The 55060-nt window shown below is 73.1% G+C and carries 54 protein-coding genes and 3 pseudogenes (1 of these 57 cut by a window edge); 31 read left to right on the forward strand and 26 right to left on the reverse strand.

Going from position 1 to position 55060, the window contains the following annotated elements; translation table 11 throughout:
- Nucleotides 1-468, forward strand: a pseudogene (locus ACFCXS_RS25145) (transposase); the annotation flags it as partial.
- 9 nt (nt 469-477) lie between these two features.
- Nucleotides 478-582 (forward strand): annotated as a pseudogene (locus ACFCXS_RS25150) (amidohydrolase); the annotation flags it as partial.
- A 216-nt stretch (nt 583-798) separates the two neighbouring features.
- Here the strand turns inward: ACFCXS_RS25150 and ACFCXS_RS25155 are convergent.
- The 3 genes from ACFCXS_RS25155 to ACFCXS_RS25165 form a co-directional block, all read right to left on the reverse strand.
- Nucleotides 799-2241 carry a VWA-like domain-containing protein gene (locus ACFCXS_RS25155; RefSeq protein ID WP_376645585.1) on the reverse strand — a complete coding sequence of 481 codons (1443 nt, stop codon included), beginning with the start codon at nt 2239-2241 and terminating at the stop codon, nt 799-801.
- Nucleotides 2238-3479: an AAA family ATPase gene (locus ACFCXS_RS25160; RefSeq protein ID WP_376645586.1), complete on the reverse strand. Its 1242-nt coding sequence runs from the start codon at nt 3477-3479 to the stop codon at nt 2238-2240. Before ACFCXS_RS25160 ends, ACFCXS_RS25155 begins: the two co-directional genes overlap by 4 nt.
- Nucleotides 3480-3571: 92 nt before the next feature.
- Nucleotides 3572-5131, reverse strand: coding sequence for a hypothetical protein (locus ACFCXS_RS25165; RefSeq protein ID WP_376645587.1), 1560 nt, complete (start codon nt 5129-5131; stop codon nt 3572-3574).
- Nucleotides 5132-5355: 224 nt separating this feature from the next.
- On the opposite strand from ACFCXS_RS25165, the gene ACFCXS_RS25170 reads away from it, so the two are divergent.
- Genes ACFCXS_RS25170 through ACFCXS_RS25185 form a run of 4 tightly spaced genes read left to right on the forward strand, consistent with a single transcriptional unit; the run spans nt 5356 to nt 7451 of the window.
- Entirely contained in the window at nt 5356-5763 is a 408-nt protein-coding gene (locus ACFCXS_RS25170; protein ID WP_376645588.1) for a sortase-dependent protein, read from the forward strand.
- Nucleotides 5760-6452, forward strand: a complete 693-nt coding sequence (locus ACFCXS_RS25175; protein WP_376645589.1) for a class F sortase — start codon at nt 5760-5762, stop codon at nt 6450-6452. Before ACFCXS_RS25170 ends, ACFCXS_RS25175 begins: the two co-directional genes overlap by 4 nt.
- A complete protein-coding gene (locus ACFCXS_RS25180) occupies nt 6449-6940 on the forward strand; it encodes an RNA polymerase sigma factor (RefSeq protein WP_376645590.1) in 492 nt (163 codons plus the stop codon). Before ACFCXS_RS25175 ends, ACFCXS_RS25180 begins: the two co-directional genes overlap by 4 nt.
- Nucleotides 6924-7451 (forward strand): hypothetical protein, encoded by a 528-nt coding sequence (locus ACFCXS_RS25185; protein WP_376645591.1) that lies wholly within the window; start codon nt 6924-6926, stop codon nt 7449-7451. Before ACFCXS_RS25180 ends, ACFCXS_RS25185 begins: the two co-directional genes overlap by 17 nt.
- A gap of 120 nt (nt 7452-7571) precedes the next feature.
- Here the strand turns inward: ACFCXS_RS25185 and ACFCXS_RS25190 are convergent, their stop codons facing one another.
- Entirely contained in the window at nt 7572-8555 is a 984-nt protein-coding gene (locus tag ACFCXS_RS25190) for a cytochrome c oxidase assembly protein (protein WP_376645592.1), read from the reverse strand.
- Nucleotides 8556-8868: 313 nt separating this feature from the next.
- Here ACFCXS_RS25190 and ACFCXS_RS25195 point away from each other — a divergent pair, with 313 nt between their 5' ends.
- Complete coding sequence (locus ACFCXS_RS25195; protein ID WP_376645593.1) at nt 8869-9720, forward strand: putative RNA methyltransferase; 852 nt, start codon at nt 8869-8871, stop codon at nt 9718-9720.
- Here the strand turns inward: ACFCXS_RS25195 and ACFCXS_RS25200 are convergent.
- The 3 genes from ACFCXS_RS25200 to ACFCXS_RS25210 all read right to left on the reverse strand — a co-directional run bounded on the left by ACFCXS_RS25200 (nt 9714) and on the right by ACFCXS_RS25210 (nt 11457).
- Nucleotides 9714-10388: a DUF4328 domain-containing protein gene (locus ACFCXS_RS25200; RefSeq protein ID WP_376645594.1), complete on the reverse strand. Its 675-nt coding sequence runs from the start codon at nt 10386-10388 to the stop codon at nt 9714-9716. The two genes, ACFCXS_RS25195 and ACFCXS_RS25200, sit on opposite strands and share 7 nt — an antisense overlap.
- A 4-nt stretch (nt 10389-10392) precedes the next feature.
- On the reverse strand, nt 10393-10755 hold the full coding sequence (locus tag ACFCXS_RS25205) for a DUF952 domain-containing protein (protein WP_376645595.1): 363 nt from the start codon (nt 10753-10755) through the stop codon (nt 10393-10395).
- Nucleotides 10756-10905: 150 nt separating this feature from the next.
- Nucleotides 10906-11457, reverse strand: coding sequence for a tellurite resistance TerB family protein (locus tag ACFCXS_RS25210; protein WP_376645596.1), 552 nt, complete (start codon nt 11455-11457; stop codon nt 10906-10908).
- Nucleotides 11458-11885: 428 nt separating this feature from the next.
- Here ACFCXS_RS25210 and ACFCXS_RS25215 point away from each other — a divergent pair, with 428 nt between their 5' ends.
- The 3 genes from ACFCXS_RS25215 to ACFCXS_RS25225 are packed head-to-tail and all read left to right on the forward strand — an operon-like array spanning nt 11886 to nt 13212.
- A complete protein-coding gene (locus ACFCXS_RS25215) occupies nt 11886-12248 on the forward strand; it encodes a DUF1304 domain-containing protein (RefSeq protein ID WP_376645597.1) in 363 nt (120 codons plus the stop codon).
- A gap of 59 nt (nt 12249-12307) precedes the next feature.
- Nucleotides 12308-12682, forward strand: coding sequence for a DUF6479 family protein (locus ACFCXS_RS25220; RefSeq protein ID WP_376645598.1), 375 nt, complete (start codon nt 12308-12310; stop codon nt 12680-12682).
- Entirely contained in the window at nt 12679-13212 is a 534-nt protein-coding gene (locus ACFCXS_RS25225; RefSeq protein ID WP_376645599.1) for a hypothetical protein, read from the forward strand. Before ACFCXS_RS25220 ends, ACFCXS_RS25225 begins: the two co-directional genes overlap by 4 nt.
- Here ACFCXS_RS25225 and ACFCXS_RS25230 read toward each other — a convergent pair.
- Nucleotides 13206-13934, reverse strand: coding sequence for an Ig-like domain-containing protein (locus ACFCXS_RS25230; protein ID WP_376645600.1), 729 nt, complete (start codon nt 13932-13934; stop codon nt 13206-13208). The genes ACFCXS_RS25225 and ACFCXS_RS25230 overlap by 7 nt on opposite strands.
- A gap of 272 nt (nt 13935-14206) precedes the next feature.
- Nucleotides 14207-15868: an alpha-amylase family glycosyl hydrolase gene (locus ACFCXS_RS25235; protein ID WP_376645601.1), complete on the reverse strand. Its 1662-nt coding sequence runs from the start codon at nt 15866-15868 to the stop codon at nt 14207-14209.
- 314 nt (nt 15869-16182) lie between these two features.
- Between ACFCXS_RS25235 and ACFCXS_RS25240 the strand changes: the two genes are divergently transcribed.
- The gene (locus ACFCXS_RS25240) at nt 16183-17124 is read left to right on the forward strand and encodes an LAETG motif-containing sortase-dependent surface protein (RefSeq protein WP_376645602.1); all 942 of its coding nucleotides are present in this window, start codon (nt 16183-16185) and stop codon (nt 17122-17124) included.
- A 140-nt stretch (nt 17125-17264) separates the two neighbouring features.
- Here ACFCXS_RS25240 and ACFCXS_RS25245 read toward each other — a convergent pair whose 3' ends face one another.
- Both ACFCXS_RS25245 and ACFCXS_RS25250 read right to left on the reverse strand, forming a co-directional pair.
- Entirely contained in the window at nt 17265-18239 is a 975-nt protein-coding gene (locus ACFCXS_RS25245; RefSeq protein WP_376645603.1) for a nucleoside hydrolase, read from the reverse strand.
- Nucleotides 18240-18429: 190 nt separating this feature from the next.
- On the reverse strand, nt 18430-18969 hold the full coding sequence (locus tag ACFCXS_RS25250; RefSeq protein WP_376645604.1) for a YceI family protein: 540 nt from the start codon (nt 18967-18969) through the stop codon (nt 18430-18432).
- 159 nt (nt 18970-19128) lie between these two features.
- On the opposite strand from ACFCXS_RS25250, the gene sigJ reads away from it, so the two are divergent.
- Together sigJ and ACFCXS_RS25260 are read left to right on the forward strand one after the other, a co-directional pair.
- Nucleotides 19129-20043 carry an RNA polymerase sigma factor SigJ gene (gene sigJ, locus ACFCXS_RS25255; protein WP_376645605.1) on the forward strand — a complete coding sequence of 305 codons (915 nt, stop codon included), beginning with the start codon at nt 19129-19131 and terminating at the stop codon, nt 20041-20043.
- A 92-nt stretch (nt 20044-20135) separates the two neighbouring features.
- On the forward strand, nt 20136-20681 hold the full coding sequence (locus ACFCXS_RS25260; RefSeq protein WP_376645606.1) for a pyridoxamine 5'-phosphate oxidase family protein: 546 nt from the start codon (nt 20136-20138) through the stop codon (nt 20679-20681).
- A 7-nt stretch (nt 20682-20688) separates the two neighbouring features.
- On the opposite strand, the pseudogene thrS reads toward ACFCXS_RS25260, so the two are convergent.
- A pseudogene (gene thrS / locus ACFCXS_RS25265) lies at nt 20689-21981 on the reverse strand (threonine--tRNA ligase); the annotation flags it as partial.
- A gap of 310 nt (nt 21982-22291) precedes the next feature.
- Between thrS and ACFCXS_RS25270 the strand changes: the two are divergent.
- Complete coding sequence (locus ACFCXS_RS25270; RefSeq protein ID WP_376645607.1) at nt 22292-23077, forward strand: hypothetical protein; 786 nt, start codon at nt 22292-22294, stop codon at nt 23075-23077.
- Nucleotides 23078-23114: 37 nt separating this feature from the next.
- Here the strand turns inward: ACFCXS_RS25270 and ACFCXS_RS25275 are convergent, their stop codons facing one another.
- Nucleotides 23115-23906, reverse strand: coding sequence for a GAF and ANTAR domain-containing protein (locus tag ACFCXS_RS25275; protein WP_376645608.1), 792 nt, complete (start codon nt 23904-23906; stop codon nt 23115-23117).
- Nucleotides 23907-24239: 333 nt separating this feature from the next.
- Entirely contained in the window at nt 24240-25583 is a 1344-nt protein-coding gene (locus ACFCXS_RS25280; protein ID WP_376645609.1) for a tetratricopeptide repeat protein, read from the reverse strand.
- Nucleotides 25584-25711: 128 nt separating this feature from the next.
- Between ACFCXS_RS25280 and ACFCXS_RS25285 the strand changes: the two genes are divergently transcribed.
- The 3 genes from ACFCXS_RS25285 (at nt 25712) to ACFCXS_RS25295 (ending at nt 29046) form a co-directional block, all read left to right on the forward strand.
- Nucleotides 25712-25864 carry a hypothetical protein gene (locus ACFCXS_RS25285; RefSeq protein ID WP_376645610.1) on the forward strand — a complete coding sequence of 51 codons (153 nt, stop codon included), beginning with the start codon at nt 25712-25714 and terminating at the stop codon, nt 25862-25864.
- 130 nt (nt 25865-25994) lie between these two features.
- Nucleotides 25995-27983 carry an Ig-like domain repeat protein gene (locus tag ACFCXS_RS25290; protein ID WP_376645611.1) on the forward strand — a complete coding sequence of 663 codons (1989 nt, stop codon included), beginning with the start codon at nt 25995-25997 and terminating at the stop codon, nt 27981-27983.
- 112 nt (nt 27984-28095) lie between these two features.
- Complete coding sequence (locus ACFCXS_RS25295) at nt 28096-29046, forward strand: hypothetical protein (RefSeq protein ID WP_376645612.1); 951 nt, start codon at nt 28096-28098, stop codon at nt 29044-29046.
- A 13-nt stretch (nt 29047-29059) separates the two neighbouring features.
- On the opposite strand, the gene ACFCXS_RS25300 is transcribed toward ACFCXS_RS25295, so the two are convergent.
- The 4 genes from ACFCXS_RS25300 to ACFCXS_RS25315 form a co-directional block, all read right to left on the reverse strand.
- Nucleotides 29060-30472 carry an extracellular solute-binding protein gene (locus ACFCXS_RS25300; RefSeq protein ID WP_376645613.1) on the reverse strand — a complete coding sequence of 471 codons (1413 nt, stop codon included), beginning with the start codon at nt 30470-30472 and terminating at the stop codon, nt 29060-29062.
- Nucleotides 30472-33003 (reverse strand): substrate-binding domain-containing protein, encoded by a 2532-nt coding sequence (locus tag ACFCXS_RS25305; RefSeq protein ID WP_376645614.1) that lies wholly within the window; start codon nt 33001-33003, stop codon nt 30472-30474. Before ACFCXS_RS25305 ends, ACFCXS_RS25300 begins: the two co-directional genes overlap by 1 nt.
- Nucleotides 33004-33007: 4 nt before the next feature.
- Nucleotides 33008-33361: a hypothetical protein gene (locus ACFCXS_RS25310; protein WP_376645615.1), complete on the reverse strand. Its 354-nt coding sequence runs from the start codon at nt 33359-33361 to the stop codon at nt 33008-33010.
- A 106-nt stretch (nt 33362-33467) separates the two neighbouring features.
- A complete protein-coding gene (locus ACFCXS_RS25315) occupies nt 33468-34529 on the reverse strand; it encodes a hypothetical protein (RefSeq protein WP_376645616.1) in 1062 nt (353 codons plus the stop codon).
- 336 nt (nt 34530-34865) lie between these two features.
- Here ACFCXS_RS25315 and ACFCXS_RS25320 point away from each other — a divergent pair, with 336 nt between their 5' ends.
- Complete coding sequence (locus ACFCXS_RS25320) at nt 34866-35306, forward strand: hypothetical protein (protein ID WP_376645617.1); 441 nt, start codon at nt 34866-34868, stop codon at nt 35304-35306.
- Between the two features lie 151 nt (nt 35307-35457).
- The gene (locus tag ACFCXS_RS25325) at nt 35458-36426 is read left to right on the forward strand and encodes a hypothetical protein (protein WP_376645618.1); all 969 of its coding nucleotides are present in this window, start codon (nt 35458-35460) and stop codon (nt 36424-36426) included.
- Here the strand turns inward: ACFCXS_RS25325 and ACFCXS_RS25330 are convergent.
- Nucleotides 36323-37666: a PLP-dependent aminotransferase family protein gene (locus tag ACFCXS_RS25330; protein ID WP_376645619.1), complete on the reverse strand. Its 1344-nt coding sequence runs from the start codon at nt 37664-37666 to the stop codon at nt 36323-36325. The genes ACFCXS_RS25325 and ACFCXS_RS25330 overlap by 104 nt on opposite strands.
- A gap of 79 nt (nt 37667-37745) precedes the next feature.
- On the opposite strand from ACFCXS_RS25330, the gene ACFCXS_RS25335 reads away from it, so the two are divergent.
- Together ACFCXS_RS25335 and ACFCXS_RS25340 are read left to right on the forward strand one after the other, a co-directional pair.
- Entirely contained in the window at nt 37746-38555 is an 810-nt protein-coding gene (locus tag ACFCXS_RS25335) for an alpha/beta fold hydrolase (protein ID WP_376645620.1), read from the forward strand.
- A 43-nt stretch (nt 38556-38598) separates the two neighbouring features.
- A complete protein-coding gene (locus tag ACFCXS_RS25340; RefSeq protein WP_376645621.1) occupies nt 38599-39600 on the forward strand; it encodes an endonuclease/exonuclease/phosphatase family protein in 1002 nt (333 codons plus the stop codon).
- Between the two features lie 67 nt (nt 39601-39667).
- On the opposite strand, the gene snpA is transcribed toward ACFCXS_RS25340, so the two are convergent.
- Nucleotides 39668-40342 carry a snapalysin gene (gene snpA / locus ACFCXS_RS25345; protein ID WP_376645622.1) on the reverse strand — a complete coding sequence of 225 codons (675 nt, stop codon included), beginning with the start codon at nt 40340-40342 and terminating at the stop codon, nt 39668-39670.
- Nucleotides 40343-40514: 172 nt separating this feature from the next.
- Here snpA and ACFCXS_RS25350 point away from each other — a divergent pair, with 172 nt between their 5' ends.
- On the forward strand, nt 40515-41474 hold the full coding sequence (locus tag ACFCXS_RS25350) for a LysR family transcriptional regulator (protein ID WP_376645623.1): 960 nt from the start codon (nt 40515-40517) through the stop codon (nt 41472-41474).
- 19 nt (nt 41475-41493) lie between these two features.
- Here the strand turns inward: ACFCXS_RS25350 and ACFCXS_RS25355 are convergent, their stop codons facing one another.
- Nucleotides 41494-43596 (reverse strand): PhoX family phosphatase, encoded by a 2103-nt coding sequence (locus ACFCXS_RS25355; protein ID WP_376645624.1) that lies wholly within the window; start codon nt 43594-43596, stop codon nt 41494-41496.
- 396 nt (nt 43597-43992) lie between these two features.
- On the opposite strand from ACFCXS_RS25355, the gene ACFCXS_RS25360 reads away from it, so the two are divergent.
- The 6 genes from ACFCXS_RS25360 (at nt 43993) to ACFCXS_RS25385 (ending at nt 49445) form a co-directional block, all read left to right on the forward strand.
- Complete coding sequence (locus tag ACFCXS_RS25360) at nt 43993-46044, forward strand: VWA domain-containing protein (protein WP_376645625.1); 2052 nt, start codon at nt 43993-43995, stop codon at nt 46042-46044.
- Between the two features lie 148 nt (nt 46045-46192).
- Nucleotides 46193-47908, forward strand: a complete 1716-nt coding sequence (metG, locus tag ACFCXS_RS25365) for a methionine--tRNA ligase (protein ID WP_376645626.1) — start codon at nt 46193-46195, stop codon at nt 47906-47908.
- 161 nt (nt 47909-48069) lie between these two features.
- Nucleotides 48070-48435 carry a PH domain-containing protein gene (locus ACFCXS_RS25370; RefSeq protein WP_053670278.1) on the forward strand — a complete coding sequence of 122 codons (366 nt, stop codon included), beginning with the start codon at nt 48070-48072 and terminating at the stop codon, nt 48433-48435.
- Between the two features lie 110 nt (nt 48436-48545).
- Nucleotides 48546-48740 carry a hypothetical protein gene (locus ACFCXS_RS25375; RefSeq protein WP_376645627.1) on the forward strand — a complete coding sequence of 65 codons (195 nt, stop codon included), beginning with the start codon at nt 48546-48548 and terminating at the stop codon, nt 48738-48740.
- Entirely contained in the window at nt 48737-49015 is a 279-nt protein-coding gene (locus ACFCXS_RS25380) for a hypothetical protein (RefSeq protein WP_376645628.1), read from the forward strand. Before ACFCXS_RS25375 ends, ACFCXS_RS25380 begins: the two co-directional genes overlap by 4 nt.
- Before the next feature lie 13 nt (nt 49016-49028).
- Complete coding sequence (locus tag ACFCXS_RS25385; RefSeq protein ID WP_376645629.1) at nt 49029-49445, forward strand: hypothetical protein; 417 nt, start codon at nt 49029-49031, stop codon at nt 49443-49445.
- Nucleotides 49446-49473: 28 nt separating this feature from the next.
- Here ACFCXS_RS25385 and ACFCXS_RS25390 read toward each other — a convergent pair whose 3' ends face one another.
- The gene (locus ACFCXS_RS25390) at nt 49474-49683 is read right to left on the reverse strand and encodes a DUF397 domain-containing protein (RefSeq protein ID WP_376645630.1); all 210 of its coding nucleotides are present in this window, start codon (nt 49681-49683) and stop codon (nt 49474-49476) included.
- Nucleotides 49680-50555 carry a helix-turn-helix domain-containing protein gene (locus tag ACFCXS_RS25395; protein ID WP_376645631.1) on the reverse strand — a complete coding sequence of 292 codons (876 nt, stop codon included), beginning with the start codon at nt 50553-50555 and terminating at the stop codon, nt 49680-49682. The genes ACFCXS_RS25390 and ACFCXS_RS25395 overlap by 4 nt, the downstream gene beginning before the upstream one ends.
- Before the next feature lie 118 nt (nt 50556-50673).
- Here ACFCXS_RS25395 and ACFCXS_RS25400 point away from each other — a divergent pair, with 118 nt between their 5' ends.
- The 3 genes from ACFCXS_RS25400 to ACFCXS_RS25410 all read left to right on the forward strand — a co-directional run bounded on the left by ACFCXS_RS25400 (nt 50674) and on the right by ACFCXS_RS25410 (nt 53006).
- Nucleotides 50674-51105, forward strand: a complete 432-nt coding sequence (locus ACFCXS_RS25400; RefSeq protein ID WP_376645632.1) for an ATP-binding protein — start codon at nt 50674-50676, stop codon at nt 51103-51105.
- 333 nt (nt 51106-51438) lie between these two features.
- Complete coding sequence (locus tag ACFCXS_RS25405; RefSeq protein WP_376645858.1) at nt 51439-52347, forward strand: helix-turn-helix domain-containing protein; 909 nt, start codon at nt 51439-51441, stop codon at nt 52345-52347.
- Nucleotides 52348-52394: 47 nt separating this feature from the next.
- Nucleotides 52395-53006, forward strand: a complete 612-nt coding sequence (locus ACFCXS_RS25410; protein ID WP_376645633.1) for a Uma2 family endonuclease — start codon at nt 52395-52397, stop codon at nt 53004-53006.
- Between the two features lie 13 nt (nt 53007-53019).
- Here the strand turns inward: ACFCXS_RS25410 and ACFCXS_RS25415 are convergent, their stop codons facing one another.
- From ACFCXS_RS25415 to ACFCXS_RS25425, 3 genes are all read right to left on the reverse strand, one after another.
- Complete coding sequence (locus ACFCXS_RS25415; RefSeq protein ID WP_376645634.1) at nt 53020-53439, reverse strand: hypothetical protein; 420 nt, start codon at nt 53437-53439, stop codon at nt 53020-53022.
- Between the two features lie 50 nt (nt 53440-53489).
- Nucleotides 53490-54833: an MFS transporter gene (locus ACFCXS_RS25420; protein ID WP_376645635.1), complete on the reverse strand. Its 1344-nt coding sequence runs from the start codon at nt 54831-54833 to the stop codon at nt 53490-53492.
- 169 nt (nt 54834-55002) lie between these two features.
- A protein-coding gene (locus ACFCXS_RS25425; protein WP_376645636.1) for an intradiol ring-cleavage dioxygenase crosses the window boundary here: on the reverse strand, nt 55003-55060 show its final stretch. The gene runs 917 nt beyond the window's last position; the window shows 58 of its 975 coding nt (coding positions 918-975); the start codon falls outside the window, past its right edge — the gene reads right to left on this strand; the stop codon is at nt 55003-55005.

Below are 55060 nucleotides of genomic sequence, written 5' to 3' on the forward strand. Positions count from 1 at the left end.
GGCACCGGCGCCACCGAAGCGGACGCCGACCGACTCTGGCAGGCATACCTGCGTCGCTTCGACATCGAGCACACCTTCCGCCTGTTCAAGCAGACGCTCGGCTGGACCTGCCCGAAGATCCGCACCCCCGAGGCGGCCGACCGCTGGACCTGGCTGATCCTCGCGGCTTACACCCAACTGCGGCTGGCCCGGCCACTCGCAGCCGACCGGCGTCGCCCATGGGAGAGGCCCGTTGCCTCAGACAGGCTGACCCCGGCACGTGTCCGCCGCGACTTTCGGCACATCCGCCCCACGGTCCTCTGCCCGGCCCGGGCACCGAAATCCACCCGCCCCGGACCTGGACGACCTCCCGGCCGAAAGAACACCCGGCCCACCCCACGCCACGACGTCCACACACCCCGCAAAACGAGGGCTACCACGTCCCGGAACAAGAAGTCGACCACTCCCCGCCCCCGCCGCACAGGTTAAAGATCAAGCTATCCGTACCTGCACCAACTCGACTCACTGGAGCGGCTGGGCCTCGGGGACGAGTGGCTGCGGGCGGTGTGCCACGACAACGCGGCGGAGCTCTTCGGCCTGTGAGCCCCGGAGCGGGCCATAGCGGCATTCCGGGGACCCTGGCCGCGACGGGCCTCGCCGCCGCCCGTCCCGTGTACGCCGCCGCGGGCCCGGTGGACGCCGGTCCCGTGGACGCCGGGCCGGGCCGCGCGGAGCGGGCCACCGGCATCCGGTTCGGCGTGCAGGCCCGCGCCTACAAGAGCGGTGTCGCCCTGCGCTACGTCCTCCCCGACGGCCCGGTCAGCCGATGTCCACCACCCGGGCCCACTCGGGGGGCGAGTCCGGGACGTACTCGGGGTTGGACTCGTCGTAGGCGTCACCCCCGTACCGGCGCGGGAACAGGCCCACCACCGTGCGGCACGGGGGCCGGGTGTCCGGCCAGGGGGTCTGGCCGTCGGTGAGAACCACGACGACATCGGGGGACGGCCGGCTGCGCAGGGCGCGGGTGAAGCCCGCCCGCAGGTCCGTGCCGCCGCCGCCCGTGAGCGGGATGCCCTCCTCACGGCACAGGCGGCGGGCGATGCCGGCCGAGGCGTCGCAGGACACCACCGTGACCAGGTCGCGACGGCCGCCCACGGCCCGGGCGATCGCTGCGACCTCCAGGAGCGCGCTGCCCAGTTCGGCGTCGCTGACCGAGCCGGAGGTGTCGATGACGACGCACACCCGGGGCGGGCGGCGGCGCAGGCTCGGCAGGACCGTGCCGGGCAGGGCGGTGGAACGCCGGGCGGGGCGGCCGTAGGTGTAGTCCTCGCCCGCGCCGGGGCCGGTCGTCGCCGAGCGGACCGCCGCGCCCAGCAGTTCCTGCCACGGCTGCGGCGGGTGGAAGGCCTCCTCCGCCCAGCGCCGCCAGCCGTGGGGGGCCTTGCCCGGGCGGCCGGTGATGCCCTGCGCGACCCGGAAGCGGACCGCGTCCTGCTCGTGCTCGCTCAGGCCGTGCGCCCCGTCCGGGCCCAGTTCCCACTCCCGGTCCAGACCGTCGGCGCCGCTGCCGCAGTCCAGCCAGGCCAGGTCCTGCGACCGCGGGCCGAGGGTGAACTGCCGGAGGTACTCCTCCATCAACTCGCCCTCGGGCAGGCCGAGATCGCCCGGCTCGACGACGTCCTCGGGGCGGGCCAGGCCGTCGCCGTAGACGTCGTCGTTGATCTCGAAGTCCGCGGCGATGTTCATCCGCAGCCGATCCCCCGGGCCGTGCAGGCCGCGCTCCCTGGCGACCCGGTCGCTGCGCCCGTGGTGGTCGCGCAGCAGGTGCGACACCTCGTGCACCCACACGCCCGCCAGCTCCTCGACGGGCGTGCGGTCCACGAACCCCGGCGACACGTAGCACCGCCAGTACCGGTCGACGCCCATGGTGGGCACCCGCCGCGAGGGGACGACGTGCAGGGCGAAGAGGGCGGTCGCGAGGTAGGGACGAACACGGGCGGCGTGCAGCCGGGCCGTGAACAGCTTGTCCCGGTCGAGGGTTCCGGACTCGGGCTCGCAGGTGCTCTCGCGGGCGGCCCCGGGCGCGGGCTCACGGGCGGCCCCGGGCACCGACGCGGAGACAGCCCCGGGCACCGACGCGGAGGCAACCCCGGGCACGGACGCGGGGGCGGCCCCGGGCACCGACGCGGGGGCGGCCTCGGGCACGGACGCCGTCGCCTGCCCGCCCTCGCCCGAGCCGCGCCCGCCGCTGTTCACCCTCATCGGCCCGCCTTGGCCGCCGCGGCGACCGCCGCCGTGGTGCGGTCCGCCCGCCGGGACAGGGTCACCACTCCGGCCAGGCGCTCGATCGACGCCGGGACGTCCCAGTCGTCGCGGCGCAGGGCCGCGAGCGTGGTCGCGGGCACGACCACCACGTCCGGGGGGCCGGTCTCCAGGGCCCTGACCAGGAGCGCCCAGGCGGCGTCCCAGCGGGCCCGCTCCGCGCGGTTGCGCACCGCCGCCACGACCCCGTCCAGCGCGGCCTGCCGCAGGTCGCCGCGTTCGGGCAGCACCGCGCCGGCCGGGTCGGCCAGCAGCGTCTCGGGGTCCGGGAGGTCCATCCGGTCCAGGCTCGCCAGCAGTTCCAGCCCCGGCCCGTCCCCGACCGTGCCCCTGACCAGCAGGGAGAGGACGTCACGGGAGGAGCCGGCCGCGGTCGCGAAGGCGATCAGATGCAGCGTCATCTCCCAGCTGCGCGGGGACGGCCAGGGCCCGCCCCGGCGCACCTCGCCGCTGGGCAGCCGGTGCGCGAGTGCGGGACGGGCGGCCAGCAGCCCGCACACCGCGCGACGGGCGAACTCCACGGCCTCCGGCAGCTTCCCCGGGTCGAGCCGGGGCAGGGTCGCCCGCGGCCAGGTCCCGCCGAGGCCGCGGACGACGACGTCGGTGTCGTGCGTCCACTGCAGGTGGACGAAGCGGTTGGCGAGCGGCGGGCTCAGTTCCCAGCCGTCGGCGGCCGAGGAGCGCGGGTTGGCGGCGGCCACGATCCGTACGCCCGGCGGCAGGCGCAGCGCGCCGATCCGCCGCTCCAGCACGAGCCGGAGCAGGGCGGCCTGCACGGCGGGCGGGGCGGTGGACAGTTCGTCGAGGAACAGCAGCCCCCGCCCGGCCCGCACGAGGCGTACGGCCCAGTCCGGCGGTGCCAGCGGCACGCCCTGCTCGGCGGGGTCGTCGCCGACGATCGGCAGGCCCGAGAAGTCGGACGGCTCGTGCACGCTGGCGATGACCGTCGTCAGCGGCAGGTCCAGGGCCGTGGCGAGCTGGGTCAGGGCCGCGGTCTTGCCGATGCCCGGCTCGCCCCACAGCAGCACGGGCAGGTCGGCGGCCACGGCCAGGGTGAGGGCCTCCAGTCGGGTGTCGGGGCGGGGTTCGGTCGTGGTGTGCCGCAGCAGGGCCAGCAGGTCGCCGGCCACGTCGAGCTGGTCGGCGGTGTCGGGCAGGGACGGGGTGTGAGTACGCATGTGTGATCACCAGTTGCCGGTGGTGGGCCGTCTCGGTGGAGCGAAAAGCGTTCTCGGGCAGGGCAGTCGACCCCGGTCGGGTCAGGGCCGTGTCACATGTGGCGTGGGTGCGGGCCGTCGTCGCGGGAGCGGCGAACGTCCCAGGGGCGCAAGCTGCCGGGCGAGGGGCCCTCCAGTCCGGCCCGGAACAGCCCGTGGGCGATGCGCCGGCGCGCGGCCGTCTCCAGCACGTCCCGCAGCGGGCCGTCGCGCAGCACCGCCTCGGGGCCGAGCAGGCTCTCGACCGCGGCGAGCGCCCCGGCGATGTCGCCGTGGTCGAGGCGTTCACGAACGCCGGGAAGGCAGTCGGGCCGGCGGTGGGCCTCGTCGACGGCCCGCAGACAGGGCAGCGGCGGACCGCCGAAGGCGGCGAGCAGTTCCTCCCGCCGCACCTCGGCCGGATCGTGGTCGAGGGCGGCCAGGACGCCGTCCACCAGGCCGATCCGGTGCCGGGCGCCCCGGCATTCCACCACCCGTGGATCACCGGCCCGCCCCGGCACCCGGGAGGTTCCGGACCACTGCGCCCCCAACGCCGAGGCGACCAGCGGATGCAGGCGCTCCGCGTCGATCGCCCCGGCCCTCAGCAGTTCGAGGTCGGGCAGCACCCAGGTCGCCGCGTCGGGCAGCACGGGCAGCGAGGAGTCGGGGGCGCGCGCGTACGACAGGGCGGTCTGCTCACCGCCGTCGGACAGGTCGAGGACGACGCGGTGCCTCGCCCCGAGCCGTACGCCGACCCTGCCACCGGACCGGCCATCGGCCCGCAGCAGGATCGCTGCCTCGGCCACCCACCGGTCGACGGCACACCGCCTCCCGTCGGGCAGAGGCCCTGCGGGCAGCGGCCCCTCAGGAGGCGACCCGGCGAACACGGAACCGGCAGGCAGCGGCCCGTCAGGAAGCGACGCGGCACGCAGCGGCCCGTCAGCCAAGGGCCCGTCAGGCGGCGGCCCGTCGGGCCAGAGCCCGTCAGGCGGCGGCCCGTCAGCCAAGAGCCCGGCACGCAGCGGCCCGTCAGGCGGCGGTCCGGCGATTTGCGGGCCGGGGCCGTCCGCACCGGAGCGGGCCCGCAGGTCACGGGCCCGGCGCACGTCCCACAGGTGGCGGTGCAGGTCGAGCCGGAAGCGCCGGCTGGGCCGGGGGTGCGGATGCCGCCGGTCGGTCTCGTGCCTGCGGGAGGCGTCCCACAGGGCGAGGCTGATCCGCTGCCCGGCGTCCGCCCAGGCAGGGGGCGTCCGCACCACGAGGTGCAGCGCGTGCGCGCCCGTGTCGTACCGGGCCAGGGTGAGGGTCAGGCCCGGCCGCAGGAGCCCGTCGGGGGCGATCCTGGGCATGTGCCAGCGCAGCAGGTCGGGGGCGAGGTGGCGGAGGTCGGCGCGCAGCTGGGCGGCGAACTCCCGGCCGTGGCGCCGCGCGAGGAGACGGGGCTGGAGGTCGACGTCGATGTTCGCGGCGGCGCAGGCACCGGCCCAGTCACCGGTACGGCGGCGCGCTGTCGCGGTCTCGATCATGGAGGGCGGCACGGCGAACTCGCGCACGCGCGGCCAGAAGGAGGGCGGCCGGGAGAAAGGCGGCCGGGCGGAAAGCGGGAGGTCCCCGTTCGCGAGGTCGGTGAGCATCAGCACTCACCTTGCGCGGACGGGTCCCCCAATCTGTTCAGGGAGTGAGTCGTCATCGCGTCGGATGCTAGCGGCCCCGGCTCCCGCGCGCAGCCGAGTATTTCGGAGCCACCTCGGCGACTTTGCCATCTCTTTACAACCCGCAGGGCCGCCGCCTCGTCTCTCCGCACGATCTGTCACCCAGCCCGCCGACCGTCGGGCGGACGACGAAGGAGTGCGATTCCATGCGCCGAACTGTCCTCAGCGCCCTGGCCCTCGCGGGCACCGCCGTACTGCTGGGCACGGGGCCCGCGTTCGCGGACGGGTCGACGACCCCGAGCCCGGTCCCGTCGGCCGCCTCGCCCACCACCCCCCGGCCGGCGGAGAGCGCCGAACCGACCAGGGCGCCCGAGCCGACCCGGGCCCCGGGCGAGAGCGAACCCACCCGCGCACCCGGCAAGGGCGAACCCACCCGCGCGCCCGCCGGCAGCCAGGTCTCCGTCCGGCCGAGCGGCGCGCCCGACACCGGTGTGACGGCGTCCCAGGACTCGGGGACGGGCGGCACGGCGCTCGGCGCGGGCGCCGCCGCGGTGCTCGCCCTGGGCGGCGGCACCGTCTTCGTCGTGCGACGCCGCCGGGCGACCGGGGCGTGAGCCCGTTCTCCAGGCGCGCGTTCACGGCCGGGGTGCTGGCGTCCCTGCTGACGGCGTGCGGGGGCCAGGGAACCACCGGCCACGGAACCGCCGACGCCGGCACCACCGGTGACGGAACTGCCCGTGCCGACACGGGCCCCGGCGCCGGCACCACCGCGCGCCGGTCGGGGTCCACCGCCCGGCCGGTCCCCGCCGACGGGGCACGCCCCCTGGCCCGTTCGGTCCCGGTCCGGCTCCTGATCCCGGTCATCGGCGTCGACACCCCGGTCGTCCGGCTGGGCCTGGCGGCCGACGGCACGGTACAGGTGCCGCCGGTCACCGACCACGACCGGGCGGGCTGGTACCGGCACTCGCCGACCCCCGGCGAGAAGGGCCCGTCGGTACTCCTCGGCCATGTCACGGTCGGCCCGTACGGTGACGGCGTCTTCCGTCACCTCGCCCGGCTGCACCGGGGCGACCGGATCGAGGCGCGCCTGGAGAACGGCACGACGGCGGAGTTCGCCGTCACGGCCGTGCGGACCGTCCCGAAAACCGACTTCCCGGCGGACGACGTCTACGGGAACGTGGGCCGCCCCGAGCTGCGGCTGATCACCTGCGGCGGGGCGCGGACCGGCGACGGCTACGCGGACAACGTGATCGTGTTCGCGGCGCTGAGCGGCGCGAACTCCCCCACCTCTGGAGAGCGTTGAAACGGTCCAGCGAGAAGGCGGCGTCCGAGCTGTTCGCCGCCCTCTACCCGCGCCTGGCCGGCTGGTGCCGCCGGCTCGTCGACGACGACGGAACGGCCCACGAGATCGCCTCGGAGGCGTTCACCCGGCTCTGGGCCCGCTGGACGTCCGTGGCGGAGCCGCGCGGGTTCCTCTACGTCACCGCGGCCAATCTGGTCCGGGACCACTGGCGCAAGCTGGAGCGTGAGCGCCGGGCCCTGCACCGCGTCACCTCGGAAGCCGCCGTACGCCCGCCCGACGAGCAGGCCGACCCGTCCGTGCGGCTGCTCGTGCAGTCGCTGCCGGAACGACTGCGCGTCCCGATCCTCCTCCACTACTACGCTGACATGCCGATCCGGGAGGTGTCCGCACTGACCGGGCGCAAGGAAGGCACCGTCAAGGCCGATCTGCACGCGGCCCGGGAACTGCTCCGCGTCCACCTGAGGAGAAGCCTTGACCACACGCCTTGACGGCGACCCGGGTGAGCCGGAGTACGCCCCCGACGACCCGCTCGCCGTGATCCTGCGCCCCTCCTCCCCCGACTACCTGGGTGCTCCCCCCGGCCAGTACGAGGCGATCCGCCGCCGCGCGACCCGTCGCCGCCTGCTGCGCGGCGCGGCCGGGGCGGGCCTGTGCTGCGTCGCGGCGGCCCTCATCGCGCTCCCTCTGCGCCACACCGCGCCCGAGCACCCCCCGACCCCGACGATCCCGATGGCCCCGCCCACCACGAGGCCCGCACCGCCCACCGACTCGGCGTCTGCGACCCCCCTGCCGTCCCCGCCCGCTTCCCGCTCCCGGCCCTCGCCCTCCAGCACCGGTGACCCCCGCACGACCAGGCCCGGCACCCCCGCCCCCGAGGAGCCGACCGGCCGGGTGGAGCCTTCCCGCCGCACCCCGTCGGCCACCCCCACCTCGATACGCCCCGTCCCGTCGGTGGCCCGGCCCGGCACCGACCGGGAGACGGTGTCGGACAACCGCTGACCGGCACCGGCAAGCGCACACGCAGAGCCCGGACCAGCCACCCGGCACCGGCAAGCGCACACGCAGGACCCGGACCAGCCACCCGGCACCGGCAAGCGCACACGCAGGGGCAGGACCGGGTCAGTCGCCCCGGCCCTGCCGTCGCATCCGCTCCGCCACCTCGCCCGCTTCGGTCTCCCACCAGGGCCGGACCAGTTCGGCAGGTCCCTCCGCGACAGCCGTGGGCACGAGCTCTGCGTCGAGGCGCCGGTCCAGCACGGCCGTCCGGGCGCGCTCGGCCCGCACCCACTGTGCGAGGACCGCCAGCAGGAAGGGGACCGCGACCAGTTCGGCGATGCCCAGCATGGCGCCACCGCCGAGCTGCTGGTCATGGAGCACGTCGGGGGACCAGGGCGGCGCGTGGTGCAGGTACCAGGCACCCGCGATCAGGGTGCCGTGCGTCATGACCACCAGTCCCGGCACCGCGTCGACGACCCCGTCCAGGAAGACCAGGCCCGCCCGGACGGGGTGGGTGCACCAGGCGGGCAGAGCCTGCTCACGGGACAGCACCGGCAGGACGAACAGGCAGCCGGCCGCCAGCAGATGGAGGTACATCAGCTCGTGCAGCCAGCCCACGCGCAGCGCGGTGGCGAAGTACGGAGTGAAGTAGAGGGTGAGTTCGGTGGCGAGCACCAGCGCCGTGCTGACGAGGGGGAACGTCAGCAGCCTGAGCAGCCGGCCGGTCAGCGCCCGGCGCAGCCGGTTCGCGCCGCCCTCCGGCAGCGCCTCCACCGCGAGCCGCAGCGGGTCGCCCAGGGCGAGACCCAGCGGCGCGAGCAGGTCGAGTCCGACGTTCTGCACGGCGGCCGGCCAGAACAGCTCTCGGTCGTAGACGGCCAGGCCGGACATCGTGGCCACGACGATCGTGCCGAGGCCGAGCAGCACGAACGCGGCGAGCCGCGCGGGCGGCCAGGCCCCGCCCCGCCCGCGCACCCGGACGACGCCCCAGCCGTAGAGCCCGCCCAGCACGGCGACGAGCAGCAGGGCGGGCACGTCCGGCTGCCACGACCCCAGCAGTCGCCCGGGGGTCGCTTCCGGCAGGTACACAGCCGACAGTTCGCTCACGGGCGGACGATAGCCGCCGAAGTTCAGGGGGCCGGCGGCAGGGTGGGCGAGCCCGCGCGGCGGCCCGTCATGACGTGCGCGTGCCGCGGGTAGCCTGGCCGTATGGCACTTGCATGCAACGCTCTGCCGCACTGCTTCCTCTGACGCCGCGGTGTGGACGGCGACGTGAATCGGTCACGCCGCCGTCCTCGGTGTGCCCGCCCCCCTGCTGCCGGTCCACGGCAGCCGGCCGGCGGGCGCCGACGCCCCACCGTCCGCAGCCCGCACGCGATGCGCCGCCCCACCGCGGCCACCGCGTTCCGAGGAGCATCCCTTGCCTTCCGAACGTCTTCTGTCCGTTCTCACCTGCCCGCTGTGCCCCGCCGCCCTCGAACACACCGACGGTGCCCTGCGGTGCGCGGACCGGCACACCTTCGACATCGCCCGCCACGGATACGTCAGCCTGCTGACCGGCAACCGGCGGGCCCCGAGCGCCGACTCGCCCGACATGGTCCGCAGCCGCGCCGCGTTCCTGGGCGCCGGGCACTACGGCCCGCTCGCCCGCACCCTCGCGGCGCTCGCCTCGGAACTGGCCCCGCCCGACGCCACGGTGCTGGACGCCGGGGCGGGCACCGGCCACTACCTCGCCGCGGTCCTGGACGCCCTCCCGGGCGCGCTGGGTCTGGGGCTGGACAGCTCCGTGCCCGCCCTGCGCGCGGCGGCCCGCGCGCACGCCCGTGCCGAGGCCGCCCGCTGGGACGTGTGGCAGCCGTGGCCGGTGCGCACCGGCGGCGCCGACCTCGTACTCAACGTCTTCGCACCCCGCAACGGGCCCGAGTTCCACCGTGTCCTCGGCCCGGACGGCGCGCTGCTCGTCGTCACGCCCACCGGCCGTCACCTGCGTGAACTACGCGAGCCCGTCGGATTGCTGGCCGTCGACCCGAGGAAGGAGGAGCGCCTGCGCCGGTCCTTGGACGCCCGCTTCCGGCTCGATCGCACCGAGCCGTTGGAGTACACCATGGGGCTCACGGCCGAGGACGTCACCGGCCTGGTGGCCATGAGCCCGACGGCGCATCACCTCACCGCCGCACAACTGGGGGAACGTATCGACCGGTTGGGGACGCCGGTGCCGGTGACGGCCTCGTTCGCCGTGTCGGTGTTCCGGCCGCTGCGGGCCCCTCAGTAGCCCTGGGCCGCGATGTGCTCCTGCTGTGCCGTCGTGAGCGTGTGGACCATGAGGGCCGCCGCCCCGGCCGCGGCCACGATCACCAGGTCGGCGGCGAGCAGGGGCAGAACGCCGTCGTAGGCACGGGCGATGATCTCGTCGGTGTCGTCGCCGTAGACGATCCCCACGCCACCGGCCAGACCGAGCAGCCACAGGCCCCACCACCAGTTCACGACGGCCGGCAGCCGCCGCTCGGGGAAGACCGAACGGTGGACGTCCGCGACGACACCCCGGGGTATCCACAGGTTCATGACGGGCACGATCCAGCCCACCCAGAGCCAGATGTGGACGTAGCGCGGGGCCACGCCCGAGAGGGCCTTGGCGTTGTCCCGCACATGGTCCAGCCAGAACAGGAACACGATCGCGCAGACGGCCGTGACCGCGCCGCCCACGGAGGTGACCAGGTGGTAGGAGTCCTCCAGGGAGTTCAGCGGACGGTGCACCCCGCCGCCCTGGTCGGGCGGGCCGGACGCAGGCTCGCCCGCGACGGCGAGCCGGATCTCCCACACCGCGCGGGCCACCCAGGCGACTCCGGCGAGTCCGAGGGCCACGACGGCGCAGCGGGCCGCTCCACGGACGGGGCGCAGGCCGGGCGGAGGGCCGACGGGGACGGACTTCTGTTCGATCACCCCGTCATCCTGCCGTACGCAACTCCACGGCCCGGCCCTGCCCGTCGAACCGCACCTCCAGGACGTGGTCGACGGCGTCCCGGTCGAGGGGGCCGAAGACGTGCGGGAACAGGACGTCACCGCCGACGCCGGGCGGCGGGGCGGGGGCCGCCGCCTCCCACTCGACCCTGGCGGTGAGCCGCGCCTCGTCGAGGGCGAGCACCAGCAGGGGCCCGGGCGCGTCCCGGTAGAAGGCGTTGACGACGGCCAGCGTGGTCGCCTCGTCCGGGGAGCAGTGCACGAAGCCCTCCTCGGCGAGGGAGGCCGGCGCGTACGTCCCGCCGGTGTCGGTGGTCCAGACGGTGCGCGGTACGACGTGATAGATCATGGCCCCGTTATAGACGGCGCGGGCAGCCCGAGGAGTCCCCGAGCGCCGCAGCGGGGCGGGGCCGTGCTCCGCCGAGGAGTCCCCGGGGCGCCGCGGCGGGCGGGGCGTGCTCCCGTCACAGCGGACCCGAGCCCCGCCCCCGCTCGCCGATCAGAGCTGGAACTCCGCCGGGGACACCCCCAGCGTCGCGCAGGCCTCGCGCAGGACCATCTGCTCGGCCTGGGAGAAGTCGCCGTCCGAACCGGCGATGACGATGCCCGTCTGGATCACGGCCCGGGCCTCGGTGGGCTTCTTGGCGGCCTTGGCGATCTCCTGCATCACCTCCGGCTTGCCGAGCTGGAAGTTGGCGGTGAGCTGGTCCACGTGCTTGTTGAACCGCTGCCGCAGCTGCTCCGGCGGGAAGTTCTGCAGCACGTCGTTGCTGAGGATCATGGACTCGACCTGCCGGCGCTCGGCCGGGTCCACATGCCCGTCGGCCGCCGCGACCAGGGCGCACATCGCCATGCTCGCGTCCCGGTACGCGCCGCTCTTCAACTCGTTCTTCAGCGAACCGAGCTGCGTCTTCAGCAGGCCGACCAGCTGGGCCTTGCCGCCACCGCCGGACCTCGTCCCACCGCCGTGCCCACCGGTCGTCGCGCCCCGCGCGCCCTGACCCTGCTGGAGAGCCTTGGCCTGGTCCTTGAGCCGGTCCCACACTGCCATTGACGTCACCTCGGTACTAGTCGGCATCACCTGGCGCACCTGCTCACGCGCGCACATCCGTCCAACGCCCGGCCCACGGGCAAAGGTTCCGCAAAGACGAAACGGCGACGGCCCGCACCCGGTGACCGGGTGCGGGCCGTCACGATGGCCTGGTGCCGGGGCCTCGTCGCGACCCCGCCGCGTCAGGCCCCGTCGCGATCCCGCCGCGCCAGGCGCCGTCGCGTGAGCGCACAGGAAGCGGCAGGGCGGGGGCGTGCGCGTCACCGGCCCGGGTCAGCGGGGAAGGCCGGGTCCGGCTCCCGAGCGGCACACGCGGGGACGCGACGGCCGGACCCGGCCTCTGGCCGTAATCTGCCACCCGGCGCCCCGTGCCGCCTCCCGGGAGGGCCGAAGGAGGACGGGCCGGGCGAGCCTGTGATGATGAGCGCATGTCGACCGTCGCCACGCTCGCGGTGCTGGCCCTTGCCGCGCTCCACGCCTACATCCTGGTGCTGGAAATGTTCCTGTGGACCACGCCGAGGGCCCGGGCGGCCTTCGGCACCAGTGCCGAGTTCGCCGAGGGGACCAAGGCCCTGGCGGCCAACCAGGGCCTCTACAACGGTTTCCTCGCCGCCGGTCTGGTGTGGGGCGCGGTGGCGTCCGACCCGGTGGGCTTCCAGGTCTCGGTGTTCTTCCTGGTGTGCGTGGCGGTCGCCGGGCTCTACGGCGCCGCGACCTCCAGCCGGAAGATCCTGTTCGTGCAGACCGTCCCGGCGCTGGTCGCCCTGGCCCTGGTGCTGCTGGCGCACTGAGCGGCAGGCCGGGGGACATTCCGGGCGCTTTATAGCATTCCGTCGGTGATACTTGGGGCATGACTACGGCTACGTATGCAGAACTGGCGGCGTCGTCAGATCACGCGGTCGCCGTGACCATCGCCTTCGTGGGCGGGCTGATCGTGGCCTGCGCGCTGATCTGGGCCGTGCGGGTCGGGATGCAGGTCATGGACAAGGACACCCATCACCCCGCTCCGGACGAGCAGCCGCACGTCCCGGAGGGCGGGCCGGTCCGCGAGACCCGGGAGATGCGGGAGCCCGACGACGTGCCGGTCGTGACACGCGACGGTCAGCGGCTCATGCCCCATGAGCTCCACCCTGCGAGCACCAGGACCGGCAAGGACCAGAAACCGCGCCGCTGGTCGCCCGGATCCAGCGGGTCGTTCGGCGGCGGCGGACTCGGACGCACATGACGCCGCGAGGCCCGGCGGCCGGCGGCCACCGGACAGGCGGCACGTCCGCCCGCCACCGCACGCGCTGGGCGACGGGCGGGGCGGCCCTGGTACTGGGCCTGTCCGGCGTGCTCGCGGGCTGCAGCGGCAACGACACCCCCTCGGACACCGCGAGCAAGGCGGAGTCCGCCGTGGGGTCGATCGCCTCGGAGGCCTCCGAGGCGGTCGAGTCCGCCACGGCCGAGGCCCAGCGGCGGCTCGACGACATCCAGGGCGGCATCGACGTCAAGGCCGACGTGAAGACCGGTCCGCCCGTCACCGGCTCCGACGGCCGGGTCCGCACGGAGGTCACCGCCCGCAACACCGACGACTCGACCCGCTCCTTCGCCGTCCAGGTCGACTTCCGCGACGCCTCGGGGCAGACGGTCGACACGGTCATCGTCACGGTGGACCACGTGCAGGCGGGCCACGCCGCCACGGCCACCGCCCGCAGCACCCACGATCTGTCCGGTGAGGTCCGGACCGAGGTCGCCCGGGCGGTCCGCTACTGATCCTCGTCGGCCGGGGCGACCACGATGTCCACCTGCTCGCTCATCGCACTCACCCCGTTCAGGGCGGCGACCGCCTGCAGCCGGTCGGCACCGGCCGGGAAGGCCGAACCCGGGGTGCACGCCCAGGTGCCGTCGGGGGCCGCCGTCGTCGAGCAGACCTCCCGGTCGTCCTTGTCGCGGACGGTGACCGCGGCGCCCGGGTGAGCGGTGCCGGAGATCTTCGGCCGGGCGGACAACGGTACGCCGGACAGCGGGCGTCTCAGGACCGGCCCGGCCAGACCCACGGTCACGGCACACCGCCCGACGGCCCGCGGCACGCCCCGCGCGTCGGCGAACCGCAGGGAGCAGTCCCGCAGTCGGGTGCCCGGAACGGCGTCCGCGGGCACGGCCAGCACGAAGGGGAACACCCGGTCCCCCCGGGCCGCGGCGCCGGTCACGGTGTAGGTCGCGCTGCGCCCGCCGGCGGCGACCGAGCCTCGGTATCCGGAGGCGTCGAGCGGCGTGCCGGTCACCCTCGTACCCCGGGGCGCGGTCAGCTTCAGCACCGCCCCCTCGAAGACCTCGCCGACGCCCACGACCTCGACGATGCCCTCCCGTCCGGGTGCGATGGTCGCGGCACCCCACAGCCCGCCGTCCCGGGCCGTCGCGGGCGCGGCGGGACAGACGAGCGCTCCCGCGACCAGGGCCCCCGCCACGGCTGCTGACCTGCTGTACCTGTTCATCGCGGGCGGGACTCCCTGTCCGTGCATGGCCTCCGGAAGACACTTCGCCGCCCATGCTCCCCGGCACCCCCTCCCAGGGCACGCAGTACTGAGCCACGCGAGTCCCCGCGCCCCTCAGGCACGCGGGGAACTGCGCGACCGGCCACGACGGCGCCGCAGCCGAACGACGCCCCACGGCCCTGCGGCGCCATGCCCTGAAGCCCTACGGCACTACGGCCTCACGACCTCACGGCCTCACGGCCTCACGGCCTCACGGCCTCACGGCCAAACCCTCACCGCCCCAGCCACACCGTCGTGTCCGGCCCGAGCCACCCGTCCTCCAGGTCCGCACTGCTCAACAGCACCTCACCCGCCGGCATCTCGACCGCCGCGCCGGACAGGTTCGCAACACAGCGCCACCCCTCGCAGCGGTCGAACCGCAGCACACCCTGCGGGACGTCGTCCGCCCAGGTCAGCTCCTCCCCGTCGAGGAGTTTGCGACGCAGCCTGAGGGCCGTGCGGTACAGCTCCAGGGTGGAGCCCTCGACCCCGTCCTGTGCCTCCACGGCGTACGCGGCGAAGCCGGCCGGCTGCGGCAGCCAGGCACCGCCGGGCCCGAATCCGTACGACGGACCGGTCGTCGTCCACGGCAACGGCACCCGGCAACCGTCACGGCCCTTGCGGACATGCCCCGTCTGCTCCCAGATCGGGTCCTGGAGCACCTCGGTGGGCAGGTCGGCGACCTCGGGCAGGCCGAGTTCCTCACCCTGGTAGACGTAGGCCGAGCCGGGCAGCGCCAGCATCAGCAGCGTGGCCGCCCGGGCCCGGCGCAGCCCGGCCGCCTCGTCGACGGCCGGGGCGTGGCCGCCGGCCAGGAGCCAGGCGTTGAGGTCGGTGCCGGGCGGCAGCGTCAGACGGGAGGCGTGGCGTACGACGTCGTGGTTGGACAGCACCCAGGTGGCCGAGGCGCCCGCCGCCCGGGCGGTGGCGAGCGACTCGGTGATGACCTGCTTCAGCTCCTGCGCGTCCCATCGGGCTTGCAGGTACTCGAAGTTGAAGGCCTGGCCCAGCTCGTCCGGGCGGGCGTACAGCGCACGCCGGGCGCCGGGCACCCACGCCTCGGCGACGGCCATGCGGGGCGGGCGGTAGGCGTCGAGGATCTTGCGCCAGTCGCGGTAGATCTCGTGCACGTCGTCGCGGTCGTAGAAGGGGTGGGTGCCGGGCGGCATCGCGGTGAGTGCCTCCTCGCCGCTCAGCTCGGGGGCGCCGAGGTCGCGCAGCGGTTCGCTCAGGTCCTTGACGAGGGCGTGGGCGACGTCGACGCGGAATCCGTCGACCCCGCGGTCCGCCCAGAAGCGCAGGGTGGTGCGGTGGTCGGCGCGGATCTCCTGGTTCTCCCAGTTGAGGTCGGGCTGCTCGGGGGCGAACAGGTGCAGGTACCACTGGCCGTCGGGCACCCGCTTCCACGCGCTGCCGCCGAAGACGGACTGCCAGTCGGTGGGCGGGAGCTCACCGCGCTCGCCGCGGCCGTCCCGGAAGACGTAGCGGTCGCGGGCGGCCGAGCCGGGCCCCGCGTCCAGGGCCTCCTGGAACCAGGCGTGCCGGTGCGAGGAGTGGTTGGGCACGATGTCGACGATGACCTTCAGGCCGAGGCGGTGGGCCTCGGCGACCAGGGCGTCGAAGTCGTCGAGGGTGCCCAGGCGCGGATCGACGCCCCGGGGATCGGCGACGTCGTAGCCGCCGTCGGCGAGCTCGGACGGGTAGAAGGGGCTCAGCCACAGCGCGTCCACGCCCAGGGCGGCGAGGTGGCCGAGACGGCGGGTGATGCCGCGCAGGTCACCGAGTCCGTCGCCGTCGGCGTCGGCGAAGCTGCGGGGGTAGATCTGGTAGACGACGGCCTGGCGCCACCAGTCGGGGTCCCGGGACGACAGGTCGAGGGTCGAGCGATCGGTCACGCGGTCTCCTTCTCCGGGCATACGGGCGACAGCATTGAATCTGTCCAGAATGCCGGAAAAAGGAACCATCGTGTCGATCGGAGTGATCCATTCCTGGTGTGACGAATCTGTGAGGGCGACGCAACTTCCTTTGCAAAATCGCAGGTTGACAGTGTGCTGCGGCGCCGCCACCATGGGGCCACTGAGGCACATGTGACCTATGGGCCCAGTGTTTCTCAGACCACTCACTCCCCGGTGCGGCACGGCAGCCGCGCGCCGCGCGCTGCCCGCATGCCGCCACCCGGGTTCGGCACACGCCAAGAAATGGGATACGCATGTCCATAGCGAGACGTGTCACCGCGCGACGCCTCCTGGGGACGAGCGCCGCCGCCCTCGTCCTCTGCGCCGCCTCCGCCACGACCGCGTTCGCGCACGGCGCGCCCGGCGGAGACGGCTGGTCGTCCGGCGGCAGCTACAAGCCCGGTACGGGCGCGGGCACGGAGACCGGGACCGATCGCTGCCAGTTCTCGCTCGACGGCACCAACTTCTACGACTCGGTCAAGGTCGACGACCAGAACCTGAAGCCGACCGAGGACGGCAAGATCCACATCACGGTCCGCGCCGCCGGTGACGCGGCCGGCTGCACGGCCTCCCTCGCCTCCTACCTCGCCCACGGCGCGACCTTCGCGACCTCCGGCGAGCAGGTGTTCGTCGACTTCGACTCGGTGACGGTCAAGCAGGGCGGTACCGACACGCTCGACATCGCCATCCCGGACAAGGGCTGCTTCGGGCAGATCGACCTCTACCGGGGCGCGGTGAAGTTCGACGGCAAGCTGGACGCGAAGGACGGCTTCGAGCACGGCGAGCTGCCCAAGGGCCCGGACCGCCCGGTCATCAAGGACAAGCTGATCGCGGCCTGGAACGGCGGCACGAAGGACTGCACCACCACCCCGCCGCCGTCGCAGACCGAGCCGCCCGCCTCCACGCCGCCCGCGAGCCCCTCCGAGCCGGCCGAGGCGAGCACGCCTCCGGCGTCCCCGTCCGAGCCGGCCGAGTCCTCGACGCCGCCTTCCTCCGAGACGGACACGCCGACCCCGAGTGCGTCCGAGTCGACGCCCGTCGCGCCCAAGCCGAACGGCGGTGGCGGTGACCTCGCCGAGACCGGCGCCGACAGCAGCACCGGCCCGATCGCCCTCGGTGCGGCGGCCCTGCTGGCGGGCGGCGCGGCCCTCGTCGTCGTGACCCGTCGCCGCGCGGCGGCCAAGCGCGGCGCGTAACACGCGAGACCGGACAGACGCCCGGGGTGCCGCCGTCCGGCGGCGACGGCACCTCGGGCTTCGTCATGCCTGGGGCGTTGTCATGCCACGCCTCGTCATGCCAAGCGTCCTCAGACCTCGCGCCCTCAGGCCTCGCGCCCTCAGGCCTCGACGGTCGCCAGGTACAGCTTCACGTAGCGGTCCACGTCCACGTCCAACCCGACGTCGACCAGCGGCTGTTCGCGCGTGCCCTCGTGGAGTTCCGACTCGCCCGGCCGGGGGCGGCGGTCCACGATCGTCATGCCGCGCGTCGGTCCGGGCGCGAGGGACACGTCCACCGGCAGGCGGCGGGTCGTCAGGCCCTCCGGGTCGGCGACCGCGCACACCGCACCCGCGTCACCGAGACCACCGGCCGTCTCCGCGGGGTCGTCGGGGCGGCTGTCCGGATGGGCCGGGCGATGGGCGAGCAGCTGTCCGGCCAGCCGCGCCCCGGGCTCGCCGCTCCCACGCAGCCTGCGCACCTCCGCCGCCGGCACCACGACCCGCGTGAACACGTCCAGCCCGTACATCGTGATCGGCACCCCGGCGGTGAGCAGGATCGCGGCCGCCTCCGGGTCGTGCCAGACGTTGAACTCCGCGACCGGGGTGGCGTTGCCGACGGCCGCCGCGCCGCCCATGAAGACGATCCGCTCGATGCCCCGGACCACCTCCGGATGCGTGCGCAGCAGCAGCGCGATGTTGGTGAGGGGGGCCATGGGGATGAGGGTGACCGGGCGCGGGGCGGCGAGGATCTCGCGCCGCAGCAGGGTCACCGCGTCGACGTCGGCGGGCCTGCGGGCCGGCTCCGGCAGGCCCAGGTCGCCCATGCCGTCGTGCCCGTGCACGTGCTGCGCCGAGCGGGGAGCCTCGATCAGCGGCCGTTCGGCGCCCCGGGCGACCGGGATGTCGGGGGCGCCGGCCTGCTCCAGCACGGTCAGGGTGTTGCGTACGACGCCGTCCACGTCCGTGTTCCCGGCCACACAGGTGATCGCCCGCACGTCGAGCGCGGGGTGCCGTACGGCGAACAGCAGGGCGAGGGCGTCGTCGACGCCGGTGTCACAGTCGATGATCACCGGGATGCGCTGGCCGTCCGTCACGGCGGGGACTCCTTCCAGTGGCTTCGCGGGCAAGCCCCGTGGCAGCGACCATACGGCCTGGGCGACGGCCCGTTCCGGGCTCCCGTGTGACGGGCGACCTCACGGCCCGCTCGACGGCCTGTTCGGGTTCCCGTGGCAGCGGCCTCACGGCCCGGGCGGCGGCCCGCTCCGGGTTCCCGCCGCGCCCGTGTCAGGAGCGACGTACCGCCGTGACGTCGAACTCCAGCGTCACCGCCCGGCCGACCAGCCCGCGGGCCCCGCGCACGCCCCAGTCGTGACGGTCGACGACCGTCCGGCCCGTGAAGACGGCCCGGAAGGTGCCCTGCGGGTCGGGGCCGGCCTCGGTCAGTTCCATGTCCACGGTGACCTGCCCGGTCACGCCGCGTACGGTCAGATCGCCGGTGACCTCGAAGCGCGCCGCGCCGGTCTGCCGCACGCGGGTCGAGGTGAAGGTCAGGGCCGGGTGGGCGTCCGCGGCCAGGAAGTCGCCGCTGCGCAGATGCTCGTCGCGCTTGGCGTTGCGGGTCTGGACGCTCGCCGCCCGGATCGTGAGCCGGACCGCGGACCGCGCCGGGCTGCCCCCGTCCAGCCGCGCGCTGCCCTCGAACGCCTCGAACCGTCCACGCACCTTGCCCACCACCGCGGCCCGGGCGGTGAAGCCGATGCGCGTGCGGGCGGGGTCGAGGACGTACTCGCCGGTCAGTTCGCCGAGTGCGGTCGCCGTGGTCATGATCACTCCTGAAGGAAAAAGGGGGGGTGTGGTCCCCCGGCGTCGGTCTCGGCAGTACGACGGCGCAGCCCCGCGGAATGTGAGGTGCCGCGTCGGCCTCACCTTCCGGCGCGCTGCTTCGTCGGAGGGGTGAGGACACCTGCGACCGAGGGACACACCATGAGCCTCCCGCCCGAACCGGCCGACGACCTGGACGCGATCACGCGTGAGCGGCGGCAGCTGATCAATCTCTCGTACCGGCTGCTCGGCTCGCTGGCCGAGGCCGAGGACGTCGTGCAGGAGACCTACGCCCGCTGGTACACGCTGCCCCAGGAGCAGCGGGACGCCGTCACCTCCCCCGGCGGCTGGCTGACGACCGTCGCCGGCCGGATCTGCCTGGACCTGCTCGGCTCGGCCCGGGCCCGGCGGGAGCGGTACGTCGGCCCATGGGTCCCGGAACCGCTGCCGGGCCGTGCGGAGTGGGTCGGTGGCGGCACCCCGGCCGACCCCGCGGACCGGGTCACCCTCGACGAGTCGGTCACGATGGCCTTCCTCGTCGTGCTCGAGTCGATGACCCCCGCCGAACGCGTCGCGTTCGTCCTGCACGACGTCTTCCGCTACCCCTTCGCCGATGTGGCAGAGATCGTCGGCCGCACCCCGGCCGCCTGCCGCCAGCTGGCCTCGTCGGCCCGCCGCCGCATCCGCGCGCGGCGATCTCCCGCGACGACGCCCGAGGCCCGGCGCGCGGACGTGGTCAGGGCGTTCCGGCGGGCGTGGGAGGCCCAGGACATCGACGGGCTGATCGGCGTGCTGGCCCCCGACGCGACCGCGACCGGCGACGGCGGCGGGCTCGTGCCGGCCGCCGTCCACCCGGTCGAGGGCGCCGAGCCGGTCGCCCGCTTCTTCGCCGAACGCGCCCGCGCGGTGCCCGGCATCGAGCTTCTGGAGTGCCCGGTCAACGGCCAGCCCGGCCTCGTGGCACGGAAGGACGCGGTGACCGTGTCGGTGCTGGCGTTCGACATCGCGGACGACCGGATCCGGCACGTCTGGGCCGTGCTCAATCCCCGCAAGCTCCGGCCCTGGACGGCGGACTGACCGGTGCCGCCCGGCCACACGAACGGACGCGCCGATGATTTCGGAGCCGTCGGCCGGTCGTTACAGGCAGGAGACGACGAAGGAGTCCCGCCATGCGCGCACAGCAGCCGACGACCGAACTCGACGCCCGCTACAGCTCCGCCCTCAATCCGCGCCCGGGTGCCTCGGAGGTCACCGCCACCGCATGGGCCGAGGCACAGGGACGGCTGGAGACCGCCGAGATCTTCTGGGTGTCCACCGTGCGGCCCGACGGCCGGCTGCACGTCACGCCCTGCATCGCCGCCTGGCACGAGGGGGTGCTGTACTTCTCCACCGGCCGCGGGGAACAGAAGGCGAAGAACCTCGCACACGACGCGCACTGCGCGCTGACGACCGGGGCGAACTCCCTCACCGACGGGCTCGACCTCGTGGTCGAGGGCACGGCCCGGCCGGTCGGCGACCGGGCCCTGCTGGAGGAGGTGATCACGGCGTACGAGACGAAGTACGGGCCGCACATCACCTCCCCCGAGGGCACGTTCCACGGCATCGGCGACGGGTTCCGCAGCGGTGCGGTCGTGGTGTTCGCCCTCGCTCCGGACACGGCCTACGGCTTCGGCCGCGACAACGGGGTCTACAGCCACACACGGTGGACGTTCTGAGCCCGTCCTACGGCTGGTCCCACAGCTCGCCGCCGCGGGCCGCGACGCGCTCGCCGATCCGCCGCAGCAGCTCGGCGGCGGGGAGCGCGTCGAGCCGGCGGCCGTCGCGCAGACGCGCCGCCACGAGGCCGGCGGCGGCCTCCCGCCCGCCGATCACCGCCTGGTAGGGCACCAGCCGGGCCGCGCGGATCCGGGCGGCCAGGGTGCCCTGCCCGGGCCCGGTGACCTCGGCGCGCAGACCGAGCTCCCGGGCGCGTGCGACCAGGGCGTCCGCGGCCTCGAACTGCTCCTCCCCGACCGGCAGGACGGCCAGTTGCACCGGCGCCAGCCACGGCGGGAAGGCCCCGCCGTGCTCCTCGACGAGGTGGGCGACGGCGCGCTCCACGCTGCCGATGACGCTGCGGTGCACCATGACCGGGCGGTGCTTCGCCCCGTCGGGGCCGATGTAGTGCAGGTCGAAGCGTTCGGGCTGGTGGAAGTCGATCTGCACGGTGGACAGGGTGGCCTCCCGGCCGGCCGGGTCGGTGATCTGCACGTCGATCTTGGGGCCGTAGAAGGCCGCCTCGCCCTCGGCCGCCTCGTACGGGATGCCGGAGCCGTCCAGGACCTCCCTCAGCAGGGCGGTGGCACGCCGCCACAGCTCCGGGTCGGCCACGTACTTGCCGCCCTCACCGGGCAGGGACAGCCGGTACCGGGCCGCCCGGATCCCCAGGTCGGCGTAGGCGCGGCCGATCAGCTCCAGCGCGGCCCGGGCCTCCTGGACGGCCTGCTCCAGGGTGCAGAAGATGTGCGCGTCGTTGAGGGTGATGGCCCGCACCCGGGTCAGTCCGCCGAGGACGCCGGACAGCTCCGAGCGGTACATGCCGCCCAGCTCGGCCATGCGCAGGGGCAGTTCGCGGTAGCTGTGGGAACGGCAGCGGTAGATCAGGGCGTGGTGGGGGCACAGGCTGGGGCGCAGCAGGACCTGCTCGGAGCCCACGTCCATCGGCGGGAACATGTCGTCGCCGTAGTGGTCCCAGTGCCCGGAGATCTCGTACAGCTCGCGTTTGCCGAGGACGGGCGAGTACACGTGCCGGTAGCCGGCCCGGCGTTCGGCGTCGCGGACGTACTCCTCCAGGGTGTGCCGCACGATCGCGCCGTCGGGCAGCCAGTACGGCAGCCCCGCGCCCATCAGCGGGTCGGTGTCGAACAGGTCCAGTTCACGGCCGAGTCGGCGGTGGTCGTGCATGGTGTGACTCCTCGCGGCGGGGAGGCGAGCACCACGTGACGAAGCCCCGGGGCACTCGCCCCGGGGCTTCGGACATCTGGGTCAGCTGTCAGCGCGCCGGGACACTCTCCGGCGTCGTCGTGGCGGACGGATACGACTGGGCGCGCTGCATGGGCGCGACCGTAACAGGGGCGCCGGAGGCGGGGCGAGGGGTTTTCGGGAGGGGGTTCGGGAGGGCCGGCCCGTGGCCCGCGGGAACCGCCGGTGCCCGGGGCCGCTCACCCCAACGGCCCGTATCGCTGGTGGCCGGACGGTCGCGGTGGTGCCGTAGGAGCACGCACCCGATCTTGGAGAGCGGCCCCGCCCCGAGGCGCCTCCGCGAGCCCCCGCAGGAGGCACCCAGATGACCCGCCCCACGGCCACCCGTGCCCTCCTGGCCTCCACGCTGTCCGTGACCGCCCTGCTGGCCACGGCCGGCTGCTCCGTCGACGACGGGCCGCGGCCCCGGTGGTTCTCCGCCTCCGCGTCCGCCTCCGGCGCGTCCCACGCCGTCGAGCAGCCGTCCGGTTCCGGAGCCGCCCTCACCGAGGCGCAGGCCCGGGCGGCACTGGTCACCGAGGCCGATCTGGGGGAGCCGTGGGCGCCGTCCCGGGGCGCGCGGACCTGGCGGGACGGGCTGCTCAAGGCGACCACGCAGGACCCGGACTGCCAGCGGCTGCTGGACGTCCTCTACACGGAGGAACCCTTCGGCACCCCGAAGGGCCCGCAGGCGGCGTCCGCGCTCGACGACAGTGACACCGACGCCCAGTTGCGCTACCGGGTCGCCGCCCACCCCCCGGCGGACGTGGACCGCACGCTGGACTGGATGAGGTCGCTGCCCGGCAGGTGCGGCGAGTTCACGGCCGCGACCAGCCGCGGCCTCGTCCAGGGCGTGGAGGTCCGTGACCTGCCGCTGCCGCCGGTGGGGGACGCCCGGCAGGCCCTGCGGGTCCTGCTGGCCGGCGAGACGGAGGAGGGGGAGCTCACGTACCTCACCATGGACCTCGCGGCCGTGCGCGTCGGCGAGGAGGCGATCACCCTCACCAACGCCGGACTGGACGAGGTGTACGCGCAGGTCACCCAGCAGACCGCGCAACTCGGGGCGCAGCGCCTGACCGAGATCAGGAAACAGGGCAGGGCACAGATCTGACGCCGCGCGCCTTCTGCGGCACCGCGGTCCGTCGCGTTCAGTACCGGTCGAAGCGGGTGCGGTGGGCGATCACGTCCCGCGCCACGTCCAGGGCCGTACGCCCGTGCGCGAAGGCGTCCGCCCGCAGCCGCGCGAGCGCGTCGTCCGCGCCCACGCCGAGCTGCGCCATGATCATGCCGACGGCCTGGTAGATCTCGTCGTGGTCGGTGGCCAGCCCGCTCAGCCAGTCGTCCCCGTCCTGCGTGTCGGGCTCGTCGCCGTGCGGCAGTGCCATCAGGGCCACGGTCATGACACCGGCCACGACCCGGGCCACGTGCAGCTGGCGGTCGGTGAGCCCGCCCGGGCGGTCGCGGTACAGGTCGAGCGTGCCCACGCACACCGTGCCGCTGCCCAGCGGCACCGCGTACACCGCCCGTACCCCGGCCTCCGTCGCCTGCTGGGCGAAGACCGGCCAGCGTCCGGCGTCCCGGCCCGTGGTCAGATCGCAGGCGAGGACGGGCGCGCCGTCCGCCAGGGCGCTCTGGCAGGGGCCGTCGCCCAGCGTCGCCTGGATCTGCGCGAGGTGCGCGGCCTGCGCGCTGCTCGCGCTCAGCTGCACAGGCATGCCCTCGCTGCGCAGCGACACGCTCGCGCCGATCACCGGCAGCAGTTCCACCGCCACCTCGCACAGCCGGCCCGGCACCTCTCCCGGCTCGGCGCCCCGCACGCCCCTGGCGATCGCGTCGGCGGCCCGGGCCCCGTCCGGGTCCGGGCCGGCGGCCCCGGCGCGGCCACGGCCCGGGTCGCCGCCGGGAGCGTCTCGGGGATCGTCCCTGGGCCGCACGGCCACCGCCTCCTTCGCTCACCGCGGCCTGCACCGTCGAGTGCTTCCGGACCACGGCCACGGCAGCCGCGACCCGCGTGCGACCGCCCCGCGGAGCCGCCGGGACCACCGGGACCACCGGAGCCACCGGGGCCGCCGGGCGACCGGCCGGGCCGACTTGTCCGGTGCCCGCCGCGCACCGGGCCCGCGCCCCACTCGGATCAGTGCCCCGCACTCGGATCAGTGCCCCGCACTCGGATCAGTGCCCCGCGCCCTCTCGGAACCGTGCCCCGACTACCCGTTGCGGGTGGGGCAAAACACCCGTGGGCGGCGAGCAGCGCGGCACCTGGCAGGGCCGCCTCACAAAGGAGGCTGTGCGGGGGCGGGGCCGAGGGTGGTGGTGCCGGGGGCGGTGCGGTGGCCGAGGCCGGTCCGGTAGGCGTCCAGGGCGGCCTCCACCCGCCCGGTCCTGCGCAGCAGGTCGCCCAGCAGCCGGCACAGGTCGGCCAGGTCACCCGCGGCGCCGGCCCGCTCCAGCAGGCTCAGGGCACGGACGTAGTGCTCCTCGGCGTCCTCGGTGCGGCGGGCGTCCTCGGCGATGATGCCGAGCAGCCGGTGCGCGGCGGCGGCATGGACGGCGCCCCGCTCGGGGGACAGGTGCCCGAGGACGTCGTAGAGCAGGGCCGCCGCCTCGTCGGACCGGCCCCGCCGGTGGAGCACGTCGGCCAGCTCGACGGTGACCTGGCTGCTGTAGAGGGCGGCGCGCTGGGCCGACAGCATGCCGAGGGCCTGCCGCAGCTCCTCCTCGGCGCGTTCCAGTCGGCCGTCCTGGGCGTAGACGTAGCCGCGCATCCAGTGGCAGTTGGCCAGCTCGGTGCGGATCTGCAGGCCCCGGTACAGCTCGGCGGCCTTGGCCAGGGAGGCGTCGGCCTCGGCGAGGCGGCCCTCGGCGACCAGGGTGCGGGCGACGGAGCGGTGCATGCGGGCGACCAGGGCGGGGTCGCCGGAGCGCGGGGCGAGGGCCAGGGCGAGCTCGGCGGCCTGGGCGGCGCGGGCGTGCGCGCCCATGTCCATGTACGGGCCGATGGCGCTGGCGTAGAGCAGCAGCAGGGCGTCGGGGTCGTGCAGGCCGCCGCGGTTGAGTTCGTCGAGGGTGGTCTCCAGCAGGTAGACGGCGTACCGGAGTTCACCGGCGAGGTAGTGCGCGACGGCCCGGCCGCGCAGGGCCGGGACCCGGGCGGGCAGGGGTGCGCCGGCCAGGCACTTCTCGGCCCGTTCGAAGTGCTGCCGGCCGGCGACGAGTTCACCGGTCTCCAGGGCGCACTCGCCGAGTCCGAGCAGGGCGGCGGACTGCTCGGCCGTCAGGCCGTGCGCCTCGGCCTCGGTAAGGAGCTCGGCATACTGCCCGGCGGCCGCCTCGGCCTCGCCGTCGGCCAGGGTGCGCTGGGCTTCGGTGAGCCGCAGCCGCAGCCCGGTGACGAGCCGGGCCGAGCGCCCGCCGGCGAGCTCGTCGAAGGCCACGCCGAGCCGCTCCGCGAGATGCCGCAGGGCGTCGTCGGAAGGCCGCACCCGGCCCGACTCGAGGGTGGAGATGTAGGCCGGGGTGTACACGGGTTCCGCCAACTGCCGCTGCGTCAGTCCGCGTTCCACACGCAACCGCTGCACCCGGCGCCCGATGGTCCCCGGATCGTCACGTTCCGCCACGCCAACTCCCCCTGCAGCCCTTGCCGTTCGACCGGAACCGCCTCTAGGTTAAACGGAGTGTTAAGCGGGATTGTCGAACCTGCTTAACACGTTGCCGCCGTAGTCACCGCCCCTGTTGCGAGGTCGCCGTGCTCGAACGCACACGCACCGCCGAGCGGTACGCCCGAGGCTTCACCGCCGCGCTCGTCGCGGTGGCGACGCTGTTGCTCGCGGCGAACGCGGGCCCGGCCAGAGCCGAGGCCCCACGGCCGGGGCTGCAGGCCGCCGCCGACCCCCGCTGACGTGGCCGGGAAAGCCCTTCACACCAGCGTCTTACGTGCCTGTTCACCCGTGTGTCAGCGGGGTGTTCTAGCCTGCGCAGGCTGATCACTTCATTCGCACCGGGGGGTTCGGAACACCGTGCACAGACGCATGCTCACGACCGCGACGGCGCTCGCGGTCCTCTTGGGTTCGCTCACGCTCGCCGCGGCGGGCGCCGGACCGGCGACGGCCGACTCCAGCGCGCTGCTGCCCCTGAAGTCGAGCGGCGACATCGTCGTCGACGGGGTCCACCACCGCGTCTTCATCAGTGATCCGACGGCCGGTCAGGTCGTCGTCACCGACTACGCGGGCACGGTCACCGCCACCGTGGGCGCGCTGCCCGGCGTGCGCGGTCTGGAGCTGTCGCCCGACTCGGGCACGCTGTACGCGGCCGTGCGCGACGCGGACGCGGTCGTCGCGATCGACACGGCCACCGCGACCGAGTCCCGCCGCTTCGTCACGGGCGCGGGCGCCGGCCCGTCGTACGTGGCCCTGACCGGCGGCAGGCTGTGGTTCAGCTACGGCGGCTCCGGGAACGGCAACATAGGCTCGCTCGACCCCAGCGACGCCGACCCTGAGGTCACCCTGGGCCAGGACACCGGCCGCACCTTCTACGACGCCCCGATCCTGGACGCCTCCGCGGGCGCCCCGGGCACGCTCGTCGCGGGGGCGCCGGGGCAGAGCCCGGTCGAACTCGCCGTGTACGACGTCTCCTCCGGCACCGCGAGCCGTACGGCCTACGCCTTCGACCCGGGCAGCACCGGCGGCGGCAACCTCCAGGACCTCGCGGTGACGCCGGACGGCAAGGACGTCGTCACGGCCAGCGGCGCCCCCTACTACCAGGCCGTCTACAAGCTCACGGACCTCACCGCCGACGGCAAGTACGTCACCAACACGTACCCGAACGCGGTGGACATCGCCCCGAACGGCGACGTCGCGGCGGGCACCGACTCCTCGTACGAGCCGGACGTCCACGTCTTCAAGCAGGGTGTGCCGACCCCCGTCAGGCAGTACGACCTGCCCGACACGGGCACCCCCGGCGACTCGGACCTGCTGGCCCCGGCGGGCCTCGCCTGGGCACCCGACGAGAGCAGGCTCTTCGCTCTGTCGAAGAACGGCTCCGACGCGTACGCGCTGCGGATCTACGACGCTCCGACGAAGGCGTCCACGACCCTCACGGTGCACGCCCCGGCCACGGCCGGCCGCGGAGCCTCCCTCACCCTCACCGGCACGCTGGCCTCGTCGGCGGCGTTCGGGGCGGGCACGAAGGTCTCCGTCACCCGTACCGACGACGAGTCCCCGGCCGGCAAGCCGCTCGGCACGGCGACCGTCGGGGCCGACGGATCGTACACCTTCGCCGACACCCCGCCGGCGGGCGGCAAGGTGACGTACACGGTCACCTACGCGGGCGACGACGCGCACGCCGGCGCCTCCGCCACGCAGGAGGTGAGCGTCGCGAAGTCCGCGGCCGCCCTCACGCTGGACGGCAACGGCAAGGTGTACGGCTACGGCAGCGACGTGACGTTCGCGGCGCACCTCGGCACCACGTACAAGAACCGGACGGTCGAGATCTGGGCCGACCCCTACGGCACCGACAAGCCGCGCACCCTGGTCAAGAGGGGCACGGTCGACTCGCACGGCAACCTGTCCGCGACGGTCCACCTGACCCGGGACACGAAGGTCAGCGCCACGTTCACGGGCGACACCCGGTACGCCGCGAGGACGGTCACCAGCTCGGCCTGCACCAGGGTCGCCATCTCGACGTCCCTGAGCGGCTCTTACAAGTCCGCGACGGCCTGGAACCAGAAGTACTCCTACTTCCACCGGTCCAAGGACCCCGTCCAGAACACGACGATGTCCATGTACCCGGGGCGCAAGTACCAGCTCCAGGTGCAGCGGTACTCCGACGGCGCGTGGCGGACCACCGCCACGGAGTTCTTCTCGCTCGACCGCTACGGCAAGGACGCGGCCACACTGGACGGCACTCCGCCCGTCGGTCCCCGCTTCCGGATCCGCTCGTCCTACATCGACCCGAAGTCGGGCGACAACGTCAACACCACGACGTACGGGGCGTGGAAGTACTTCGTCTTCACCCGCTGACCCCGCCGAACCGGCCGGAACCCGTCCTGGGGTTCCGGCCGTTTCTCCACTCGCCTCTGTGTGCGGGACGGGCGCGTCAGGAGGAGAATGGGACGGAGGGAGCTGAGACGCCATGACGTTCCCCATCACCCCGGACTACGAGTCCTGTCTCCGCACCTCGGCCGTGAGACACCCGAACGAACGGTCCAGACTGGTCCTCGCCGCAGCCTCCGTGTGGATCGCGTTCGGCATCCTGCTGGTCATCGCCCTCTCACTGGGAGGTACCAGTCTTCTGATCTTCTTCCTGACGGTCCTCGCCGTCGCGGTGGCCCAGTGGGTCATCCTGAGGATGTGGCAAGCGCGTCTTCTCGGCAGCGCGGTCAAAGTGACACCCGGCAGTTTCCCGGAGATCCACGCGGAGATCGCCGAACTCCGCAGGAAACTCGACTACCACCGGCCGGTCGACGTCTACGTGGTCGACGAGGTCCAGGGAAAGATGACGGTGACCAGCCTGCTCGGGACGCGGGTGCTCCTCATCGAGGGAGGGTTCGCCGCGAGCCTGCAGGAGGACGGTCCCGCGGCCCTGCGCTTCATGCTCGGCAACTTCATCGGCTGGCTCAAGGCCCGGCACGGGCGGCTGAACCTCTCCGTGATCGTCCTCGATCGCCTGAGGTACCTGACGTACGTGGTCCCCTGGATACTTCCCTACTGGCGTTGTTCCGAGTACACCTGCGACCAGTTCGGATACCTGTGCGCCGAGGACCTGCACGCGTCCCTCGGCGTGATAGCCCGGCTCGCCGTCGGCAAGGAACTCGGTCCCGGCATGTCCCCCACGGGCATCCTCGAGCAGGCCCAGCAGGCGTCCCGGCATCCGCTGACGCGCTACGGCGAACTGTCCCAACCACAGCCGCACCTGGTGAAGCGTTACGTCAACCTCGTCGCCTTCGCCGGGGCCGTGATGCCCGTCGACTGCGAACGCTTCCGCGCGGGGCTGGACGAGAAGGGCCGCCGCATCCTCAGGGACCTGCTGCTGCAGACGCCTCATCGCCAGTCGCACGGCTCGATGCCCTGGCAGGCCGCCTGACCGGGCCTCCCGGTCAACCGGGCAGAACCTTCCGCAACGCCTCGTCAAGGCTCTTCGCGATCTCCGCGTCGCCCGGCCTGCCCTCACGCGGGCTCGGGCCGTACAGGGCGTCCAGTTCGGTGATGAGGGTGTGTGTCACCGCGCCGTACAGCGGGGTGCGTGGGCGGTGCACCCCCTCGCGGAGGGACGGGAGCAGGATGTCGCGGGAGAAGCTGACACCGTCGGCGATCCGGTCGGGGGGCAGGCGGACCGTGCCCTCGCCGGTGGGCGGGGCCGAGGGGGTCTCGGCGTACGCCGGGGCGTGCCGGCACGGGGGAGCGGTGCCGGATTCCTGGTAGGCGGAGACACGGGTCGCGGCGAACCCGGCGCGCAGCAGGCAGCGTTCGCTGTCCGGGTCGGTCAGGAACGCGATGAGTTCCGCCGCCTTCGCGGCCCGCTGCTCGGACGTGGAGGCGGTGACGGCCAGGTTCTGCCCGCCGAGGACCGCCTTGCCGGGCAGCCGGGTCACCCCCAGGTTCTCCCCGTAGGTCTCGTGCAGGGCGGGGTAGACGTACGGCCAGTGCCGCAGGAAGGTGGTGCGGCCCTCCGCGAAGGCGCTGAGCGACTCGGCCTCGCGGGACTCGGAGGCCTCGTCGAGGGTGTACGGCGGGGCCGTGCGCGCACGCAGTTCGGCCACGCCCGCCGTGAGCTGTTCCACGGTCGCCGTGTACTCGCCGTCGCCGTCGGTCAGCCGGATCCCGGGCACGGCCGAGGTGAACGCCTCGATCGCGTTGACCGTACGGCCCTCGTACGGGGCGAGCTGGGTGGCCCAGCCCTCGTGCCCCTGGGGGCCGAAGTGGCCTTTGACGGCGTCGATCTGGTCCCGCAGTTCGTCCCAGGTGACCCCGTCACTGAGATCGGTCCGGGAGACACCCGCCTCCCGCAGATGGTCCTTGCGGTAGTACAGCAGGCCGGCGTCGCTGTTGAACGGCACCGCGTACCGCTTGCCCTTCCAGTAGGACGTCCTGTCCACGGACGGGATGATGTCGTCCGGGGACCTGACGGCCGCGTCGGTCAGCGGGCGGATCAGGCCCGCGTCGGCGAACTCCGGAACCCAGGTCACGTCCAGGTTCACCACGTCGTACCGGGCGCTGCCGGACTGGAGGGCGCCGAGCAGCTGGCTGCGCTGCTGGTCGGCGGAACCGGGCAGTTCCACCAGCCGGGCCTCGAAGCCCTGCGGGCCCTCCTCGGCGTTCCAGACGTCGATGAGCTGCTGGCGGATGCCGTTCTTGCCGGTCACGTCCTGCCCGCTGGCCACCACGATCCGGCGGCGGTTGTCGGCGTCCGGCGGCTCTTCCCGCGCGTCACCGCCGGTGCAGGCGGCCAGGAACAGCAGCGCCAGCAGGGACGGCAACGCGAATACGGCGGCCGGCAGCCGTCGGGCCATCATTCCTCCCCCGTTCCGATGCGGGCGACCTCGTCGCGCAGCGCGGGCACGAGGTCGTCCCCGGCGTCCAGGCAGCGGCCCTGGGCGGCCTCCGCGACGCGCGTGCCGGGGCGGCCCCGGTCGCAGCCACCGCTCTTCAGCATCACCATGGCCACGGGCACGCCCGACTCGCGTGCCCGGTCCTCCACCTCGCGGAGGCGGTCGCCGGCCAGGCGGTTGTCGTCCTCGCCGTCGGTGAGGTACACGATCAGCTGCGGCCGCTCGTCACCGGCGCCGCGCTCCCGCATGAACGCAAGGGCGTCCAGCAGGGCGGCGCGCGGATCGGCTTCCGCGCCCCGCACCTGGGCGCCTTCCTCACCGGTCCCGAGTGCCTTCTCCGCCGCCGCGCGGGAGTGCCTGCCGAAGTCCAGCAGGTCGGTGTGCGTGGGGCCCTCGACCCCGTGCACCGCCCACACCCCGTACTCGTCCCCCCTGCCGAGCCCCGTCAGGGTCTGTTTGAGGATGCCGGGGCCGCCGCTGGGACCGTCCCACAGGCCGGCCATCGAGCCGGAACTGTCGAGGAGGAACAGGACGCGGCCGGTTCCGTGCGCGTTGCCGTACCGCTCCAGCGTCCTGTCCAGTTCCGTCGCGTCGGCGGGGTCCGCCGGCGGAACGGAACCGGTCAGCCCGTGGTCGGCCGCCTTCCCGGCGAGCAGCCCCCGTTCGCCCGTCGCTGACCTGAATCCCTGCCGGCCGAGCGCCTCCCGGCCGCCCTCTCCCGTCAGCCAGTCGCGGAACCGGTCCACCCTGTCGTCCCGTGCCTGGACGTCCCGGTCGCCGCCTTCCCAGCGCACCCGCACGAACGTCGGCTCCAGACCGGGCACGTCGTCGGGGTAGACGGCGGTGCGCTCGGCGCGCGTGACCGAGTGGCAGCCGACGCCGCTCCTGAGCAGGAACTCCGGGACCAGGACCGCGCTGCGGTCGTCCGCGGCGTCGTCCACGGGCAGCGTGCACAGCAGCCTGACGGCGGAGGGCTCGGGCCGGCCCGCCCGGCTGAGCAGCCCCTCGGCGCCCCGCACATCGGCCCCGTCGCCGTACAGGCCCACCGTCGCCAGCAGCGCCGAGTCGCTGAACTCGGGGTCGGGCCTGCGCACTTGTGCCTTGTCGTCCGAGTCCTTCAGGTCACTGACCAGCTCACGCAGCGACCCCCCGGTGGGCGGGAGGCCGGCGTCGAGACCTTCCGGGACGGCCAGCACGACCGGTGAGTACGCGAGCGGCCCCTGGTCCGGCTCCAGCCGGGCGAAGACGCGTTCCACCTGCGCGTCGCCGGCCCGGTCGACGTCCGCGCGGGTCGCGGGGATCCACACGTCCGGCTGCGGGCCGATGTCCCGCTGCGGGTTGACGTCCTCCCTCGGCTGCTGCCAGGGGTCCGACTGCTCGCCCAGCGCGGTCACCACATGAGCGGCACCGGCGCTGTAGACGGTGATGCCGCTGCGCGGGCAGCCGTCCTCCGTGGTGTTGGCGTCCGAGGCGAGGTAGGCGTCCGCGGCCGCCCGCATCGCCGGTTCCAGGTCGGGGTCGGTGAGGACCCGCAGCTCCAGGGGCGGTTCGCAGGGGCCGGATCCCCCGGTCAGGACCACGACTCCGTAACCGGCGGCACCGATCGCGACGAACGCGACCACGAGCGCCACAACGGTGCGGCCGAACAGCCCGACGGACTCCCGGACGCGGGCGAGCGGACGCCGGAGCCGGGAGAGCCGGCCGGACGGGTCCTCGGTGTCGTCGTGCGGGCCCACCGGTCCTGCCGCCAGCAACACGTCCGCGTCCGGGTCCCACGGGGGCGCCAGTGCCTGAGGTCGCTGCGAGTCGTCGGCCTCCGCCTTGTACTTGGCGGCGTCCATCCGCTCCTTCACCGCGGCGTACAGCTCGGAGAGCCACAGCTCCCCGCCCGCCTCGAGGACCCGTACCACCTCGCGCGTGAACGGCGTGGCGACCTCCGCGTCGCCGCCCGGGATGCAGCGGTTGGGCTGCACGCTCATCAGCAGCAGGATCTTGTGCTTCTTGCGCTTCGGATCGTCGAAGCGGTGCCAGATCTCCGCGGCGTTGCCCGCGTAGCAGCAGTCGAGGATCACCACCACCTGCTGGGCGCGGCTCTCGACGAGCTCTCCGAGCACCTCGCTGAACGTCACCGAGCCGGGCAGTCCGTCGCCCGTGAGGACGCGGGCGGTACGCATCTGGAGGTGCAGCTCGTTGCCGGAGGTGGAGGTGACGGCGTGCCCTGCGAAGTAGACCAGCAGCAGCCCCCTGGCCTCCTGGCAGGCGCGGCGGAGCGCCCCCGTGAACTCGTCCGGGGTCGGCGAGGCCAGGGCCCGCACCTCGTGCGCACCGAACACGGCGCTCCGGTGCAGCGCGTCCTCGAGCGTCGTCCGGTTGTGCCGCACGGCGGGGAGCTGGCCGGTGACGCCCTGTGGATCCGGTGCCGTGTGGTCGTACTCGGACACGGCGACCAGCAGCGCCCGGTTCACTTCGCCGCGCGGGTCGAAGCGGCTCACCGGCCTACTCCCCGTCGGTGTCCAGCGTGCGGATCTGTGGCTCGGGATCCCCGCTCTGGAGCCTTCGGCGGTTGTTCGTCCAGGTCTTCACCGCGCGTGCGGTGTACTCGGTCAGCGCCGCGATGGTGACGACGTCACCGAGCAGTTTCAGTACGAGTTCGAGGTCGGGTCCCAGCTGCCCCCTGGTCCCGTCGGTGCTGGTCCGCGCCTCGATGCTCAGCTTCTCTTCGGCGAGCAGTTCCGCGAGCGGCTCTTCCCGCTCCAGCCACGTCTTCAGGGCTCTGACATCGTCCACGGTCCCGCCGGCGCCCAGCCGGACGCGTACGCCTAAGACAGCCACTTCGTCCCCCTCTGTCATGCCCGACATCATGACACCGGGTCAGGCCCCGGCGGCAGACCCGTGACGTGACCCGGGCAAGCGATTGCACGCCCCCTTCACGCCAGGGGCACGCGGCGCACACGGCTCAGCCCTGGGTCTGCAACTGCCTCAGCTGCCGCTGCACATGGTCCAGCGCCCCCTCGCGCCGCCCGGGCACCCGTCCGCGCAACGCGGCCAGCGAGGCGCCCAGTTCGCGGGCGGGGGCGGGGTCGCGGACCTGGCCCCACTGGTGGTGCGCCCGGTCCACCGCGGCCTCGACGGCGGGGGCGTCCGGGGCCTGCCCGGCGTTCAGGCGGGCGGTGGCGATCATCAGCCAGGTGCGGCAGCTGCGGGCGGCGTCCCCGGCGAACATCGCGAGGTCGGCCCGTACTTCGGCCCAGTGCAGGGCCTCCTCGGACGCGGGCCCGTGCGCGGTGACGGCGGTCTGTTCGTGCCGGGCGGCGAGCGCGTCGGCGTCGGCGTGCCGGCCGGACTGGACGGCGGCGGTGATGGCGGCGTGCGGATCCCCGACCGCCGGGCCGGGCGTGCTCAGCACCAGGTCCGTGCCCGCGCTCTCCGGCGCGATCCGCGTCAGGGCCTGCTGGTGCAACTGCTCGACCGGCGGCCGGAACCCGCTGCGCAGGATCGTCGCGACGGCCTTCATGTACGACGGCTGCGCGACGCCGCGTCTGGAGGGCGGCGGCGCGATGCGCCCGTGGACGGCGTTGCCCCGCCCCGAGTCCAGCGGGGTGCTCCGCAGCAGCTCCCAGGTCTCGGCGTCGGCGTGCAGGTCGAGCAGGAGGGTGGTGGCGCCGGCGGGCCTGAGCCGCAGTTCCTCCCGGAACCAGTGCCAGGGGAAGGCCGTGTAACGGGCGGTGGAGGGGGTGGTGCGGGCCAGCGCGAGGTGCGGCAGGTGCTGGCGGCGGTCGAGCTGGAGCTGGCCGGTGACGTACACGGTGAGCGGCCCGGGGGCCGCGGCGGCGGCGCGCAGCCGGGTGAGGACGGCCTGTGGCTCCAGCGGGTCGGCGAGTTCGACGACGTTCGCGGTGTCGGTGCCGGACAGCACGGCGGGCGCCACGGCGGCGAGGACGGGGAGCACGGAGGCGGCGTCCACCAGGCGCCCCTTGCCCACCGGCGAGGCCGCCAGCAGCAGCACGGTTCCGGGCATCGCCCCACCCCCTGTGTCGATCACGTACGTCAGCACCGTAACCGCTGCGGCTGCAAAGGTGGGCCCCAGGACCGCAAACGTCCGCCTTCGGGGGCTTCTGCCCGGCACATCACGGGCCCCCGGCCCGCATCCCCGCCCTTCGGGGCTTCCGCCCGGCGGGAAACGGGACCGCACCGCCCGCGTCCCCGGCCCGTCCCGGTCCTCCGGAGGCTTCCGCCCGGCGGAACACGGGCCCGCACCGGCCGCGTCCCCACACCGGTTCGTTCCGCCGACTTGCCAGGGGCTGTGCGCCGGTGTGCCCTGGTTTCAGGGGCAGGGACAGAGAGGAGAGCTGTCATGGCTCATGCGGCACCGTCCTCACGGCAGATGACCATGCCTCGTCGCAGGCCCGACGTCTTCGGCCCACGGGTCCACCTCGCCGTGAAGGTCGGCCTGCCCGTGGTGCTCGGGCTCACCTACGGCTACTGGGCCGCGGCCATCCGGCGCGACGCCGGGCCGATCACGGCCTGGAACGTGCTGTTCGGCGTCGTCACGGCGGTCGTGTTCGCCCTGGTGTTCGCCGCCGTGTGCGCGCTCGCGCCACTGCTGCCCCGCGAGCTGCACGCGCTGTGCTGGTTCGTCTTCGCGGGCGGCGGGTTCGGCTTCCTGTACAGCCAGTCCGGTGCGTCCGTGCTCAGCTCCAGCGGGCTTGGCCTGGTGACCGGGGCGGCCGTCTACGCGATGGTGTTCTACCGGTATTACACGCACGAGGACGCCGCGGGCCGGCGGATCGGCTAGGAAGGCTCGGGACACTCGTTCGGAGGAGCCCGCCGACGGGCTCCTCCGAAGCGTTTTCCCGCAGGTGGAGCGCGCTGCGGCACGGCAGGCTGCCGGGCCGGAGGGCGCCGCAGCACTCGCGGGCCCGGCCCGTGGCGGCTTGCCTGGAAGGGTGTCCGAGCGCGACCGGGCGCCCCTGGCCGGGAAGGCGCCCCCACGACCCCGGAACGTCCTGTCGGCCGTTCTGCTGGTCCTCGCGTGCCTGCTGGTGCCCCTCGGGGCGCTCGCGTCCTGGGCGGCCCACGGGCTCACCGACACCGGCCGCTACGTCCGGACGATGGCGCCGCTCGCCGTGGACCCGGACGTGCGGCTCGCGGTCGCGGACGCCGTAGGGGACGGTGTCCTTCGCGAGCTCGGGCGGCAGGACGGCACCGGCCTGCCGCGCGGGGCGGTCGGACCCTTCGTGCACGACGCGGCGCGCTCCTTCACCCGCACCGAGGCGTATCGCGCGGCCTGGGACGCGGCGAACCGGGCCGCGCACGACGCGGTGCTGCGCTCCCTGCGCGACGAGGGCGCCGGCGGCGCCCCGGTCACCGTCGACCCCGCTCCCGTCATCGCCCGGTTCAAACAGCGACTCGCCGAAGAGCACGTGCCGTTCGCCCACCGCATCCCGGTCCCGCACACGCGGATCCCGGTGCTCCCGGCCGACGACGCGGACCGACTGCGCAAGGGGTACCACGTGCTGGACACCGCCGCCTTCTGGCTGCCGCTCGCCGCCGCCGTCCTCGCGGTCACCGGGATCGCCGTCGCCGTGTGCCGCCGCCGCGCGGTCACCGCCCTCGGGCTGGGTACGGCGCTGGGCGGCGCGCTGCTGGTCCTCGCCGTCGCGATCGGCCGCCGCCTCACCCTCGCCGACCTGCCCGACGCCCTGCACCGCCCGGCAGCGGGGGCCGTCTACGACGCCCTCACGGCCACCTTGCGCACGGTGTCCTGGCTGCTGTGCGCGCTGGGCCTGGCGGTGGCGGCCGGTGCCTGGGTCACGGGCCGGTACGGTCCCCGGCTCGCCGCGCGGCGACCTGCGCGAGGGTCCGCAGAGCCCGGCGCAGATCCGGTTCCGGAGCCGACGCGAGCCCGAGCCTGACGGCGTCGGGCGTGTGCCCGGGCGCGACGGCGAAGGCGGGACCGGGCGTGACGGCGATGCCGTGCGCGGCGGCGGCCGTGAAGGTGTCGGCGCGCCACGGGGCGGGCAGCTCCCACCAGGCGAAGCAGGAGGCCGGATCGGACCGGACGGCGAAGCCCGCGAGCTCCTCGGCGAGGATCAGCTGCCGTCGTGCCGCGTCCGCACGCTTGGCCGCGACCAGCCGCGCCACCGTCCCCTCGCCGGCCCACCGCACGGCCGCCTCCAGCGCGAACCGCCCCGCGCTCCAGCCGCCCGAGCGCACGGCGTCGGCCACGGCGGCGACCCGGTGCGGCGGCACCACGAGGAACCCGGCGGTGAGCCCCGGGGCGACCCGCTTGGAAAGCCCGTCGACGACGTGGGTGAGGGCCGGGGCGTGCACGGCGAGCGGATCCCCGGGCTCCCGGAGGAAGGACCAGATGCGGTCCTCCACGACGGGCAGGTTCAGGTCGTGGAGCAGCTGGGCGAGTTGCAGCAGCCGCGGCCGGCCGATCGTCCGGGACGTCGGGTTGTGCAGCGTCGGCTGCAGGTAGAGGGCCGACAGCGGCGCCGAGCGGTGCGCGGCGGCGACGGCTTCCGGGAGCAGCCCGGCCGCGTCCCCGGCCAGCGGCACCAGGGTGATGCCGAGCCGCGCCGCGATCTCCTTGACCAGCGGATACGTGAGCTGCTCCACCCCGACCCGGCCGCCCGGCCGGACCAGCGAGGCCAGCACGGCGGCGATGGCCTGCCGGGCGTTGCCGGTGAACAGCAGCCGCTCCGGGGCCGGTCGCCAGCCGGGGGTGGTGAGCACCGTGGCCGCGGCCTCCCGGGCGGCCGCGGTGCCGGTGGCGGCCGCCGGCAACAGCGCCTCGGCCAGCACGTCGGGGCGCAGCAGCGGCGCGAGGACGGGGGCGAGCAGCTCCGGCTGGCCGGGCGCGACGGGGTAGTTGAGCTCCAGGTTGACGGGTGCGGTGACCGGAGCGGGTTCGATGAGCGCCGCCCCCGCCGGACCGTCCGGTGCGGCCCGTACGAAGGTGCCGCGCCCGACCTCCCCGACGACCAGTCCGCGGCGCACGAGTTCGCCGTACACCCGCCCGGCCGTCGACGGGGCGATGCCCCGCCGCCGTGCGAACGCCCGCTGCGGCGGCAGCCGTTGGCCCGGCCGCAGCCGTCCGGTGGCGATGTCGTCGGCGATGCGGTCGGCGATGCGCCGGTAGTCACTCATCGACCGGTCTCCCCCTTGGATTGCACCGAGAGCAAAGATCTTATTGCACCGAGTAGTTGGGCGCCCTAGGGTCGACTCCATGGCACCCTTCCTCGCATACGAGGACAAAGGCCCCGATACGCATCGGCTGCCCCTGGTCCTCGTCCACGGCCACCCCTTCGACCGCACGATGTGGGCCCCACAGCTCGACAGGTTCCCGGGTACCCGCCGCGTCATAGCCCCCGACCTGCGCGGCTACGGAGCCTCCCCGACCACCCCGGCCGTCCCGGACTTCTCCGGATTCGCCCGGGACGTCGAGGCGCTGCTGGACGAGCTGCGGGTGGAGTCGTTCGTGCTCGCGGGCCTGTCGATGGGCGGGCAGATCGTCATGGACTGCTACCGGCTGTTCCCCGAGCGCGTCCGCGGCCTGGTCCTCGCGGACACCTTCCCGTCGGCGGAGACCCCCGAGGGCGTACGCACCCGCGACACCATGGCGGACCGCCTCCTCGCCGAGGGCATGCGCGGCTACGCCGACGAGGTCCTGGAGCGGATGGTCGCCCCCTACGCGTCCGCCGAGGTCAAGGCCCATGTCCACGCCATGATGACCGCCACCGCCCCCGAGGGCGCCGCCGCGGCCCTGCGCGCCCGGGCCCGCCGCCCCGACTACACCGCCCTGCTGCCGCGCGTCCGCGTCCCGGCCCTGGTCGTCGTCGGGGCCGACGACACCTTCACCCCGGTCTCCGACGCCCGGGCGATGCACGCGGCCCTCCCGGACTCCCGGCTGCACATCGTCGAGGGGGCGGCACACCTGCCGAACCTGGAACGCCCGGAGGCGTTCGATCACGCGCTGGAGGAATTCCTGGCCCGGGTCGACGCCCGGCAACCCTCCTCCGCCCCGCCCCGTCTTTGAGGGAGGATTCGGGCATCCCACCCCGCGAACGGAAGGCCGGGCCTTGGACACCGCCGCTGCCGAGTGGACCGCCAGGGACGACGGGCGCGAGCACCGCCCTCCCGGACGGCGGTTCGGCGCCTGGTGCGCGGGCCTGCTGTTCGCCGGGGTGAGCGTGGTCGCCGGTTTCCGGGCCGCCGGCAGCGACGGCATCACCCCCGTCCCGCAGCTCCTCGCCTTCCTGCCCTGGCTGCTCGTCCCCACCGGTGTGGGACTGCTGCTCTCGCTGCTGTCCCGCCGGTGGCTCGGCACGCTCTGGGGCGTGGTCCTGCTCGGCCTGCTGGCCTGGTACATCGAGCCGTACGGCAAGGTCGACGACCCCTCGGGCCGCCCGGTCGCCGAACTGCGCGTGCTGACCTCCAACGTCGAGTTCGGCCAGGGCACCGGCTCCCTCGTCGCCGCCGTCCGCCGCGAGAAACCGGACGTGGTCTTCGTGGAGGAGTGCGACCACGCGTGCGACGCGCTGCTGAAGCGGGACCTCTCCCAGGCCTACCCGCACCGCCGGGCCGTGGAGGGCGGCGGCTCGGAAGGCTCCGTCATCCTCAGCCGCTTCCCGCTGCGGCCCACCGCGGGCGTGCCCGGCACCATGGGCATGCCGGGGGCGGTCGCCGACGTCGACGGGCACCCCGTACGACTCCAGCTCGCCCACCCCATGCCGCCGCTGCCCGGCCAGGTGGACCTCTGGCGCCGGGAGCTCGGCGCCCTGCGCGAGGCGGCCGGCGCCGACCCGGACACCCCTCTCGTCCTGGCCGGTGACTTCAACGCCTCCCAGGACCACGCGGCCTTCCGGCGGATCCTCGACACCGGCCTGCGCGACGCCTCCCGCCTGGACGGCGCCGACCGCACGGCCACCTGGCCGGCCCGGACGGCACCCGCGTTCGGCGCGCAGATCGACCACGTCCTGGTGTCGGAGGACTTCGGCGCGAGCCGCACCCGCATCCTGGACCTGGCCGGCACCGACCACCGGGCGGTCGTCACGGACCTCACGCTCCACGAGCGCCGCTGACCGGAACGCGGGCGCACACGAATACGGCCGCCCCTCGTGGCAGGGCGGCCGCATCCGCATGGGGGTCCTAACGAGCCGACTTCGCCAGGGCCTTGTCCATCGCCGCGGCGAAGCCGTTGGCCCACAGCCGGTTGACGCGGGACCGCTCGGTGGAGTTCGGGATCGCGTTGGTGCAGGACGTGCCGGGGCCGCCACCGGACATCAGCTCACTGCACGGACCCGTGTAGTGGTCCGGCAGGCCGAGGACGTGACCCGTCTCGTGGGCGGTGACCCGCGTGGAGTCGTACTGCTGGTTCTGCCGGTAGTCCAGGAAGATGTAGCCGCTGCCGTGGCCGTCGGTGGAGGCGTACGAGCCGCGCGAGTCGTTGCCCTCCCGGTAGCTGAAGTCGGCCGCCGAAGCGGAGCCCGACTGGAGCTTCACGTTCGACACCGAGCTGTTCCATATCTGGGTGCTGCGCGCTATCTGGGCGCTGAACGTCGGCGCGCGGGAGGCGTCGTAGACGACGGTGACGGCCGCGGTGGCACTCGGGTTCGCGGCACGCTTCTCGGCGACGGACTTCAGGACCGCCTGGAAGAAGGCTCTGCTCGCGTCGGCGTCGGCCGCCGCGGACGCGGACGACTTGGCGACGAACCCGGCGTGGGGCTCCGCGACCGGGGACGCCGCGGCGGGGGCAGCAGTTCCGAGTCCGGCCATCGTGAGGCCGAGACCGAGAACCGCAAGGGAGGACAGGGACTTTCGCATCGAGGACTCCTTGGGTGGGGTTGAGTCTCACCGGTGAGTCTCGATGCCTGTGCGGCGCCTGTGATGATGGCAACCAGGGATAGGGCGGGGCTATCGGCTGCCCAGTTCACCTGGTTTAGCGATGGATTATGTGGCTGGTTAACGCCGCGATTCCGCTTTAGCCTCACAGAGCATGGAGCTCGAGGTGAGGCACCTCCGCGCACTGTGCGCCATAGCCGACACCGGCAGTCTGCACCGTGCCGCCCGGCAGCTGGGCGTCGCCCAGCCGTCGTTGAGCACCCAACTGCGCCGAATCGAGCAGGAGCTGGGCGGGCCGCTCTTCCTGCGCTCCCACACCGGCTGCCGCCCCACCCCGCTGGGCCGCCTGGTCCTCAGCCGGGCCCGGCCGCTCATGGCCGACCTGCACCTGCTGGTCACCGAGGCGAGGGCGGCGGCCTCCGGCGGCACCGAGCTGCGCATCGGCTCGACGGCGAGCAAGGCCCTCGCGGGCTGGCTGCGCCGGCTGCGCGCCCACGGCCGAAACCCCAGCCTCCACATGAACGTCTCCCCCAACGCCCTGCTCCGCATGGTCGCCGACGGCCAGCTCGACGTCGCCTTCGTGCACGAGGTGGAGGGCTGCCCGCTGCGCATCCCCACGGAGCTCCGGCTGCGCGTCCTGGTGGAACGCGAACCGCAGTGCGTGTCCCTGCCCGTCGACCATCCGGCAGCCGCCAGGCAGGAGGTCGAGCTGGCCGACCTGGCCGGCGACCGCTGGATGATCGACCCCACGGTCGACGGCGAATGGGACGCCGTCCAGCGGATGTTCCGCGACGCCCGCGTCAGCCCGCACGTCCTGCACGGCGACTACCACACGGCCGACGCCCTGGTCGCGACCGGCGAGGTCGTCACCGTCTGCCAGCCCACCCGCACCCCCCGCCCCGACATGGCGGTACGCCGTATCAAGGGCGACCCGCTCGGCGTACGGCTGCTCGCAGCCGCCCGCACGGAGACCGACCTCGACGGCGTCTACCCCGCGCTGGAGGACGCGTACGGGGAGGTGGCCCGGCAGGCACCGGCCTACCGGGAGTGGAGCGAGCGCGGCCGGCCGGGCCCCGGGGACCCTCTCAGACCCCCGAGCCCGGCCCTTGGGTGAACGGCGGCCGCCGGGTGACTCAGACGCCGATGTCGCGCCCGTCGGCACGCCACACGGCCACGACCGCCGGCCGGACGTACGTGCCCGGGCCGTCGGGCCAGGCGCTGGCCGGCTTCTCCACGGACGCGCCGTCGATCTCGCCCGGGTGCTGCACGGCGACGAGAACGCGCCGGTCCTGGATGATCGGCCCGCAGGTCTCCGCGCCCTTCGGCACGGTCAGGAACTGCTTGAGCTCGCCGCGCCGCTCACCCCGGGTCGCCACACCGAACAGGCCGTCGTGCGAGCCGAGCTGCGCACCGTCGGTGGAGATCCACAGGTTGCCGTGCGGGTCGAAGGCCACGTTGTCCGGGCAGGAGATCTGGCTGACGGCGTCCTTCGGGAACCCGGCGAAGTAGGTCGCCGGATCGTCGGGGTCACCGGCGACGAGGAACAGCGACCAGGCGAACCGGGTGCTCTCGGGCCGGTTCCACCGCTCGGTGAGCTCCAGGACGTGCCCGTGCTTGTTGGCGTTGCGCGGATTGGCCTCGTCCGCCTTGGCGTTGGAGCCGACGCCGCGGTTGGTGTTGTTGGTCAGCGCGACGTACACCTTGCCGGTCACCGGGTTGGGCTCGATGTCCTCGGGGCGGTCCATCTTGGTGGCGCCCACCTTGTCACCGGCGAGCCGCGTGAAGACGAACACCTCCTCGGCGCTCATCCCCGCCACGTGCGAGACGGCACCCTTCGCGGTGGCCGTGGCCAGCGGGATCCACTCACCGCTCCCGTCGAACTCGCCGTCGCCGGGCAGCTTGCCGGTGCCGTCGATCTCGATCGCCGGGGAGTCACCGGTGAGCTTGGCGACGTACAGCGTGCCCTCGTCGAGCAGGGAGAGGTTGTGCTCGCGGACGGCCCGGGAGGAGCCGTGGCGCATCCGCTTGCTGCCGACGAACTTGTAGAAGTAGTCGAACCGCTCGTCGTCACCGGAGTACACGACGGGACGGCCGTCGTGTGTGAGCCGCACGGTCGCCCCCTCGTGCTTGAACCGCCCGAGAGCGGTGTGCTTGCGGGGCGTGGACTCGGGATCGTACGGGTCGAACTCCACCACGTAACCGAACCGGTGCACCTCGTTCGGCTCCTGGGCGACGTCGAACCGCTTGTCGAACCTCTCCCACTTCCGCTCGCTGGCCCCGGTGCCGATGCCGTACCGCTTGTCGGTCGCCCGGCCGCTGTTGGCGAAGTACTGGTTGAAGTTCTCCTCGCCGTGCAGGGTCGTGCCCCACGGGGTGACACCGCCGGAGCAGTTGTTGAGGGTGCCGAACACCTTGGTGCCGCTCGGGTCGGCGGAGGTCCTCACCAGCTCCGCCCCGGCGACGGGCCCGGTGAGCCGGAACTCGGTGGTGGCGGTGACGCGCCGGTTCAGCCGGTGCCGGGGCACAGGGGTGAGCCGGCCCGTCTTCCGGTCCTCCTCGACGACGACGGCGGACAGCCCGTGCGCGGCCCAGGCGACCTCGACCTGCTCCCGGGTCGGCTCGGCGGCGTCGTAGCCGCGGAACATCAGGATCTCGTCGGTGTACTCGTGATTGGCGACGAGCAGCTGCCGGCCGCGCTCGCCGGGCAGCGGCAGCAGGGCGAGGAAGTCGCAGTTGTACCCGAACTGCCCGGCCTGGGCCCTGGCCGTCTGCTGCTCCGGGTCGAAGGCGGGCGCGCCGCGCAGGATGGGCTCGCCCCAGCGGATGACGACGTTCTGCCGGTATCCCTCCGGCACGGTGACCGTGTCGGCGGTGTTGGGCGCGACGGGCGCGAAACGCAGCCCGCGCGCGCCCCTGGCCTTGCGCCGGGCGGCGTCGGACGCGGCGGCGACAGCGGCAGCCGGGGAGCCGGCGGCCGGGGCGGCGGCGGCCTGCGGAGCCCGCGCGACACCGGCGGCACCCGCTCCGGCGGCGGCCACGGTCACCACGGCCGCGGCGCGCATCATCGACCGGCGACCGATCGCACCGGCGATCACGTCACCGACGTAGGCGTTGGAGCTGGTGTTGGGCACCTCGTGGAAGCAGGCGTCACCACATCGGAAACGGCAGGTCATGGCGGACCGGCCGCCGGGGTGCGAACCGGACGGAGTTCCGATCAACGGCAGCAGCTTGCGCACTTTACTCTCCCCTGGGATGCCCTTGGTGTCAGCGTGACCGTAGGGGCGCATACGTGCGACAGCCGGGCGCCCTGGTGAACAACGGATGAACCCACGGGTGACGTACGGGTGTTGTGGTGATTCAGGGCGGCGACACCTGCACCGGCCGGATGCGCTCTTGACAGGGTGGACCTGGGACGACAGACCCTGCCCAAGATCACGCAGGAGGGCCGCTAACCTTACGTGTCCGTCCTGGCCAGGGATTGACGGGCTTCAACTCACGCGAAGGGTTGCGCGCACATGGGCATTCTCACTCGGTTGCGGAACGCGTTCGGACGATCCCGCAAGACACAAACCGCCGAGGCGGAGGATGCGGCGCGTACGGCTACCGCCGGTGAGACCGGCGGAACCGAGGGCGTGACCAGCGAGGACACCGGCCGCGACGCCACCCTCGCCCCGGCGCCCCCCGCCCCGGACCCGAAGGTCCCGTCCCCCTCCAAGGAACCGAACCCCACGCCTTCGGCAAGCGTCCCCGAGCCCCGCACGTCGGACGCCGGGGAACACGACCTCGTCTCGGCGGCCTTCGACAACGTGGCGGTCCCGAGGCCGACACGGTCGACGGAGGGAGAGCAGGGCTCCGCACCGGAGCGGCCGGGTGCGGAGGAGCCGACGGCTGCGGTGGAGCCGACGGCTGCTGAGGAACCGGCGGCGGCCGAGGAACCGGCGGCGGCCGGGGAGACGGCTGCCGAGAAGCCGGCAGCGGCTGAGAAGGCGACGGCGGCCGAGAAGGCGACGGCGGCTGAGAAGGCGGCTGACGAGGAGCCCGCGGTCGTCGCAGAGCCGTCGGCCGTCGAGGAGCCGGAGGCGGCGGAGAAGGCCACGGATGCGGAGGCTGCACCCGCGGAGATGCCCGTCGCCGAGGAGCCTGCGGTGACGGACGAGGCTGACGAGGCCACGGCGGACAAGCCGGAGCCGGAGGCTACGACGCCGGAGAAGCCCGCGGGCGAGACGCAGTCCGATCCCGCGGCGACGACCGACGCGAAGACGGCGGCCGAGCCCGACGCAGCGGCGGAAGCGGACGCAAAGGCGGAGGCTGCCACGAAGGCGGAGGCAGGGACCCTCGCGGAGCCGAAGCCCGAGCCGACGGCCGAGGCTGAGCCGAAGCCGAAGCCCGAGCCCGCAGCCGACGCGAAGCCCAAGGCCACGCGGAAGGCCGCACCGAAGACCGAGGCCACCAAGGCTGAGGCCAAGGCCGCACCGAAGACCGAGACCGCCAAGGCTGAGCCCAAGGCCGCGCCGAAGACCGAGGCCACCACCGGGACGAAGTCCGAGGGAACCCCCGCGGCCGAGTCCGACGCGGTGCCCGCCGACAAGGCGTCCGCCGAAACGAAGCCGAAGACCGAGGCCGAGGCCGAGCCCGCAGCCGACGCGAAGCCCAAGGCCACGCGGAAGGCCGCGCCGAAGACCGAGGCCACCAAGGCTGAGGCCAAGGCCGCACCGAAGACCGAGACCGCCAAGGCCGCACCCGAGACCAAGGCCGCCAAGGCCGCCAAGGCCGAGCCCAAGGCCGCGCCGAAGGCGGCCGGGCCGGCGGACGAGGCCGATCAGGCCGATCAGGCCGATCAGGCCGATCAGGCCGATCAGGCCGATCAGGCCGATCCTGGGACGAAGTCCGAGAAGGCCCCCGAACCCGCGGCCGCCGACGGCGACACCGCCCCGCAGGGGCCACCCGCACCCGGCGACGAAAGCAGCACGGGTGGTGCGGGCGGGAAGAAGGACACGGCCGAAGGCGAAGCCGAGGCCGGCCCCGCCCTCACCCTCACGGCCCTCAAGAAGCACGCCCCCGGCCTCGCCACCGCCTACAAGGCCGCCACCACCACCCTCGAGAAGAACACCCTCACCGGCACCCGCGCCAGGGTCTACCTCGTCCTCGACCGCTCCGCCTCCATGCGCCCGTACTACAAGGACGGCTCCGCCCAGGCCCTCGCCGAGCAGACCCTCGCCCTCGCGGCCCACCTCGATCCCGAGGCCACCGTCCCGGTCGTCTTCTTCTCCACCGAACTCGACGGCACCGGCGAGATCACCCTCACCGAGCACGAGAACAAGATCGACGACCTGCACGCGAGCCTCGGCCGCATGGGCCGCACCAGCTACCACGCGGCGGTGGAAGCGGTCCTCGCCCACCACGACAAGGCGGCGGACCCGGCCGCCCCCGCCCTGGTGGTCTTCCAGACCGACGGTGCCCCGGACGCGAAGACCCCCGCCACCCAGGCCCTCACCGACGCCGCCAAGAGCCACCCCTCCGTCTTCTTCTCCTTCGTCGCCTTCGGGGACCCGGAGAACAAGGCCTTCGACTACCTCCGCAAGCTCAAGACCCCCAACACGTCCCACTTCCTCGCCGGCGAAACCCCCCGCGAACTCACGGACACGGAGCTCTACGAGGGCGTACTGGCGAACTGGCGCCCGTAGCCGTCCCCGGCCCCTGTACGCCGCCCGCTTCTCACCCCGTAAAAGGGGAGGCGGGCGGCGTACCCGTGTCAGCTACGATTTCAAGGTTCCGTAGACGACCGAGACCACGAGATCGTCACCCCACGTAGCGACTTGGGAGCAGCCCGCGATGGCTCGACACCTCATCACCAGCGCCCTTCCGTACATCAACGGGATCAAGCACCTGGGCAACATGGTGGGGTCCATGCTCCCGGCGGACGTCTACTCCCGTTACCTGCGCCAGCGGGGCCACGAGGTCCTCTACATCTGCGCGACGGACGAGCACGGCACCCCCGCGGAGCTGGCCGCCAAGGAGCAGGGCGTCCCGGTGGACGCGTTCTGCACCGAGGCGCACCACCAGCAGAAGGCGATCTACGACGGCTTCGGCCTGGCCTTCGACTACTTCGGCCGCAGCTCCTCCCCGCAGAACCACGAGATCACGCAGGAGATCGCCCGCGAGCTGAAGGCGAACGGCTTCATCGAGGAGCGTTCGATCCGCCAGGTGTACTCGATCGCCGACGGCCGCTTCCTGCCCGACCGGTACATCATCGGCACCTGCCCGCACTGCGGCTACGACAAGGCCCGCGGCGACCAGTGCGAGAACTGCACGCGCGTCCTGGACCCGACGGACCTGATCGACGCCCGCTCGGCGATCAGCGGCAGCAGCGACCTGGAGGTCCGCGAGACCAAGCACCTGTTCCTCCTCCAGTCGGTGCTGGCCGGCGAGGTCGAGGCGTGGGTCGACGAGCGGGCGGACAACTGGCCCGTCCTCGCTTCCTCCATCGCCCGCAAGTGGCTCACGGAGGGCCTGCACGACCGCGCGATCACCCGCGACCTGGACTGGGGCGTCCCGGTCCCGGCCGACACGTGGCCGGACCTCGCCGCGGAGGGCAAGGTCTTCTACGTCTGGTTCGACGCCCCGATCGAGTACATCGGTGCGACGAAGGAGTGGGCGGACCAGGACCCGGAGAACCGCGACTGGCGCTCCTGGTGGTGGGAGTCGGACGCGGACGTCCACTACACGCAGTTCATGGGCAAGGACAACGTCCCCTTCCACAGCGTGATGTTCCCGGCGACCCTGCTGGGCACCCGCGCCCCGTGGAAGAAGGTCGACGTCATCAAGGCCTTCAACTGGCTGAACTACTACGGCGGCAAGTTCTCCACGTCCCAGCGCCGGGGCGTCTTCACGCACGACGCCCTCGACATCCTGCCGGCCGACTACTGGCGCTACTTCATGATGGCGAACGCCCCGGAGTCGGACGACTCGTCGTTCACCTGGGAGCACTTCACCGCCACGGTGAACAAGGACCTGGCCGACACCCTCGGCAACTTCGTCAACCGCGTCCTGTCCTTCTCCAAGAAGCGCTTCGGCGAGGAGGTGCCGGCGGGCGCCGAGCCCGGCGAGGCGGAGGCGAAGCTGGGCGAGGAGATCGCCCGCCTGCTCGCGGAGTACGAGGCGCAGATGGAGGCCATCCAGTTCCGCAAGGCGGCGGCCGCGCTGCGCGCCCTGTGGTCGGCGGGCAACTCCTACCTGGAGGAGAAGGCCCCCTGGCTGGAGATCAAGACCAACCCGGAGGGCGCCGCGCTGACCCTGCGTACGGCGATGAACCTGATCCACCTCTACGCGGTGGTCTCCGAGCCGTTCATCCCGACGTCGGCGCAGAAGATGCGTGAGGCGTTCTCCCTGGGGAACGACACGGCGACCTGGGTCACCGCGGACGAGGCCCGCTCCCTGGCCTCCGTTCCCGCGGGCACTCCGTTCACCATCCCGCCGGTGCTGTTCGCCAAGCTCACGGACGAGGACCTGGAGTCGTACAAGGAGCGCTTCGGCGGCGAGTCGGCGTAACTCCCGCTCCGCACCCGCCCCTAGGGGGAACTCCTCCTGGGGGCGGACGTGTCTCCCGACCGGCTCGTCCGCACGCTCGTCGCCCTGCGAAGGCCTCGGTTCGTAGGATGAGCAAGGAACCCGGCCAACCAGACGGTCCGGGCACCCAACGGGGGGACACCATGGCACTGTTCGGTAACGCGCACACCGTGAACCCGCAGTCGGCCCAGCAGGACTACGCCCGCCTCCTCGGCCACGGCGAGCAGGTGCACGCCGCGTTCCTGCTGATCCGCGACACCATCCTCTTCACCGACCGCCGCCTGATCCTGATCGACAAGCAGGGCATCACCGGCAAGAAGGTCGAGTACCACTCGGTCCCGTACCGCAGCATCACCCACTTCTCGGTGGAGACGGCAGGCACCTTCGACCTGGACGCCGAGCTGAAGATCTGGATCTCCGGCACCCCGGCCCCGATCGAGAAGACCTTCACCAAGGGCGTCGACATCTACGAGGTCCAGGCGATCCTGACGCAGTTCGTGGCGAGGTAACCCGGGAACGTTTCTCCCAATCCCGAAAGAGTGAACGCAGCACCATGTGCTGCATATGCCAGGGGCTGGGGGCCTAGCTTGCGCATATGGTCACATCAGCCCATGAAGGCATGCATCGGATCTTTCAGGAGCGGCCTGAGATCCTTTCCCCGGTCTTCGGGGTGCTGGGCATCGCGTTCCCCGAGAAGGCGGCCGTCTACGCGATCGGCACCGACGTGACGGAAGCCAGGCCCCTGGCACGCCACATCGACACCGTGCTGCGCATCGGCCCGTCCGACGGGGACGACAATGGAGGGACATCGTGACGTTCGTCAACTACTTCCCCGACCGGGGCACGGTGATGGAGAAGGCCTACCTCGAGGGCGAAGCCAAGGGCGAGGCCAGGGGCGAAGCCAAGGCCATTCTCCGCTTCCTCGAAGCACGGGGCGTCTCGGTCCCACAAGAGGCCCGGGACCGCATCGCCGGTTGTACCGACCTGGACCTCCTGAACCGCTGGCTGGACAGGACGCCCCACGTGGAGAGCGTCGACGAGCTCTTCGCCGAGGACGCGGCGCCCGCCGCGGACCGGACCGAGACCTGACCCCGGGGCGATCATGATCGAAGATCCGGACGCCGCACCGGAACTTCACGAGTTGCTCCGGTTCACGGTGACATGCATGGGCTTGGGCATTCCGCCGGAGCGAGTAATGGGTGATTTCCGTTCCGGGCTGGAGAAACTGAGGCAGCAAGGCTCCCTCTCCCTCCAGGACATGGCCCGCATCCGGGCCCGGGTGGACAAGCGGCCCGATGACGAACACGAGGACGAGGAATGGGTCCGGGGGTACGCCGCCGGATACACGGCGGCGTTGGCCGGCGCGGTCCAACGGCTCTTGGAGACTCGTGACATCACGGTCCCCAAGGAGGTCTTCCGCCCCCTCCACCTGTGTCCGGACCCCGACACCCTCACTCGCTGTCTCGACCGCGCCACCACGGTGGACACACCGGAGGAACTGTTCACCGCAGAAAAATAGGGGGCCCCGAAGTCCGGAGCCCACCCGGTCAGCGCCTCGAAGCGTGGGCCACGAAGTCCGCCCAGGCGCCGGGCGTGACCGCCAGACGGGGACCTTCGACGTTCTTGGAGTCGCGAACGTGCACGGTGCCGGGGCTGACGGCAAGCTCAACGCAGGAGTTGCCGTCATTGCCGCCGCTGTAGCTGCTCTTGAACCACACCAGCCCGGAGGCGTCCCCAGCGGTGGTCTTGCGGATCATGTCTCCCCCAGCAGTTGCTCGACAAAGGCCAGCGACTCCCGCGGAGAGAGCGCCTGAGCCCGGATGGTGCCATACCGCAGCTCAAGGACGCGCAGGTGTTTGAGTTCGGAGGTCGGCCGACCGCTGAACGCGCCGTCGGAGCGCCCCACGGCCGTGCCGTCGGGGAACTTCAGCAACTCGATTCGTCCGTCCAGGCCTGAGTGGGTGTCGCAGTCCATCGGCATCACCTGAAGCACGACATTGTGCAACCGCCCCACCTCCAGCAGACGTTCGAGCTGCTGACGCCACACCATCCTGCCCCCGATGGGGCGCCGCAGGACCCCCTCTTCCAGGACGAAGCTCAGCGCCGGCGCGGGCGACCGTTCGAAGACCGACTGCCGGGCCAGCCGGGCGGCAACCATGCGTTCCACATCGTCCGGCGAGTAGGGCGGTTGCGCTGCCCCGATCACGGATCTTGCGTGCTCGCGCGTCTGCAACAACCCGGGGACGATGTGGCACTCGTACAGAGCGATCTCTACCGCCCTGCCCTCCAGCTTCCCCAGCTCCCGAACCTTCTTCGGATACCGAACCCTCTTCACGTCCTCCCAGGCCGCCGCGACGAGCCCACCCGCTCCCAACACCTCGTCGGCCTTGTCCAGATACTCCTGTCGGGGAATCCGCTTCCCGCCCTCGACCTTGTAGACCAGGTCCTCCCCGTATCCCACCGCCGTCGCGAACTCGGCGGCCCGCATCCCCACCGCCTCACGCCGCAGCCTCAACTGCCGTCCCACCGTGGCGATGACGGCCACTCCCCACTCGTCGTCCGGGTCCACCTCCCACCCCGGCTCGTCCGCTTCCCCACCCAGCCGACGCACCTCGCCGTCCACCGTCATGCCGCACCTCCGTCGCACTGCCGACAGCCCGGACAACGGCCTACAAGCCCCGGACAGTCACCCTACGTACTTGCACTGTCACTGTTCACGGTAGGCAGTCACCGCCACGCTCAGTGACGTGAATCAGGAAAAGTCCACCCAACTTCTCTCGCCCGACGAGCACTTCAGCGTCCTGCTGTCGTCCACACCGCGCGGCGCCCGCCTCGCCCGGCTCCTCGCCACGGAGTGGATGCGCACCCGGGAGGTGCCTCACGGCGTCACCGAAGCCGCCGAGCACCTCGTCGCCGAACTCGCCGCGAACGCCGCCACCCACGGGCGGCTTCCCGGCCGGGACTTCCGCCTCGTGCTCCGGATGCAAGGCGAAGCCCTCCGCATCGAGGTCACGGACACCCGCGGTGACGACCTCCCCCGCCGTCGCCCATCCGTCCCCGACGCCGAGTCAGGCCGCGGCCTCCTCCTCGTAGAGGCCCTCGCCGACCGCTGGGGCGTGCAGACCGGGCCGGTGCCCCGCAAGACTGTATGGGCAGAACTCGATCTGCCGAACCCCTGAACAGCCAAAACAACACACGCACCGTGACGTGGCCGCGTGTGCTCCGGTGCCGTCGGCGGTCTTCCCCAAGAAACACGAGAGGGAAAGAAACCGCACCAAGCCCCACCCCTCCCGCCCACGGCGCACGCTCACTCCGGAGAGTGAACATCACCAACTGAGCTGGATTCCAACCCGGTTGCCTGCTCTACGCTCAGCGCAACACCAAGCACCACGACACAACCCCCAGACATGCAACGGCCCTCGCCGGGACTGGCATCCCAATGCGAGGGCCTGACCACCAAGGAAGTCAACACCTTCCCGATGGACACCACCAAGGAAGTCAACACCTTCCCGATGGACACCCAAAACCCTAGCGTGCGCCCCCACGCCCAGTCCCGTAACAGCGGCAAAAACCACCCGCACCGGCACACCGGCGGGCACGCGCACCCCGGCGGCGGCGTCATCCACGACAACACCCGCCACACCACCCGCTTCACGGTGATCGGCAACCACCTCACGCAGCACCCCGACCTGTCGCTCCTCGCGATCGGACTGGCCTGCCACATCCAGTCGCTGCCCACCGGCGCGGGCATCGACATCAAGTCCCTCGCCGCCCGCTTCCCCGAGGGCCCCACCCGGATCGCCGCGGCCCTGCGCGAGCTGGAGACCCACGGCTACCTGAGCCGCACCCGCGAACGCACCCCGACCGGCCGCATCGTCACCCGCACCGTCTCCTGCAACCAGCCCCGAGGTCACCGCGACCGCGACACGACCGAAGCGGCACCACCCAAGCCCCCGCCCCGCCGATCGGCAACCGCCCCGCAGCAGAGACCGTCGCGCCCCCGCGCCCTCCCCGCCGTACCGAAGCCCGCGTACAGCTCCCCCACCCTCCTCCAGGCAGCCACCGAGGTCCTCGCCGGCCTCCGCCGCACGGACCCCCGCCTGCTCCTCTCCGCCACCGACGCCGAACACCTCGCCCCCGGCGTCGCCGCCTGGCTGGAACGCGACCTCACCCCCACCGCCGTACGCCACGCCCTGACCAGCGACCTGCCACCAGAACCCCTGCGCCGCCCGGCCGCGTTCCTGGCCCACCGCCTCACCGCCCAGCTGCCACCCCTGCCGCCGTTCCGCTCACCCGAGGCGTCACCGGCTGTCCGTCATCCCCTCCAGAACTGCGACGGCTGCGACCACGCCTTCCGCGGTCCCGCCCCCGGCCGCTGCCGCGCGTGCCGACCCGATCTCCCCGGAGGCCGCCTAGCATGAACGTGACGATCCTTGCCCCTGGGCACAGACGACGAGGAGCGAGCGCCATGACCATCGCCCCGGAGAACGCGCGGCAGGGCGCCTCCCACCTGTACCGGGTCATGCGGGATTTCGTTCAGTCGGCGGACGACAACCTCCCCGGCAAGTTCGAGATCACCAAGGAAGGGATCGTCCTCGACATGATGTCGCCCATGAAGCCGCACGAACTCACCGTGCTGCGCGTCCGGAAGCGCCTGGAGAAGGCGATGCCGGACGAGATCGTGGCCCACACGGGTGAGCCCGACGTGGAGGACGAGCCCGAGGGCATCATGCGCCGGCCTGACGTGATGGTGATCGCCGAGGCCGACATGGAAGGGGAGGGTTCCTTCGATCCCCGGGCGCTCGTCGCCGCCGTGGAGGTCGTCTCCCGCTCGAACCCGGACAACGACTGGGTCACCAAGATGCGCGACTACCCCCTGATGGGCGTCCCCGTCTACGCGATCTTCGACCCCCGCACCGGCACCGGCACCGTCCTCACCGACATCCACGCCACCCCCGACGGCCCCCGCTACGCCACCCGCAAGGACTTCGTCTACGGGGAGGACGTCACCATCGCGGACTGGACGATCTCCACCGAAGGCCTGCCGCGCTACGAAGACGGCACCGGCGAGCGGCGCTGAACTTCTCCGACTGCTAGGGCGCCAGCAACGCCGCGACACGGGCAGCGGTCCGCTCGCCCGCCCGCTGCCTGATCAAGCCCTCCTTGGCGGCGGCACGGAGTCGGACCTCCGAGTCGGTCGCCCCGCCCTGTCTCACCCGTGCGGTGACGACCACCGGGTTCAGGCCGCCGGCGCCACCGCCGACGACGACCCGGATCGTCCGTTGCGCCTCATCGGATTCCGGCACGGGGCCGACCGTTCGCCCTGCCCGTCCGAGTACCGAGGCAACGTGCTCGACGGCATCGTCGAACGGCAGGGCGACGACCAGGTCGATCTCGCGAACGTTCTTCCTCATCAGCTTGGCCACGAAGCGGGTCAAGCCGCCCCATGCCCCGGCGGCAGCAGCCAGAGCGGCAAGTTCATCGGCCAGGATCTGGTCCTCGTGGTCGTCCATACGCCCCCCGTTCGCATTCGGCCGACCACGATTACCACGAGCCGTGGCGACTACCGCGCAGCAGCCTCCTCCGAAATCCCCGCACGCCCACGAGTGCCTACCGGCTCGCCCCGGTTCGTGTGCCGCACGAACGCCACCCCCAGCACCGCCAGGACCGACGCCGCCGACAGCGTGTACAGGCCCCCGTTCGTGCTTCCCGTCGTGTCCTTCAGGTAGCCGAACAGGGTGGGGGACACGAATCCGCCCAGGTTTCCTATGGAGTTGACCAGGGCCAGACCCGGCGCCGCGATCTTCAGGTCGAGGCCCGACTGGGCCATCGGCCAGAACAGGGTGGCCGCGCACTTGCCGCCCACCGCCGCCAGAGTGAGCGCGGCGAGGCCGAACCAGGGGGAGCCGAGGGTGGCGAGGAAGGTGCCACACGCGGAGAGGACCAGGGCGATCGCCAGGTAGGGACGGCGGTCCGGGGCCCGGTCCGTGAAGTGGCTCGTCGTGTACATCGCGATCACCGCGCAGATCCAGGGGATCGCCGACAGCAGCCCGACCTGGAAGGGCGACAGCCCGCCGATCTCCTCCACCAGGCTCGGCAGCCAGAACGTGATCGCGTAGCCGGTGAGCGCCATCGCGAAGAAGACGGAGGTCAGTACGGCCACCTGCGGGTGGAAGATCAGCTTCCGGCGCGACACCGACGGGGCACGGTCACGCACCTCCCTGTCCCGCGCCACCGCCTCGCCCAGCGCGTCCTTCTCCTCCCGCGTCAGCCACTTCGCGTCCTGGATCCGGGAGACCAGGAAGAACCCGGCGATGAAGCCGACCAGGATGGAGAAGGCGCCCTCCAGGGCGAACATCCAGCGCCAGCCCGCGATGCCGCCCGCGCCGTGCAGTTCGAGGAGCGCGCCCGTGATCGGGCCCGTCACGATGTACGCCGTCGCCGAGCCGCCCAGGAAGATCGCACTGGCCCGGCCCCGGCTGGAGTCCGGCAGCCACTGGGTGAAGTAGAGCAGCACGCCGGGGAAGAAGCCGGCCTCCGCGACGCCGAGCAGGAACCGCAGCCCGTAGAACATCCACACGTTGTGGATGAAGCACATGGCCACGATCACCAGACCCCAGGTGATCATGATGCGGGTGAGCCATACCCGGGCGCCGAACCGCTCCAGCCACATGTTGCTCGGCACTTCGAACAGTGCGTAGCCGATGAAGAACAGGCCCGCGCCGAGTCCGTAGGCGGTGGCGCTGACCCCGACGTCGGCTCGCAGTTCGTCCTGGACGAAGCCCACGTTCGTCCGGTCCATCTGGTTGACCAGCAGCATCAGGACCAGGATCGGCAGCATGCGGCGCAGGAACTTGCCCACCGCCCGTTGCTCGGCCTCGGGTATCGCCGTCGGGGCGTCTGACATCGTTGTCTCCCTCGTTGTACACATACATGAACAGCAATCATGTACGCGGCTCGAAGGGACCTTAGAGAGGCCCGCCTTCCGGGTCAACGGGTGGGACAGAAGTCCACATCTGTGAATGTGGGGCGGACGGTCAGGACCTGCCTGCTCACGTCCGCCCCACATGTCCGCGTCAGCTCCCGGTGGCCGACGCCGACGCCGACGCGCCCGGCTGGACCGAGTCCCCCGTG

The organism is Streptomyces sp. NPDC056373 (assembly GCF_042262425.1).
In the GTDB taxonomy this organism is placed as follows: Bacteria; Actinomycetota; Actinomycetes; order Streptomycetales; family Streptomycetaceae; genus Streptomyces.

What these genes read in the sequence shown, in the direction of transcription:
- ACFCXS_RS25155 (WP_376645585.1), bottom strand. Translation starts at nt 2,241, where the DNA reads ATGAGGGTGAACAGCGGCGGGCGCGGCTCGGGCGAGGGCGGGCAGGCG.
- ACFCXS_RS25160 (WP_376645586.1), bottom strand. Translation starts at nt 3,479, where the DNA reads ATGCGTACTCACACCCCGTCCCTGCCCGACACCGCCGACCAGCTCGAC.
- ACFCXS_RS25165 (WP_376645587.1), bottom strand. Translation starts at nt 5,131, where the DNA reads ATGCTCACCGACCTCGCGAACGGGGACCTCCCGCTTTCCGCCCGGCCG.
- ACFCXS_RS25170 (WP_376645588.1), top strand. Translation starts at nt 5,356, where the DNA reads ATGCGCCGAACTGTCCTCAGCGCCCTGGCCCTCGCGGGCACCGCCGTA.
- ACFCXS_RS25205 (WP_376645595.1), bottom strand. Translation starts at nt 10,755, where the DNA reads ATGATCTATCACGTCGTACCGCGCACCGTCTGGACCACCGACACCGGC.
- ACFCXS_RS25210 (WP_376645596.1), bottom strand. Translation starts at nt 11,457, where the DNA reads ATGGCAGTGTGGGACCGGCTCAAGGACCAGGCCAAGGCTCTCCAGCAG.
- ACFCXS_RS25215 (WP_376645597.1), top strand. Translation starts at nt 11,886, where the DNA reads ATGTCGACCGTCGCCACGCTCGCGGTGCTGGCCCTTGCCGCGCTCCAC.
- ACFCXS_RS25220 (WP_376645598.1), top strand. Translation starts at nt 12,308, where the DNA reads ATGACTACGGCTACGTATGCAGAACTGGCGGCGTCGTCAGATCACGCG.
- ACFCXS_RS25225 (WP_376645599.1), top strand. Translation starts at nt 12,679, where the DNA reads ATGACGCCGCGAGGCCCGGCGGCCGGCGGCCACCGGACAGGCGGCACG.
- ACFCXS_RS25230 (WP_376645600.1), bottom strand. Translation starts at nt 13,934, where the DNA reads ATGAACAGGTACAGCAGGTCAGCAGCCGTGGCGGGGGCCCTGGTCGCG.
- ACFCXS_RS25240 (WP_376645602.1), top strand. Translation starts at nt 16,183, where the DNA reads ATGTCCATAGCGAGACGTGTCACCGCGCGACGCCTCCTGGGGACGAGC.
- ACFCXS_RS25250 (WP_376645604.1), bottom strand. Translation starts at nt 18,969, where the DNA reads ATGACCACGGCGACCGCACTCGGCGAACTGACCGGCGAGTACGTCCTC.
- sigJ (WP_376645605.1), top strand. Translation starts at nt 19,129, where the DNA reads ATGAGCCTCCCGCCCGAACCGGCCGACGACCTGGACGCGATCACGCGT.
- ACFCXS_RS25260 (WP_376645606.1), top strand. Translation starts at nt 20,136, where the DNA reads ATGCGCGCACAGCAGCCGACGACCGAACTCGACGCCCGCTACAGCTCC.
- ACFCXS_RS25270 (WP_376645607.1), top strand. Translation starts at nt 22,292, where the DNA reads ATGACCCGCCCCACGGCCACCCGTGCCCTCCTGGCCTCCACGCTGTCC.
- ACFCXS_RS25290 (WP_376645611.1), top strand. Translation starts at nt 25,995, where the DNA reads ATGCTCACGACCGCGACGGCGCTCGCGGTCCTCTTGGGTTCGCTCACG.
- ACFCXS_RS25295 (WP_376645612.1), top strand. Translation starts at nt 28,096, where the DNA reads ATGACGTTCCCCATCACCCCGGACTACGAGTCCTGTCTCCGCACCTCG.
- ACFCXS_RS25300 (WP_376645613.1), bottom strand. Translation starts at nt 30,472, where the DNA reads ATGGCCCGACGGCTGCCGGCCGCCGTATTCGCGTTGCCGTCCCTGCTG.
- ACFCXS_RS25310 (WP_376645615.1), bottom strand. Translation starts at nt 33,361, where the DNA reads ATGACAGAGGGGGACGAAGTGGCTGTCTTAGGCGTACGCGTCCGGCTG.
- ACFCXS_RS25315 (WP_376645616.1), bottom strand. Translation starts at nt 34,529, where the DNA reads ATGCCCGGAACCGTGCTGCTGCTGGCGGCCTCGCCGGTGGGCAAGGGG.
- ACFCXS_RS25320 (WP_376645617.1), top strand. Translation starts at nt 34,866, where the DNA reads ATGGCTCATGCGGCACCGTCCTCACGGCAGATGACCATGCCTCGTCGC.
- ACFCXS_RS25330 (WP_376645619.1), bottom strand. Translation starts at nt 37,666, where the DNA reads ATGAGTGACTACCGGCGCATCGCCGACCGCATCGCCGACGACATCGCC.
- ACFCXS_RS25335 (WP_376645620.1), top strand. Translation starts at nt 37,746, where the DNA reads ATGGCACCCTTCCTCGCATACGAGGACAAAGGCCCCGATACGCATCGG.
- snpA (WP_376645622.1), bottom strand. Translation starts at nt 40,342, where the DNA reads ATGCGAAAGTCCCTGTCCTCCCTTGCGGTTCTCGGTCTCGGCCTCACG.
- ACFCXS_RS25350 (WP_376645623.1), top strand. Translation starts at nt 40,515, where the DNA reads ATGGAGCTCGAGGTGAGGCACCTCCGCGCACTGTGCGCCATAGCCGAC.
- metG (WP_376645626.1), top strand. Translation starts at nt 46,193, where the DNA reads ATGGCTCGACACCTCATCACCAGCGCCCTTCCGTACATCAACGGGATC.
- ACFCXS_RS25370 (WP_053670278.1), top strand. Translation starts at nt 48,070, where the DNA reads ATGGCACTGTTCGGTAACGCGCACACCGTGAACCCGCAGTCGGCCCAG.
- ACFCXS_RS25375 (WP_376645627.1), top strand. Translation starts at nt 48,546, where the DNA reads ATGCATCGGATCTTTCAGGAGCGGCCTGAGATCCTTTCCCCGGTCTTC.
- ACFCXS_RS25385 (WP_376645629.1), top strand. Translation starts at nt 49,029, where the DNA reads ATGATCGAAGATCCGGACGCCGCACCGGAACTTCACGAGTTGCTCCGG.
- ACFCXS_RS25390 (WP_376645630.1), bottom strand. Translation starts at nt 49,683, where the DNA reads ATGATCCGCAAGACCACCGCTGGGGACGCCTCCGGGCTGGTGTGGTTC.
- ACFCXS_RS25395 (WP_376645631.1), bottom strand. Translation starts at nt 50,555, where the DNA reads ATGACGGTGGACGGCGAGGTGCGTCGGCTGGGTGGGGAAGCGGACGAG.
- ACFCXS_RS25405 (WP_376645858.1), top strand. Translation starts at nt 51,439, where the DNA reads ATGGACACCCAAAACCCTAGCGTGCGCCCCCACGCCCAGTCCCGTAAC.
- ACFCXS_RS25410 (WP_376645633.1), top strand. Translation starts at nt 52,395, where the DNA reads ATGACCATCGCCCCGGAGAACGCGCGGCAGGGCGCCTCCCACCTGTAC.
- ACFCXS_RS25415 (WP_376645634.1), bottom strand. Translation starts at nt 53,439, where the DNA reads ATGGACGACCACGAGGACCAGATCCTGGCCGATGAACTTGCCGCTCTG.
- ACFCXS_RS25420 (WP_376645635.1), bottom strand. Translation starts at nt 54,833, where the DNA reads ATGTCAGACGCCCCGACGGCGATACCCGAGGCCGAGCAACGGGCGGTG.